General features: G+C 42.5%; 48 protein-coding genes and 4 tRNA genes (1 of these 52 running past the window's edge). 21 read left to right on the top strand and 31 right to left on the bottom strand.

The genetic code is table 11. From position 1 onward, the window contains the following. On the top strand, window positions 1-477 hold the 3' end of the coding sequence (nifB, locus tag EQO05_RS08380) for a nitrogenase cofactor biosynthesis protein NifB (protein WP_128505552.1). The gene continues 492 nt to the left of window position 1, outside the view; the window shows 477 of its 969 coding nt (coding positions 493-969); the start codon falls outside the window, past its left edge; the stop codon is at window positions 475-477. Window positions 478-649: 172 nt separating this feature from the next. On the opposite strand, the gene EQO05_RS08375 is transcribed toward nifB, so the two are convergent. Next, window positions 650-826, bottom strand: a complete 177-nt coding sequence (locus EQO05_RS08375) for a 4Fe-4S binding protein (RefSeq protein ID WP_128505550.1) — start codon at window positions 824-826, stop codon at window positions 650-652. Between the two features lie 396 nt (window positions 827-1222). Between EQO05_RS08375 and EQO05_RS08370 the strand changes: the two genes are divergently transcribed. Next, window positions 1223-2203 (top strand): methanogenesis marker 2 protein, encoded by a 981-nt coding sequence (locus EQO05_RS08370; RefSeq protein WP_128505549.1) that lies wholly within the window; start codon window positions 1223-1225, stop codon window positions 2201-2203. A gap of 250 nt (window positions 2204-2453) precedes the next feature. Here EQO05_RS08370 and EQO05_RS08365 read toward each other — a convergent pair whose 3' ends face one another. Beyond that, window positions 2454-2762, bottom strand: a complete 309-nt coding sequence (locus EQO05_RS08365; protein WP_128505547.1) for a hypothetical protein — start codon at window positions 2760-2762, stop codon at window positions 2454-2456. Between the two features lie 671 nt (window positions 2763-3433). Between EQO05_RS08365 and EQO05_RS08360 the strand changes: the two genes are divergently transcribed. The 3 genes from EQO05_RS08360 (at window position 3434) to EQO05_RS08350 (ending at window position 4608) form a co-directional block, all read left to right on the top strand. Next, window positions 3434-3748, top strand: coding sequence for a DUF5611 family protein (locus EQO05_RS08360; RefSeq protein WP_128505545.1), 315 nt, complete (start codon window positions 3434-3436; stop codon window positions 3746-3748). Between the two features lie 68 nt (window positions 3749-3816). Beyond that, the gene (locus EQO05_RS08355) at window positions 3817-4329 is read left to right on the top strand and encodes a chorismate pyruvate-lyase family protein (protein ID WP_128505543.1); all 513 of its coding nucleotides are present in this window, start codon (window positions 3817-3819) and stop codon (window positions 4327-4329) included. A gap of 207 nt (window positions 4330-4536) precedes the next feature. Continuing rightward, window positions 4537-4608 (top strand) — tRNA-Thr (locus EQO05_RS08350). Window positions 4609-4975: 367 nt separating this feature from the next. Here the strand turns inward: EQO05_RS08350 and EQO05_RS08345 are convergent. Next, complete coding sequence (locus tag EQO05_RS08345; protein WP_240664495.1) at window positions 4976-5317, bottom strand: hypothetical protein; 342 nt, start codon at window positions 5315-5317, stop codon at window positions 4976-4978. A 674-nt stretch (window positions 5318-5991) separates the two neighbouring features. Between EQO05_RS08345 and EQO05_RS08340 the strand changes: the two genes are divergently transcribed. Then, on the top strand, window positions 5992-6879 hold the full coding sequence (locus EQO05_RS08340) for a DHH family phosphoesterase (RefSeq protein ID WP_128505539.1): 888 nt from the start codon (window positions 5992-5994) through the stop codon (window positions 6877-6879). Between the two features lie 234 nt (window positions 6880-7113). On the opposite strand, the gene EQO05_RS08335 is transcribed toward EQO05_RS08340, so the two are convergent. Further along, window positions 7114-7386 carry a hypothetical protein gene (locus EQO05_RS08335; RefSeq protein ID WP_128505537.1) on the bottom strand — a complete coding sequence of 91 codons (273 nt, stop codon included), beginning with the start codon at window positions 7384-7386 and terminating at the stop codon, window positions 7114-7116. Window positions 7387-7717: 331 nt separating this feature from the next. Here EQO05_RS08335 and EQO05_RS08330 point away from each other — a divergent pair, with 331 nt between their 5' ends. After that, window positions 7718-9733 carry an MASE3 domain-containing protein gene (locus EQO05_RS08330; protein WP_128505535.1) on the top strand — a complete coding sequence of 672 codons (2016 nt, stop codon included), beginning with the start codon at window positions 7718-7720 and terminating at the stop codon, window positions 9731-9733. A 619-nt stretch (window positions 9734-10352) separates the two neighbouring features. Here the strand turns inward: EQO05_RS08330 and EQO05_RS08325 are convergent. Together EQO05_RS08325 and EQO05_RS08320 are read right to left on the bottom strand one after the other, a co-directional pair. Beyond that, the gene (locus EQO05_RS08325) at window positions 10353-10760 is read right to left on the bottom strand and encodes a DUF1699 family protein (RefSeq protein ID WP_128505533.1); all 408 of its coding nucleotides are present in this window, start codon (window positions 10758-10760) and stop codon (window positions 10353-10355) included. Window positions 10761-11381: 621 nt separating this feature from the next. After that, window positions 11382-11624: a hypothetical protein gene (locus EQO05_RS08320; RefSeq protein WP_164888508.1), complete on the bottom strand. Its 243-nt coding sequence runs from the start codon at window positions 11622-11624 to the stop codon at window positions 11382-11384. Window positions 11625-12296: 672 nt separating this feature from the next. Between EQO05_RS08320 and EQO05_RS08315 the strand changes: the two genes are divergently transcribed. Continuing rightward, window positions 12297-13550, top strand: coding sequence for a chromosome segregation ATPase (locus tag EQO05_RS08315; RefSeq protein ID WP_128505529.1), 1254 nt, complete (start codon window positions 12297-12299; stop codon window positions 13548-13550). A gap of 31 nt (window positions 13551-13581) precedes the next feature. Here the strand turns inward: EQO05_RS08315 and EQO05_RS08310 are convergent, their stop codons facing one another. The 13 genes from EQO05_RS08310 to EQO05_RS08250 form a co-directional block, all read right to left on the bottom strand. Continuing rightward, window positions 13582-14037 (bottom strand): DUF1699 family protein, encoded by a 456-nt coding sequence (locus tag EQO05_RS08310; protein ID WP_128505527.1) that lies wholly within the window; start codon window positions 14035-14037, stop codon window positions 13582-13584. Between the two features lie 220 nt (window positions 14038-14257). After that, window positions 14258-16561 carry a carbamoyltransferase HypF gene (hypF, locus tag EQO05_RS08305; protein ID WP_128505525.1) on the bottom strand — a complete coding sequence of 768 codons (2304 nt, stop codon included), beginning with the start codon at window positions 16559-16561 and terminating at the stop codon, window positions 14258-14260. A 436-nt stretch (window positions 16562-16997) separates the two neighbouring features. Then, on the bottom strand, window positions 16998-17627 hold the full coding sequence (locus tag EQO05_RS08300; RefSeq protein WP_205793749.1) for a V-type ATP synthase subunit D: 630 nt from the start codon (window positions 17625-17627) through the stop codon (window positions 16998-17000). 5 nt (window positions 17628-17632) lie between these two features. Further along, entirely contained in the window at window positions 17633-19015 is a 1383-nt protein-coding gene (locus tag EQO05_RS08295) for an ATP synthase subunit B (protein ID WP_128505521.1), read from the bottom strand. A 2-nt stretch (window positions 19016-19017) separates the two neighbouring features. Beyond that, on the bottom strand, window positions 19018-20754 hold the full coding sequence (locus EQO05_RS08290) for an ATP synthase subunit A (RefSeq protein ID WP_128505520.1): 1737 nt from the start codon (window positions 20752-20754) through the stop codon (window positions 19018-19020). Further along, window positions 20745-21047 (bottom strand): V-type ATP synthase subunit F, encoded by a 303-nt coding sequence (locus EQO05_RS08285; RefSeq protein ID WP_128505518.1) that lies wholly within the window; start codon window positions 21045-21047, stop codon window positions 20745-20747. The genes EQO05_RS08290 and EQO05_RS08285 overlap by 10 nt, the downstream gene beginning before the upstream one ends. Next, window positions 21047-22129: a V-type ATP synthase subunit C gene (locus tag EQO05_RS08280; RefSeq protein ID WP_128505516.1), complete on the bottom strand. Its 1083-nt coding sequence runs from the start codon at window positions 22127-22129 to the stop codon at window positions 21047-21049. Before EQO05_RS08280 ends, EQO05_RS08285 begins: the two co-directional genes overlap by 1 nt. Before the next feature lie 6 nt (window positions 22130-22135). Next, complete coding sequence (locus EQO05_RS08275; protein ID WP_128505514.1) at window positions 22136-22687, bottom strand: V-type ATP synthase subunit E; 552 nt, start codon at window positions 22685-22687, stop codon at window positions 22136-22138. A gap of 197 nt (window positions 22688-22884) precedes the next feature. Then, complete coding sequence (locus tag EQO05_RS08270) at window positions 22885-23130, bottom strand: V-type ATP synthase subunit K (RefSeq protein WP_128505512.1); 246 nt, start codon at window positions 23128-23130, stop codon at window positions 22885-22887. A gap of 4 nt (window positions 23131-23134) precedes the next feature. Beyond that, window positions 23135-25084 carry a V-type ATP synthase subunit I gene (locus tag EQO05_RS08265; protein WP_205793747.1) on the bottom strand — a complete coding sequence of 650 codons (1950 nt, stop codon included), beginning with the start codon at window positions 25082-25084 and terminating at the stop codon, window positions 23135-23137. Continuing rightward, window positions 25077-25406 carry an ATP synthase archaeal subunit H gene (gene ahaH / locus EQO05_RS08260; RefSeq protein WP_128505508.1) on the bottom strand — a complete coding sequence of 110 codons (330 nt, stop codon included), beginning with the start codon at window positions 25404-25406 and terminating at the stop codon, window positions 25077-25079. Before ahaH ends, EQO05_RS08265 begins: the two co-directional genes overlap by 8 nt. 756 nt (window positions 25407-26162) lie before the next feature. Next, window positions 26163-27341: a radical SAM protein gene (locus EQO05_RS08255; protein WP_128505507.1), complete on the bottom strand. Its 1179-nt coding sequence runs from the start codon at window positions 27339-27341 to the stop codon at window positions 26163-26165. 134 nt (window positions 27342-27475) lie between these two features. Next, window positions 27476-28333 (bottom strand): geranylfarnesyl diphosphate synthase, encoded by an 858-nt coding sequence (locus tag EQO05_RS08250; RefSeq protein ID WP_128505505.1) that lies wholly within the window; start codon window positions 28331-28333, stop codon window positions 27476-27478. A 1357-nt stretch (window positions 28334-29690) separates the two neighbouring features. On the opposite strand from EQO05_RS08250, the gene EQO05_RS08245 reads away from it, so the two are divergent. From EQO05_RS08245 to EQO05_RS08235, 3 genes are all read left to right on the top strand, one after another. Further along, a tRNA-Gly gene (locus EQO05_RS08245) sits at window positions 29691-29762 on the top strand. 91 nt (window positions 29763-29853) lie between these two features. Beyond that, window positions 29854-29938 (top strand) — tRNA-Leu (locus EQO05_RS08240). A 200-nt stretch (window positions 29939-30138) separates the two neighbouring features. Then, window positions 30139-30456 carry a DUF2795 domain-containing protein gene (locus tag EQO05_RS08235; protein ID WP_128505503.1) on the top strand — a complete coding sequence of 106 codons (318 nt, stop codon included), beginning with the start codon at window positions 30139-30141 and terminating at the stop codon, window positions 30454-30456. Between the two features lie 250 nt (window positions 30457-30706). Here EQO05_RS08235 and EQO05_RS08230 read toward each other — a convergent pair whose 3' ends face one another. From EQO05_RS08230 to EQO05_RS08210, 5 genes are all read right to left on the bottom strand, one after another. Continuing rightward, window positions 30707-32248 carry an MBL fold metallo-hydrolase gene (locus EQO05_RS08230; protein WP_128505501.1) on the bottom strand — a complete coding sequence of 514 codons (1542 nt, stop codon included), beginning with the start codon at window positions 32246-32248 and terminating at the stop codon, window positions 30707-30709. 120 nt (window positions 32249-32368) lie between these two features. Next, on the bottom strand, window positions 32369-32878 hold the full coding sequence (locus EQO05_RS08225; RefSeq protein ID WP_128505499.1) for a DUF123 domain-containing protein: 510 nt from the start codon (window positions 32876-32878) through the stop codon (window positions 32369-32371). Window positions 32879-32930: 52 nt separating this feature from the next. Next, complete coding sequence (locus EQO05_RS08220; protein WP_128505497.1) at window positions 32931-33899, bottom strand: ADP-ribosylglycohydrolase family protein; 969 nt, start codon at window positions 33897-33899, stop codon at window positions 32931-32933. A 276-nt stretch (window positions 33900-34175) separates the two neighbouring features. Further along, window positions 34176-34250 (bottom strand) — tRNA-Glu (locus tag EQO05_RS08215). Window positions 34251-34465: 215 nt separating this feature from the next. Continuing rightward, window positions 34466-35707 (bottom strand): proteasome-activating nucleotidase, encoded by a 1242-nt coding sequence (locus tag EQO05_RS08210; protein ID WP_128505495.1) that lies wholly within the window; start codon window positions 35705-35707, stop codon window positions 34466-34468. 1024 nt (window positions 35708-36731) lie between these two features. On the opposite strand from EQO05_RS08210, the gene EQO05_RS08205 reads away from it, so the two are divergent. The 4 genes from EQO05_RS08205 to EQO05_RS08190 all read left to right on the top strand — a co-directional run bounded on the left by EQO05_RS08205 (window position 36732) and on the right by EQO05_RS08190 (window position 39929). Continuing rightward, entirely contained in the window at window positions 36732-36977 is a 246-nt protein-coding gene (locus EQO05_RS08205; protein WP_128505493.1) for a DUF131 domain-containing protein, read from the top strand. Continuing rightward, complete coding sequence (locus EQO05_RS08200; RefSeq protein WP_128505491.1) at window positions 36959-37339, top strand: TIGR00304 family protein; 381 nt, start codon at window positions 36959-36961, stop codon at window positions 37337-37339. The genes EQO05_RS08205 and EQO05_RS08200 overlap by 19 nt, the downstream gene beginning before the upstream one ends. Before the next feature lie 195 nt (window positions 37340-37534). Then, the gene (locus tag EQO05_RS08195) at window positions 37535-38809 is read left to right on the top strand and encodes an adenylosuccinate synthase (protein ID WP_128505489.1); all 1275 of its coding nucleotides are present in this window, start codon (window positions 37535-37537) and stop codon (window positions 38807-38809) included. Between the two features lie 541 nt (window positions 38810-39350). Then, window positions 39351-39929: a nucleoside deaminase gene (locus tag EQO05_RS08190; RefSeq protein WP_128505487.1), complete on the top strand. Its 579-nt coding sequence runs from the start codon at window positions 39351-39353 to the stop codon at window positions 39927-39929. 266 nt (window positions 39930-40195) lie between these two features. Here the strand turns inward: EQO05_RS08190 and EQO05_RS08185 are convergent, their stop codons facing one another. Continuing rightward, window positions 40196-43066: a PocR ligand-binding domain-containing protein gene (locus tag EQO05_RS08185; RefSeq protein WP_128505485.1), complete on the bottom strand. Its 2871-nt coding sequence runs from the start codon at window positions 43064-43066 to the stop codon at window positions 40196-40198. A gap of 623 nt (window positions 43067-43689) precedes the next feature. On the opposite strand from EQO05_RS08185, the gene EQO05_RS08180 reads away from it, so the two are divergent. The 4 genes from EQO05_RS08180 (at window position 43690) to EQO05_RS08165 (ending at window position 48344) form a co-directional block, all read left to right on the top strand. Continuing rightward, a complete protein-coding gene (locus tag EQO05_RS08180; protein WP_128505484.1) occupies window positions 43690-44001 on the top strand; it encodes a hypothetical protein in 312 nt (103 codons plus the stop codon). Between the two features lie 714 nt (window positions 44002-44715). Continuing rightward, complete coding sequence (locus EQO05_RS08175) at window positions 44716-46899, top strand: amylo-alpha-1,6-glucosidase (protein ID WP_128505482.1); 2184 nt, start codon at window positions 44716-44718, stop codon at window positions 46897-46899. Between the two features lie 62 nt (window positions 46900-46961). Next, window positions 46962-47189 (top strand): glutaredoxin domain-containing protein, encoded by a 228-nt coding sequence (locus EQO05_RS08170; RefSeq protein ID WP_128505480.1) that lies wholly within the window; start codon window positions 46962-46964, stop codon window positions 47187-47189. A gap of 54 nt (window positions 47190-47243) precedes the next feature. Then, window positions 47244-48344 (top strand): alkene reductase, encoded by a 1101-nt coding sequence (locus EQO05_RS08165; RefSeq protein ID WP_205793745.1) that lies wholly within the window; start codon window positions 47244-47246, stop codon window positions 48342-48344. Window positions 48345-48638: 294 nt separating this feature from the next. On the opposite strand, the gene EQO05_RS08160 is transcribed toward EQO05_RS08165, so the two are convergent. From EQO05_RS08160 to EQO05_RS16215, 6 genes are all read right to left on the bottom strand, one after another. Continuing rightward, window positions 48639-49316: a 2'-5' RNA ligase family protein gene (locus EQO05_RS08160; RefSeq protein ID WP_164888507.1), complete on the bottom strand. Its 678-nt coding sequence runs from the start codon at window positions 49314-49316 to the stop codon at window positions 48639-48641. Between the two features lie 65 nt (window positions 49317-49381). Continuing rightward, window positions 49382-49609: a hypothetical protein gene (locus EQO05_RS08155; RefSeq protein ID WP_128505474.1), complete on the bottom strand. Its 228-nt coding sequence runs from the start codon at window positions 49607-49609 to the stop codon at window positions 49382-49384. After that, a complete protein-coding gene (locus EQO05_RS08150; RefSeq protein WP_128505473.1) occupies window positions 49609-49866 on the bottom strand; it encodes a hypothetical protein in 258 nt (85 codons plus the stop codon). The genes EQO05_RS08155 and EQO05_RS08150 overlap by 1 nt, the downstream gene beginning before the upstream one ends. A gap of 352 nt (window positions 49867-50218) precedes the next feature. Continuing rightward, a complete protein-coding gene (locus tag EQO05_RS08145; protein ID WP_164888506.1) occupies window positions 50219-50542 on the bottom strand; it encodes an antibiotic biosynthesis monooxygenase family protein in 324 nt (107 codons plus the stop codon). Window positions 50543-50812: 270 nt separating this feature from the next. After that, the gene (locus EQO05_RS08140) at window positions 50813-51169 is read right to left on the bottom strand and encodes a carboxymuconolactone decarboxylase family protein (RefSeq protein WP_128505469.1); all 357 of its coding nucleotides are present in this window, start codon (window positions 51167-51169) and stop codon (window positions 50813-50815) included. A 537-nt stretch (window positions 51170-51706) separates the two neighbouring features. Beyond that, entirely contained in the window at window positions 51707-52219 is a 513-nt protein-coding gene (locus EQO05_RS16215; protein WP_128505468.1) for a DUF134 domain-containing protein, read from the bottom strand. A gap of 2431 nt (window positions 52220-54650) precedes the next feature. On the opposite strand from EQO05_RS16215, the gene cdhA reads away from it, so the two are divergent. Next, entirely contained in the window at window positions 54651-57074 is a 2424-nt protein-coding gene (gene cdhA / locus EQO05_RS08130) for a CO dehydrogenase/acetyl-CoA synthase complex subunit alpha (protein WP_128505466.1), read from the top strand. 2 nt (window positions 57075-57076) lie between these two features. Beyond that, on the top strand, window positions 57077-57589 hold the full coding sequence (cdhB, locus tag EQO05_RS08125; protein WP_128505464.1) for a CO dehydrogenase/acetyl-CoA synthase complex subunit epsilon: 513 nt from the start codon (window positions 57077-57079) through the stop codon (window positions 57587-57589). The last annotated feature ends 82 nt before the right edge of the window (window positions 57590-57671 follow it).

Here is a 57671-nt window from a genome sequence, read left to right as displayed (position 1 = left end):
AAAATCGTGGATCATGTAGTCTATCATGGGAAGATCTACAGGGGAGTTGAAGGCGCGGAAATCCAGATAAAAAACCAGCTTGAGGGTGTCAAAGCGGCTGTCGATGCAGGCATAGTTGTCAAGGTTAACACCGTGCTTATCCCGGGTGTTAATGATAAGCATGTAGTTGAGATTGCCAGAAAACTCAACGAGCTCGGGGTCTATATAATGAATATCATGCCCCTTATCAACCAGGGAGCCTTTGCAAACATTGAACCGCCCAGTGCAGAAGAGCGGAAAGCTGCCCAGCAGGCGTGCGAACCCTATGTCCTGCAAATGCGCCACTGCAGGCAATGCAGAGCTGATGCTTACGGACTTCTTGCTCAGGATATGTCACAGATGAGCGAAGAGCGCAGAAAGCTTATAAAAATCCAGACAAAAGAAGATGCTGAAAGGGCAAGAGAAGTACTTAAGGAAAACGGAAAACAGGAAACTTGAAAAGCGTAATAAGCGGGACCGGAATACCTTATCAGTAAAATCAGGGATTTTTAGCGCTGGAATTGAGAACGTTTCAAATCAGAATTCGGGAGAAGGAATCTTAGAGGCGGAGTAGAAGCACTCCGCTTCTCAGATCTGTTTTAAAGACGTACTTAAGATCCTACTTAAAAAATTATTCAATTGTGATTGCGCTGTTGGGACAGGCATCTTCGCATGCGCCACAGTCAAGGCATTCACTTTCATCTACAACTGCAATGTCATTGTCGTTGAGGGAAATTGCAGCTGCCGGGCATTCGTCTACACAGCTTCCGCAGCCGGTACAGGAATCGACATTAATTTTTGCTACCATGTTTTTCACTCCTTATTCTATCAGTAAGAGATCTTTATATATATAAAAATATATTAGGTTGCCTTAATAGGACATATGAACTTATAAAAAGCTGTCGCTTCTTTCCTGCGAAACAAAGAAAAAAAGAGATAAAGGATAAACTAATAGGTAGTCACCAAAATATCTCAGAGTAATCTTTCACAGGGAAAGGTTTGTAACCTATCGAAGTTCATCGATAGCTTAAAACAATGCTGTTCTTATCGATACGTTAACACTTGCATTATTGCTGTACCGGTATTTGTGTTCTGATCATCATATCAGTCCTACTGACTCTCGTATCTGTAGTACTACCGGTACACTGCTAATATACTCATTATATCACTATGTACCCAAATTTAAAAAAAAGGAAGCCTGAAATTGAACCTGGAAGAGCTTGCAGAAAGGATAAAAACCTTTGAAGGGGTTACCCGAAAAAAACAGATTGAGGATATTGTTTCAATCTTCGAAGCCGTCCGCCCGGAGTATGAGAACGCAATCGTTGATTTTGGAGACGATGCGGCAGTTATCGATATAGGAGGAGACGATGTTATCCTCTTTGCAGCCGATGGAATATGGGGGAGGATACTGGACGCCAGCCCCTGGTGGGCAGGTTATGGGGCTGTAGTGGTTAATGTAAACGATATAGCTGCAATGGGTGGAAAGCCTCTTGCCATGGTAGATATAGCTTCCTCAAATTCCGAGAAAGCCTGCAAGGAACTTATGGAAGGTCTGGCTGAAGGGGTAAGGAAATTCGGAGTTCCGGTTGTAGGCGGGCACGTTCATCCTGATACTGAGTACAATTCCATTTCAGTTGCCATTATAGGGATAGTCAAAAGAGACTGTGTAATCCGGAGCGATACCGCCAGGCCTGGAGACCTGATAATTGCGGCTTATGACATGGACGGAAAAATCGGGCCGAATTCCCCTTACAGCTGGGACACTACATCTTTTAAAACCCCGGCAGCAATCAGGGAAACCTATCTCGTAACCCAGGAAATCGCAAAACGGAAGCTTGCTACTGCAGGCAAAGACATAAGCAATCCCGGGCTTATAGGTACGCTTGGAATGCTCTGTGAAACAAGCGGAGTTGGTGCAGGCGTGGACCTTCGGAAAATCCCTAAACCCGAGAATGTGGATTTTGAGCAATGGCTGAAAGTACATCCTGGAACAGGCTATGTATTTACCGCAGATATGGAAAAGGCGGAAGAATGCATAAAAGTCTTTGAAGAGGCAGGGCTTACCGCTTCCGTTATCGGAAAAATCGAAGCCGGATCGAAACTCGATATATACGATAAAACAGGTAGAGTAACGGTATTTGATTTCTCAGGGGAAAGCATTACGGGCATAGGTTCGGAATAAAACTTTTTAAGAAAAAGTTTTATCAAAAAAGCACAAAGCTTCTCAAGCACGGATTCCTACCAAAAACTTTTTAAGAAAAAGTTTTATCAAAAAAGCACAAGGCCTCTCAAGTACGGATTTCTACCAAAAACTTTTTCTTAAAAAGTTTTATTGCCATTTTTCAATCCGGGATTTATTATCCCCAGGTCGCTTACCTGAGGGAATCTCGCGAACTGAGGAAATTTAACCGGATTACAAAAATCCAATCGGGTTACCGGTTTTCTATCCAGGCTTTCATCTCATCATAGAGGAATTTTTCAGCAGCCTGAACTTTCTCCAGAGGACCGCGCAGAACAAGGAGTTCCCTTTCTTCACTGTTTGCTACGCCAACAAATATCTTCCTGGTTAATGGTTCGAGCCCGAATTCTTCAACGATATCGTAAATAATAGATACAACCGTACCTGGGGGGATTACAAGGTCGTAAAGTTCTTCAATTTGCAGATCGCCTGATTCTCCCTTTTTTTCTTTCTCAAGCTGTTTTGAAGCAATTAATTCTTCCAGATTCAGCATTTTATGCATTTGGGGTCACCTTCTCATTCTTTTTACTTATAACTTCTATCAGTTTCTATCGGTTTCTATCAAAAGAGGCCGACTCACTCAAGCAGACAGGCTTTTTGTTTGTTCATTGTTAAAGTAATCGATAGGGTAAATCAAATTAGACATTAAAATATATAGGCAGGTAATCAGATATCTTTTTTGTATCAACTTATGATAGGCATAATCATATTTATGATTGATTCTCGCGAACATTGTCTATTATACACGGAATATTTAATTTTCAAGGTATAATGTTGAATTTATAAAATTACACCATAAAAATCCAGATGCTAAATTATGAGTTTATATGCAATTGAATGCAGACTATTGTAAGTAAATCATACATAAACTTACAGAAAAAAAGGTAGATAAAATACGGATAAAAGAAGAAATAGCTGCATAAAAAGCCGATCGAAATAAAGCATAATTACAGGGAATTCAGATTAAATTAATATCCAATGTTAAGTATCAGCAAAGCTGAATTATTAGGGGCAGATCTGAAAATGCAATGAAATATGCTGAAGCGTGAGAAAAGATACTGCCGTGTGAATTAATATGTGAAGAATTTGATGGAATATGAAGGGAGAGGCTCTAAGCAAACTGATTCTAAGCAAACTTTATCTGAGATGAAAATCTCTTATAAGAGGATAGCAATGCAACAGTATAAATTAAAGCGCGGTTTTAAACCTGATATTGACAGGATTTACTCGGTAATGGAGGAATGTTTTTCCGGGGAGATTTCCAGAAACGGAGGAGTCCTTGAGACCTCCTACGGAGCTCTGTCAAAGATAAAAATCTGGATCGAGAATAAGATGCTCGCTGTAGACACAGTTTCCGACAAAACCGTAACTGACGACGAAATTGTCCTGCAGACCAATAAAGCCTTCAGGGATTTCCTGAATAAGGCGACTGGATACTCGGCAAAAGAGCGTATAAAAAATGCCAAGAAGGAAGTCGGAGAGGAGTAAAACTCCTGACGGCTTTATTCCTGTTTTGAGATTTCCATTACCTGGAATCCCTGCCTTGAGGTATCTTTTTGAACACGGATTTTCTGGAAAAACTGAAAAGCTTTGAGATTCCCACCTGCCTGCGGGTCTGCTGCGGGACTGACGGCTCTGTGACCTTTCTTCTGGAGATAATGACCAGACACCCGGTGAGTGTGACAACCGAGTCCCAGCACACAATCAAAGCCGATAAAGCGATGGCTGGCCTTCTGGGCGTGGGAGAAGGAAGCGAAGTAAACGACCGGATAGTCAGGCTTGCTGCGGGCGGCACAGACTTTGTCCATGCAAGGTCCCTCTCCCCGCTGGAACGCATGCCTGATACCATGCGGGAACAGCTCATGCGGGCGGACATCCCTATCGGCCGTATCCTGCGCAGTCACAACCTTGAAACCAGGCGCGACATGGGCGAACTTGAAATCCTTGAGGGCGAATCCACCTTTGACGGCATACCTGTCCTTTCCCGCTCCTACAAGATAGTCCACAAAAATCACGTCCTTATGTGGATCAACGAGCGCTTCCCTATCGATGAACGCTGGTGTATATAAAAGAAATGCAAAAAGAATCGAAAAAAAGAACCTAACCGGGCAATAAAATCAAAATACTCAGGCTTTTTCGAAGCCGGTTTCTTAATTTATTTTAATTAGTCCTGCAAAATTTCCAACAGTGGCCCGGAAATTCCCCCTGCGCCTGCTGTCAGTCGAAAGCTTTATATCTCTGGTGTGATATTTTGGAGATGCTCTTAGAGCAACAGTGCCTTGGTGGCTTAGGGGTATAGCGCGTCCTTGGTAAGGACGAGGTCGCGGGTTCAAATCCCGCCCGAGGCTCTTTTTATTTTTTTGTTTTTCTTTTAAATTTCATCTTCTTCAGATTCAAAGATCTCTTTTGCTGAGAATATCTGGATGACAGTATGCATTTCAGACTAAAAATCTTATTTTTGAATTTATAGAATTTTAGTTTTCCGTAGCAGTTTTAGAATTCTGTGATTCTCAGGATTCAATCCAGATTCAGGATTGAAATCTAGATTCAGGATTGAAATCTAGATAAAAGAAAAACTAGAAAAGAAGAAAAAGCTATTAACAGAACTGATTTTCAGTTCTGTTTTTTCCACTTATAATATCTCTAGAACTTGACCCTTATTCTGCCCGGGGATTAAAAACTAACGGCAGAGCAGGGAACAGAGCTATCCGTTTATTATCCTTCTTCCTCTTCAGGGTTCACGAATTCTTCATAACAAGTGATACAGATGCATTTTTCGTCAGGGGATACTTCTTTAAGGTTTATTTTCGGACCGCCGGGTTTTATGGTTCCTATCCTTAATACATAAAAGTGCTCGCCCAATTCGACTGGCTGCCCGCATCTGGAACATAAGAAGGGCGGATTCTCAACCGATTCAGCTGCACACTCAACGCATATCAGATCAGACTTATCCCCGTGAACGTCCTTGAATTTAATTGGTTTCATATCCTGGCTGGTATCCACGACCAGCACGTCTTCCAGCAGCTCCCGACCACAGATATTGCAAAACTCCTTCATTTTGTCTCCTCCCTTCATTATGTCTCCTTTTTCTCCAGAAATTTCTCACAAAATCCTGTACCAAGCTCGCAAGAGGTTTTAGTGTTGATTTATTATCCCCGTTTTTCAGCCAACTCTATTCCCCTCTTCGGCTACTATATACTTATATTGAATTAGATGTTTAAAAATATTATTATTAAAAGTGTTATCACTTGATTCTATATCTTCGACATCGAGTTTTATTTTTTATTTTAAAGTATTTGCCAGAAGGTTTTAGAGAGGTTTGAACACTGAAGATGCCTGATATACTAAATTTATTATGAACTACAATGAATGGAAGCAGCTGAGAGATCGTAGTAAGGGTCATTCGTCAAATTGACTGTTCTCTAATATTCTACAATTCTACAATTCTATATCTAGCTCGTCACGCTTTTGCATGCCCGGAGTCGTAGAAATTTTGCTTTTTTAAGAGAAATAAGGAGCTTAAAGAGCCATTACTGGGCTCTATTAATAGTGGATACTGACAGATAATGCATACATATCCATTTTAGTGATTGGATAAATGTCCTATAAATTGAATTCCAACATATAATGCGTTTGAAAAGTATGGCTAGCAGGTAATACTTCTGGAACGAATATACAGTGAGAAAAAGCTAGAATTAATAAGAGATCCTTTAAAATAAGGGGAACAGGAAATGACCGATGAGAAACGCACGATTTTGATTTATTACCATGACGATAATGATGGGAGCTGTGCAGCCGCTGTCGCTGCGAATCACTACGAAAGAAACGAATTTGCCATAAAGTTTGTTGCTATAAACTACGGCAAAGAGCCATGGACTGAGGAAGAAATAAAGGCAGCCGAGAAAGTGTGGCTTGTTGATTTTGCAAGTGACAGAATGGATGAATTTGTAAAGGCTTGCGGGCCCAGATTGATATGGATAGATCATCACAGGACGGCCATGGAGAAATATCCTGACCTGTGGAGTTCGAGCAGTATTCCCGGAATCCGATCCCTTGAAAATGCAGCCTGCGTACTCACATGGGAATTCACTCATCCTGAGAACACTTCACCCCCTCCAGCCGTTGCCTATATTGGGGATAAAGATATGTGGAGGTTTGAATACCCCGAGACCCGGGCTTTCAATGCAGGCTTCAGTCTGATGGTGAAAACCCCTGATGATCCAGCCTGGGACATACTTCTTGGCTCGGAGTACGGGGACACCGTAGATCAAATGATCTCTATTGGCAAATTACTCCTTGAGGCTCAAAAATACAAGCTCCAGAAAGCCTTCGACCGTGGCGTGGATTTTATTTTCCATAACTGGCGAGCCAGGCTCGTAAACAGTACCGGGAGTATTTCCGAACTTGGAGAATTCATCTACAAGAAACCTGAGTATGATATTGCTGTCATGTGGCAGGCTATGGAAGATATGGTAGTATTCAGCCTCAGGTCTGACTCTGGGAATGCTGACTCCCCCGATTGTGCCGAAATCGCCGAGCAATACGGCGGCGGCGGGCACAAAAACGCTGCAGGGTTCCAGAAAAAGAATATGAACTTCCCAGGCCTGCTTTTCAAATGAAATAATACCTCAGTGTCCCAGAGGTCATAATTCGTCACAATTTAGGGTTCCTCCTGGGCCGCCAGGAAAAGGAGCTCCAGACATCCTGAAAACCAGATCCCGAACTTCTTATCTTTTCAACTTCTATTTTTAGAAATAATTATTGCAAACGTATGTGAGTAATACACTGATAAAGTAAAAAAGATTAAGAAAGGATTAAACGAAAGGATTAAGCTCGGCTTTACATTCATCCGTTCAAAGGACATGGTCGTGCTCGATTCTATCCACTTCGGCAACTGCGTTGATTTCATGCAAATCCTTTACCGCAATACTGCCCTTTACCAGTACATCAGGCCCCTCGATAATCGTTCGGATTCTCAACCCTTTTGCTTCAAGCTCGGCGTTTACCTTTTCAAGAATTACATCCGGCTCCAGGTAGATTCTGACATCAATATAATCATCAGGTGCAATTTGAAGTTTGTCCGTCACTACCGATGTCAACTCAGCAGAAAATTTTGATGCGGTCACTAATGTCCCCCATTTCTATATTAATTGCCTTTCCATAAATAACTGGCTATCCGGCTCCAGCCTCAAAAACTGGTTGCAATAAAAAGGTTTAGATGAAATTGATTCCGACAATAAGTCGTGAGTATAAGTGTTCAGAAGGTAATTAAATAGCAGACAGATTAATAACATAATTAATTAAATATAAATACATAGAATTTATTTAAGCAGGATTCCTGCCTGGTAACTGAAAGCTCAGACCTGGAAAGAAATGCAGCTAAGTTCGGACCAGAATATTCAAGAAAGAAGCTGAAAAATCAAGGAAATGTGAAATAAACACTATAAGAGACAGGAAATGCCGGAAAATAAAGAAGAAAATAGAGTCGTTGTATACTACGAAATAATACTCTGGATAGTTGCAGGCGTCTTACTTTACCTTGTTAGCCTTAAGAATTATCTTCTCTTCCATACGCTGGCAGAATTTTTCAGCATATTCGTGGCATATGTGATCTTCCTGATAGTATGGAAATCCAGGGAACGCCTTGAGAATAGATTTCTTGTGTTTATAGGGATTGCTTATTTTTTTGTTGCAAATCTTGATTTGATCCATACCTTCACATATAGAGGAATAGAAATATTTCCACAGTATGATACAAATATCCCGACTCAGCTGTGGATTGCAGCAAGATATATGGAAAGTCTGTCCCTTTTAATAGCCTCGCTGCTATTAATCAACACAAATAAAAATAATGGAAAGAAGTTTGACCTTGAGGGAAAAGAAAAATTCTTCTGGCGAACCTTTTTCGTTTATGCAGGGATCACAACTGGTTGTTTTCTATCGATTTTATTCTTCAGAAATTTTCCTGACAGCTATATCGAAGGATCGGGACTTACCCGGTTTAAAATAATAAGTGAGTACGTTATCTCTTTTATTCTCCTTTGCTCGCTTACTTTACTGTATTCAAAAAGGGAGCGGTTCGAAGAGCATATCTACGGGCTGATTGCAGCGTCAATAGTAGCAACGATTTTCGGAGAACTGGCTTTTACCCTTTACATCGATGTCTACGGATTTTTTAATTTTCTGGGGCATTTCTTCAAAATGCTGTCTTTTTACTTCATTTATAAAGCTGTGATCGAGACAGGATTTGACGATCCTTATACCCTTCTCTTCAGAGAGCTTAGAGAGAGTGAAGAAGCTTTGAGGAGAGAGACGGTTTTTCTCAGGGATGACCAGGGTAAAATTTACAGTTTACTTGGGGTAAAGAGAGATAATCCGAGAAGCGGAGTTATAATAGCCAGCTCTGAGATCGGGGAAAAAGCTGACTATCCACTTGTACAGAATATCCGCGGCCATATAGTATTCAAAGTTGATAAAAATTTTAAGCTTTTAGTCATGGACGGGGCAGTTGAAGAGATTACAGGCTATAGCAAAGAAGATTTTCTTTCGGACAAGAGAAACTGGGTGGAGATAATTATGCCTGAAGACCGGTCTCTTGCCCTCGAAACTCTGGAGAAAGTGATAGCTGACCCGGATACCTCAATTGAAATAGAGTACCGTATAAAAAAAAGGACCGGGGATATAAGATGGGTATGGCAAATTCTCCAGAGAAGTCCGGCAGATTCCGGAACGCGTGGGCCAGTAGAGGGTTTGATCCGTGATATTTCAGAACGTAAAATGGCTGAAGAAACCCTTCAGCGAATTGATCAGGCGCGTATAAAAGAGATTCATCATAGAATCAAAAACAACCTGCAGGTGATCTCATCCTTATTAAGCCTCGAAGCTGAAAGATTCAGTGATGCGAAAATGCTTGAAGCCTTCAGGGAAAGCCAGAACAGAGTTACTTCCATGGCTATTATCCACGAAGAACTTTACAAAGGGGATGAAATCGATACCCTTGACTTTGCAGACTACCTGCGGAAACTGACCGCAGACCTTTTTAACTCATATAGAGTGGGGAATGAGGAAATCAGCCTCAAGCTCGAACTTGATAAGGTCTATCTGGGTATGGATACCGCAATCCCGCTCGGGATTATTGTAAATGAGCTGGTTTCAAATGCCCTGAAGCATGCTTTTCCTTCCGGAAGGAAAGGAGAAATTGTCATATTTCTAAGCCGGACAGAAGATTACGAGAAACAGCAAAAGCCTGAAGGTTCATGGACAGAACGAAATTGCCCTGATGGAAGAGATTTACAATTCGCACTGGCAATAGAGGATAATGGAAAAGGTTTTCCCGCAGAATATGATTTCAAAAACCCGCATTCTCTGGGACTTGAGCTTGTAAATATTCTCGTGGAACAGATTGATGGCTGTATTGCACTTCAAAGCAACGGCAAAACGAGATTTATAATATGGTTCAGCAATAAAGGATGAAAAAGCAATAGATAAATCTCACTATTTTCATCCTCTATAGATTTTATCATTCAATCAGGCATTTACGTCCAATTAACCTTTTATTCATTTACTGTACAATTACCCGCCTTTTCATCAGATTGACTGTTTATCTTCTCTGGCATCAGTAAAAAACCAGTTTATCCCATCAGATTTAAAACTGCGTTCAAAATCGGTTTTTCCTGTAATTTCAGTACTTTAGTAAGGAATTTTTTGAGTATAATCCAGGTCTAAGTACTCACAGGAGAAGCTTTACTTCTAAAAGCCGATTCACTCGGGTTTAGCTTACACTGTAAAAGTATACAAAAGATTGAAAAGCACTTCCAGAGAAAATGAAAGAGTTTAATAAATAAAAGAATAATAAAAATATTAAAGTATTAAAAGTTGTTGAGTAATAAAATTTCAGAGGTCAAATTAAGAAGATAAAAGGTATGAAGGCTGAAATTATGCAGAAGATCAGATGAAGAAAAACGGAAATTACGAAAAAAGCGGAAATTAAGAAGAAAGTAAATTGTGAAGAAAAGCCTGAACATAAATAATATGGAACAAAAATATAAGAAAAGTAAAATTGATGAGAAGGTAAAGCTACTGCTTCAGCTTCTCAGGCAATAACATCCTTTCTAAGGATGTAAGCAACCATCTCAGGGTTAAGTTTGCTTTCCCTTGAGACCTTTTCCTCAATAGCCTCAGTGGATTTACCTTCAGTTTTGAGTTCCTTTATCTCTTCAATGATTGATGAAGGAATACGGTAGTACTCGTTTATATCCTTCCTGTGGCCCCAAACATCGCCTTCGATAAGCTGGATTCTCTGCATTTCAAGGAACATTTCTATGGATTTCGAGACTGTGCGCCTGTAAGATTTAGGAAGCTGTATGACCTCAATTTTAGGACAGTTCTCAACCAGTGAGAAAATATCCTTGTTTGAAGGCCTGAAGGCCAGATGCACTATTCTCTCATTTGGATTCAGTGTAAAGATTTCTTCTCTTGAACTCACAACCCTTATTTTCAAAGTTTGTCCTCCATATCTATTTATTTTTTTCACATGATAGTAAAAAATTCTTCATTAAATATTTTTCTATAATTACCGGAATCATTTAAAAAGAATTTTTATTAGCGTTTTCAAATTTAATGTTACAGAATTTCTATCTAGAGAATAAAAATCAATATGTAGAACAGTATTTTTAACAAAACTTAAAGAAATATTTGGGAATATTTTGCAGGAAGCTTTCATTATGAAACCAGCAAAAAAAAGAATTTTTGTTAAACATGATCTACTTTTCTCCAGGTCAGGGCAGTATCAAATTTTTTAAAGTCAACTAACATTTTAAAATTGACTAATATTTCAGAATTGACAAGCATTTTAAAATTAACCAACATTTTAAAAGTGATTAACATTTTAAAAGTGACTAACATTTCAGAATTGATTAAAATTTTAAAACTAATTATGTTTAAAGCTCTAACTTGTGTTTAAAATTAACTGATATTTTAAAATCGGCTATAAATCAAAATTACTGTCTTAAAAAAGAGGAAACAGAACAAAAGGTCTGCATGAAATATGGAAATTTTCGGTAGAAGGAGATTCACTCCACCGAAAAGATTTAAGCCTACACCAGAGACAAAATACAGACATTCAGGCCGGCAACGTGGGTACTACAAACACACAGACGCCATATAGCAGCAGCAAAAGCACTATCTGAATGAAAATAACGTCCAGATAGTAGGACCTGGACATAATTCCTCTACCCTGAGAGTCGTCTCCAGAATTAGATCCCCTTTTTCTACGGGTCCCTATCTGAGCTTTCATTCCTTCACTTATACGTTTACTTTTTTCCATCTGAGCGTTTATTATCTGAGCTTTTATTTCTTCTTCCAAGTCAGTTACCCCCTCAAACCTGTATTTTAGAATCACAGTTACAGGACATCTACCTGCTTTTTGGAATAGAGTGCTTCTTCAAGATTCCCAAAATTACATTGAATTCCCCAAAATTACAGCATAATTACTTATCTCTGGAGGCTGCTATAATTTTGAATCCAGAACTGTGATTTTTTTGGCTCTGTAGAAAACCTACTTAATCGTCATTAATAGACTTAAAGTTCTTCAGCAAAATTGAATAAGGCAATTCAGTTTTAATTTGTTAAGATTTATTATTTCAGAGGATTTCTACAGAGCCGATATTTCTACAAAACCCTGACTTTTAATTTTGTACCAGCAGGATTTATCGGGTCAGCAGTATTTATTTTCCCGGCAGGGAAATATTCAATGGAAGATTCAGGGCTGTAAATAATCGAGTGCCTGCTATGGTATTTACAGGTTTATCGGGAAAATCAAACCTCCGGATTCGGCTCATTACCCAGAAAATTACTTATAATTCCTACATATCTCCCCGCCAGCCTCCAGACTGAGTGAAATTCCTTTCAGGAGGAAACCAGGGTTATTCTCCCTGGAAACACGGGCAATTAACTAAAAAATGCCCGGAAAATCACACAACTTTTATAAAATGTCATGTTAATTATACTTCAGATATTACTTTGAAGAGGCTCGTGCATGGAAGATCCTGTTATCTCAAAAATAAAGAACCAGTTTGATAAGAAAGGAAATCCGGCAAAGATTCCGCTGATGAGCGGGAAGCATTTTTTTGAAGCTCGATCAGAAACGGATGGGGTCTATGTTGACAACCTTAAAACCCAGCCATTTCTTCCCTGGGAGATCTTTTCCGAAGCCATTAACTGCATAAGAGAAAATGGAGGGAAGACAAAGAAAGGAAACGCGACAAATTCGAGATTGGGAGATTCTAACCTTGGCCTGGATACCCTGGAAGGTCACATTGCCAGCAAGGTCTACGGGTGCAGGATAGGCGATACCGTATTTAAGAGAGTAAACTCTATAGCTTCCATCCTTGCCTGGGCAGGGGTCTGTGAAAACACACGAGGGCATATCAGTCTCCTCTCCAACGAAAAAGAGTTGCAGGTTTCTCATAGTGAAAATGAAGTTTCTCCGGCTTTTAGTGCAGAAGAGAATAGAGATGGTTCAGGAGTAAATTCCCTTTGTTTCCAGCCTGACAGCAGGCAGCTTGAATTGGAAAACCTGGAAGAGGAGCTTGAAGAAAAAATCCGGAAAATAAAAGCCCTTGACGAACAGGCTGCAACCAGAGATGAAGAACTGGGCAGGTTAAGAGAAGAGCTTGAAAGGCATGAAAAACTTCTCCTGGAGAGAGATTTGGAATTGCGAGCCCTTCAGGAAAAACTTACGGATAAGAGTGAGGAAGCCATAAACCTTGAGTCCAGCCTTATAGAAAAAGAAGAAAAGATCGAAAGCCTTACTGAGGAACTCCGTGAGAAAACCGAAAAAATAAACGCCCTTGATGAGAAGCTCTCGGCAAAGGAAAAAGAAATAGAAGACCTTGGGAAAAATATATCCATAAAAGATAAAGACCTTAAGACCCTGGCTGAGGAGGTCATTGCAAAGGCAGGGGAGATGAGGAAAATTGAAGAGAAGCTTTCCGTGAAAGAAAGGAAAATAAACACTATGGAAGCTATGCTTGCCACAGCTGAAGAGAAATTGAAAAAACTTGAGAAGCAGCTTTCAGGTTATGAAGGAGAAGAAAAGCTGGCAGTCCAGCTTAGAGAAAGGGAAGAATTTATAAAGCAATTAAAAGGAACCCTTGCAAGTAAAGAAGAAGCGTTTTCGAAGATTAGCGAGGAAAACCGAAAATATAGAATGCAACAGAAACTCGCATCCGAAGGGCTAAAGCAGATAGAAGAACAGAAAGCCTCAAGAAAATGGTGGAAACGCCTGTAAGCCGCTGGAAGTTAGAGCAAAAACCTTTTATTTAAACTTTATTCATTCGTGGCCGCTCAGGGCCTGGTACCAGGAAAGAACTGTGAAGCAGATGAAGAATCATGTCAGGGCTAATTTTTCTTATATTTATGATCTCCCCTATAATTTCATCCTCAGTTCGTCCCTGGACTTTCAATTCTTTTATTTTTTCAAGCACATAAGCTGGTATTACAAAATAATTGTTAAGATCATGCCAGTGCCCGCTGACATCTCCCTTTACAAGGTGGATCCCTGAAGAAGCAAGGTACATCTTGATAAATTTTGAAAGTCCTTCATAGGAAGATGCGGGAAGTTGAAGTAGTTCTATGCCGGGACATGCCTTGACCAGACTGAAAAGATCCCGGTCTGATGGTCTGAAAGCAAGGTGTACTGCCCTCTCCTCTGCTTCCAGGCCGGAAATTTCGTCCCTGCTTGTGACAACTCTAATGCGTACACTACCTAGCCCCATTTATGCTCCCTTTTCTATCTAAGCATGGATCATTTATTTAATTTTGTATTTCAGTCTTTCTGACCAAATTTCAGTACAATGAGAATACCTGCACTCAAACCCCGCTAAAAAAGATAGAAATTAGAATAGGAATGCTGGAAAGGTCCCAAATCCGGGACTCCCTGAATAAAATTAAACCTTCTTATTAAGAAATCGCAGACCAGCCGATCGGAAGATTCTTTCAGAATTTTTTCTCGGGTTTTATACTTAACCCTGCCGCAAGAGCCTGACCGAAGGAAATACATCCGTCTCCACATGGAACCTGGCAATGGGCCAGAAATTCAAAACCTGCTTCTCTAACAGTTTCTGCAATGCACGAGGTAATGTGATCATTATAGGCAACCCCTCCACTCAAGCCTATTTTTTCGAGCCCCCTTTTTGCAGCCAGAGATGCGGCGAGTTCTGAAACTCCCTTCGCAAGACTTTCTTCAACCGCAAAAGCAAGATCAGAAGAGGAGTACTTTCCGGAAAGATCATATACGCCCATAAGAAGCTCAGTAGTGTCAAGTACGGGAAGTCCTGAATTCATGTCTTTCTTAATGATCACGGGAAGATCAACGGTATGGGTACTCTTCCTTGCAGCAGATTCAAGCTTCATTGCTGGCTCTCCATCATAGGTTCTTATTTTGCAAACTCCAAGCATTGCAGCAGCTGCATCAAGCACTCTACCTGTACTGCTACTTTGGACAATATTTATTCCTGCCTCGAGCTGTTTCATTACAGTTGAAAATTCCATGGTACCTTGCGGGAAGATAAGAGGAAGTTTTTCCAGTTCTGCTCTCCCGAGCCTTTCAAAAAGGATACCCAGAACCATTCTTGAAGGTACCCTCGCTGCAAGGTCTCCCCCTGGCATTGGCTGAGGAAGCAGGTGTCCAATGCGCTTGTGTTCCAGGTAAGAGGATTCAAAGAGTTCCCCTCCCCAGACTGTACCGTCACTTCCGTATCCGACACCATCCAGGGCTATTCCGAGAATCCGGGAATCGAGGGGCAGGGAGTTATCAGCCATCAGTGCCAGCATGTGGGCATGATGGTGCTGAATTTTAAGTGTATTCTCCCCTCCCATCCTCAGTGCAAAACGGGTTGTGTTAAACGCGGGATGAAGGTCACAGCCCCAGCGAAGGGGGTCGATTCCGGTAAGCTGGATAAGGTGCCTGACAACCTCGGAGTGATATTTGAAGGTTTCCACATGACTGGTATTGCCTATGTACTGAGAGATATAGGCAAGCTTCCCTTTTGCTACAGTAACCGTGGAATTCATTTCAGCCCCCACCCCTATAGAAGCTTCGACCTCGAAAGGCAGTTCTATTGGTTCAGGGACAAAACCGCGTGAGCGCCGGATAAAGGCAGCCTGTCCATTCACAATCCGGATAACCGTATCATCATTCCTGTTTGCAATAACCCTGTTGTGCAGCAGGTAAAAATCGGCAATTCCTTTAAGTTTTTCAAGTGACTCTTTATTTTCGACAACCATGGGCCTTCCTGGGAGGTTTGCCGAGGTCATGACGTATACAGCATCGGGTATACAGTCAAAAAGCAGGTTCTGCGTGCCTGTATAGGGGAGCATGATTCCTATGTTATGCAGACTAGGAGAAACCGATTCTGCCAGGTTGAATTCCTCTGACATGGGAAGCACGGTAATAGGGCGGCGGTAGGATGTCAGATATTCCTTACCTGCGCCCTCAACGTCTGCAAAAGTTTCAACAACTGCAGCATTCTTTGCCATAACTGCAAAAGGCTGTTCAGGGCGTTTTAACCGCCTTCGGAGCTCGTCTACAGGCTCCTCCTTTCGCGCATTGCAGGCAATATGGAAACCCCCGAATCCTTTTATAGCAAGAATCGAGCCCCTCTGAAGGAAATCCGAGGCAGATGTAATTGCTTTATAGCCTTTTGCCAGTACATTTCCTTCGGCGTCCGAAAGCCAGATATCTGGTCCGCACTTTGGGCAGCAGACAGGTTGGGCATGGTACCTACGATTAAGAGGGTCAGTATATTCCTTTTGACACTCCGGACAGAGGGGAAAATCTGCCATCGTGGTATTCTCCCGGTCATAAGGAAGGGTTCGGACTGTCGTATATCGAGGCCCGCAGTTCGTGCAGACTGTAAAGGGATAACGGTAGTATCTGGAAGAAGGATCAAAAATTTCAGACCTGCACTGTTCGCAAATAGCCGTATCAGGAGGGATTATGGAATTTTCAAAAATCCCTGATTCGCTGGGTACGATAATAAATTCAGAATACCCCGAAAAGGGGACATTTTTTGTTTTGATTTCCGTAACTTTAGCAAGGGGAGGTTTCTTCTCCGGAAGTTCTCTAAGAAAATTATCAAGGCTTTCCTGATTTCCTTCTATAAGGATCTCTACATAATTTCCCAGATTTTTCACGTATCCGAAAAGCCCATTAGCTTTTGCAAGCTGATATATAAAGGGACGAAAACCCACACCCTGCACTGTACCGGTAATATGTAGAAGCCTTGCTTCGTTTTTCATATAAAATAAAGATAGCTGTTTGTCGTTAAAATAGCTTTCTAAGTAATTAAAAACGTCAAGCAATACTACTGATGGATTAAAATTTGAACCATGGATTGCAGGCACCGGAGAGATATGAGTCTCAGTAAAATAACAGCAGGGTAACAGGTAGAATTCGTAAAACGGTTATAAAAATTACGTGCCAAATTAGATAATTTCAAATAAAAACAAAAGTTTGTGACTGTTTTCAGGATAAAAAACATCCTGAAATTCAGTTCACATAAACTCCGGATAAATTGTCCTTATAATAATAATGAACCCCAGGATCATCATTAAAAGGGAAATCCTCCAGGCCACCTGCAACAGGCGGGCCTGGTTTTTGGGTTCACCTAACTTAAGTATTGCTCTTTCAACCAGATTCGGTCGGTCGTCACACGCTGCCATGTTCAAATCAAGTTTAATCTCTCATTCTTGCCTTAACTCTCTTCAGCCTGAAGGTGTTTTCCCTTTCCATCTCTTCAAGGGCAAAACGGATGAACTTCATGGTCGCAATGAGTTCGGGAATGACTTTGAACTCGAGAGCGTTTACACGCCTCTTGGTCTTCTCGATTTCATCGAGGAGCCTTTTCATTGTTGTTTCCAGCTCTGCAGCGGTAATGATCTTTTCTACAAGGTCCTCATAGGCATCAGCAGTCTCATCGATATACGAGTTTGTCCCGATAATACCGTAGCCCCTTTCGTAGAGGGATTTGCGAACTCCAGTAGAGCTGATCTTTGGCACCACAACACCCATAATATTATGCCCTGAAAGCTGGATTTCAGGAGACTCCTTTGCTGTAAAGGCGGTTGACCTGACTGCAACCATTCCATTTACAGCAGAGGCTAAATTGATTTTCTCTGTACTTTTTGCAAAGGCAGCGTCCAGCTCGGTTCTGACGTTCCTTGCTTCGTTAAGGATCTTGAAGAACTCAAGGATAAGACCATCTCTCTTCATCTTCAGGAGCTTGTGCCCGCTTTCAGATAGCTTGATCTTTTTCTTAAGGTTAATTAATTCCGACCGAGTTGGTTTTACGTCCTGCTGAGCCATGGCAATCACTTACTCTTTCTGTGCGCCGGGTGATATTTCTGGATATATTTGTTGTCAATTCTACCCAACTGGTTTTCAGGAAGGTGAGTGAGAATCTGCCATCCAATTTCCAGAGTATCCTCGATTGTCCTGTTCTCGTTTCTGCCCTGACGGACAAACTTGTTCTCAAAAAGGTCAGCGAACTCTAGGAACTTGGTATCTCTTTCGGACAGAGCTTCCTTACCGACGATTGCGACGAGACCTCTCAGGTCACGCCCTTCTGCATAACCTGCATACATCTGGTCAGAAACCGCCTTGTGGTCTTCCCTGGTCTTGCCGGGTCCAATACCTGAGTTCATCAGCCTTGACAGGGACGGCAGCACATTAATTGGCGGGTAAATACCCTTTCTGTGCAGTTCTCTGGCAACCACGATCTGGCCTTCAGTAATATACCCTGAGAGGTCAGGAATCGGGTGGGTAATATCGTCACCAGGCATTGACAGAATCGGAATCTGAGTAACTGATCCCTTGGCACCTTTGACAATACCTGCACGCTCGTAGAGAGTTGCAAGGTCAGTGTACATGTAACCAGGATATCCACGGCGACCAGGCACTTCGTTACGGGCGGCACCCATCTGACGAAGGGCTTCTGCATAGTTTGTAATGTCAGTCAGGATGACGAGAACGTGCATGCCATGCTCGTATGCCAGATACTCGGCTGCTGTAAGAGCCATACGCGGGGTAACTATACGCTCGACAGCAGGGTCGTCTGCCAGGTTCAGGAACACAACTGCCCTTTCCAGAGCGCCTGTCTTTTCAAAGTCGCTCATGAAATACTGGGCTTCTTCATTGGTGATGCCCATTGCTGCGAACACCACTGCGAAAGCGGATTCGGAACCGGGCACTGAAGCCTGCCTTGCGATCTGCAGGGCAATTTCATTGTGTGGGAGACCTGATGCTGAGAAAATAGGCAATTTCTGTCCGCGAACCAGGGTGTTTGTCCCGTCGATTGTGGAGATACCTGTCTGGATAAAGTCTTTAGGAGGCAACCTGGCGTACGGGTTCATTGCGGCTCCGTTGATATCCAGCAACTGGTCGGGCACAATCCTTGGTCCGCCATCCCTTGGGTCTCCTGAGCCGGAAAGGATCCTGCCGAGAAGGTCAATGGATGCGGGAAGCTTCAGGGTTTCTCCGGTGAAGATTACACCGCAGTCCTTGTCAAGCCCACCAGTACCCTCGAAAACCTGGACAACCACAATGTCGGCGGAGGAGTCAAGCACCTGACCTCTACGAACATTTCCATCAGGCATTTTAATGTTAACGATTTCGTTATAACCTACAGGCTCTGTTTTCTCGACAAAGATAAGAGGCCCTGCAATCTGAGTGATTGTCTTATATTCTTTTGCCATGCTTATTTACCTCCCAGGGCTGCAAATTCCTTATCCATCTTTGCAAGGACCGCATTCAAAGAACCATCGAAGTCCTCTTCGAACTTTACCTTGGGGAGCTCGTCCTTTGATTCCATCTTGACAATTTCCGAAGAAGGTACACCTGATTTCAAGGCATCCATTGCAGCGTCTCCCCATTTCATAATGGCCTGCATGATCCGGTACTGTTTTGCGAACGGGCTGTAGGTATCTATTGGGTGGAATGCATTCTGCTGCAGGAAGATTTCCCTTATCATACGGGTAATCTCAAGCAGGAGCTGCTGTTCTTCCGGCAGAGCATCAGAACCGACAAGCTGCACGATTTCCTGCAGTTCGGATTCTGTTTGCAGCATATCCATTGCCTTTTCCCTCATAGAAACATAGTCGGGGGCCACGTTAGCATTAAACCAGTCATTAAGGTCTTCCTTGTACAGGCTGTAACTGTTCAGCCAGTTGATTGCCGGGAAGTGACGCCTCTGAGACAGCTTTGCATCCAGAGCCCAGAATACCTTCACGATACGCAGGGTGTTCTGAGTGACAGGCTCGGAGAAGTCACCGCCGGGAGGGGATACTGCACCGATAGCAGTAATTGAACCTTTCTCGCCACAGAGAGTCTCTGCAACTCCGGCACGCTCGTAGAATTCTGCCAGCCTTGCAGACAGATAAGCAGGGTAACCTTCTTCACCAGGCATTTCTTCAAGACGGGAAGAAATTTCTCTCATGGCTTCTGCCCACCTTGAGGTGGAGTCTGCCATCAGGGAGACGTCATATCCCATATCACGGAAGTATTCCGCAAGTGTCATTCCTGTATATACGGATGCTTCTCTTGCAGCCACAGGCATGTTTGAAGTATTAGCGACAAGGATGGTACGCTCCATGAGTGGCCTTCCAGTCTGCGGGTCTTCAAGTTCCGGGAACTCCCACAGAACATCTGCCATCTCGTTTCCGCGCTCACCGCAGCCGATGTAGACCACAATCTCGGTGTCACTCCACTTTGAAAGCTGCTGCTGTGTAACAGTCTTGCCCGAACCGAAAGGTCCTGGAATTGCAGCAGTTCCTCCCTTTGCGACAGGGAAAAGCCCATCAAGGATTCTCTGCCCTGTGACCAGAGGCTTATCAGGAGTAAGTTTTCTCTTTACCGGCCTTGGTTTTCTGACTGGCCATCTCTGCATCATTTGCAGTTCTGTCCCGTCAGTTAAGGTACAGATGGTATCTACAACAGTAAAGTTTCCACCTTTTATATCGGCAACTGTACCGGAGACGTCAGGAGGCACCATAATCTTGTGTTCAATGTTCACGGTTTCCTGAACAACACCGATAACCTCTCCACCACTTACGTGGTCGCCTTTTTTGACAACAGGTTTGAAGTCCCAGAGTTTCTGGTGGTCAAGTCCGTCTGCAGTGACACCTCTGCCAATGAAACCGCCAGTCCTTTCAAGCAGGACATGCAGTGGCCTCTGAACCCCGTCATAAATACTGGAAAGAAGACCTGGACCAAGCTCCACGGCAAGAGACATACCTGTAGTGACACAGGGTTCTCCTGGTCTGACGCCTCCTGTCTCTTCATATACCTGGATGATAGTTTTCTCTCCTACTATCTGGATGACTTCGCCCATCAGCCCTTCGTTACCGACTTTGCAAAGGTCATACATCTTTGCATTCAAGCCGATAGCGGTGACGACAGGCCCAGCCACACGATAAATTTCACCTTTTACTTCCACAGATCAACACCTACCGCTTGTTTTATTTTATCTCTTAAATTTGAGCCTGCTCCGCTGCCTCCTAGCGCTACTACTGTAGGCTGGACAGACTCATTTAAGTTTTTCCTCAAAAGTTCCGGCAGATTACTAATGTCATCATTATGCATTACAAGGATTCCAACACTTCTATCTTCAAGCACAGATTTTATAACGGACTCTGTAGCCTTGATGTCAGTGGTTTCATAAACCTTACTGATGCCAGCCAGCCTGAACCCTGTAACAAATTCGCTCTTTCCAATCACTGCTAACTCCATTAAATAATCACCAACTGGTCTTTGATTAACTCATCACTGAGGCCAGTTTCTTTACCTCTGAAAATGATCCGGAGATTGGTAGCCTCATTATTTTTATGAATGATATAGTCCAGAATAGGTACAACTGTGATCGGAGATACATGCGAAAGAATGGTTGAAGATTCAAGATAATATCTTGTGAGCCTGCTTTCGAGAGTGTTCAGAGAAGCCATGTCCGAACCTGTAACGCCTGAGATTGCATCCCAGTACTGAGTTCTTTGAAGCTCGTTGACAAATTCGTCATATTGTAGAGACGCCAGTTTCTCGGTTTTTAACTCGAGACCACCTTCAATCATGAGGGGCATGATTTCATCAAGCTGAACGACTCCTGCTTTTTTCAGCCTGAAGAGATTAATCAGGTTCTTAACGTCTACTTCCAGTTTGACAACCTTGGTAAAGAGCTTGCGGTCCTTGGATCTTGGTTTTCCGATTGCTTCAAACAAGCCTGCATAATACATCTTGTCAAGTTCGTTTTCTATATATGCCAGGTTGGTTCCGTCAAATTTCTGCAGCAAGGGGTAGTACTCAGTATATTTCAGGCCTTCAATGACTTCCTGGTATGTAGCCTTGGCTGCAAGTTCTGACATAGAAGTGTAAGTAAACTCCCCGGCAGCAATCAGAGATTCCAGGATATCTTCAACAGACGCGTTGTAGAGTTTACCACGGAGAAGTGTCTTTATGTTCCAGATGTCATATCTTTTCAGATATGCGACAACCAGATAGTTCAATTCTCCTGTAGTGATTCTTACCAACTTATCATAGGTGAGCGCAAGATTCCTGTTCAATGCATGTTCTGCCAGATCGCCACCACTATATTTCATTGCCAGTTCGTCAACATCGTTTTTGTATTCAGACTCTTGGATAAAGCGGGTGATTTCATCAATCCCCATGTTAAGAAGCCGGGGATACGATTCTTTAGGAAGCAGCTTACTTTTCATCGCGCGGACACGGGTTACGGCATAAGCATAGTTAGAACTGCCTTTTTTCTTTTTATCGGATTTTCGTGAGGGCTTTTTCCCCCAGAGATTCTCCAAAAGCGGCATCAAACATCACCCGTATAATATATCAGATATCTGCTTCAATGAACGTTCATACACGTCTTTCAGGATTGAATCGTATGTGAAATCTAACCTGATTGTTCCATCCTGGTTTTCCAGAACAACTCCGCCGATGGAATCAATATTGCCAGCGTAAGACAGAGAAGTTAACTTTTTGACGGTCTCTTCTGACTCCTTAGAAGAGTAAACTCTAGCACCGCTAGCTTCATACTTGTTGAGAATAATCTTCAACAGCTCTTCTTTTTTGGATGCCGGCATTGACTTGATTTTTTCAACTGTCTGACTATAAACTTTATCTAGAAGTTCCTTACGCTTGTTAAGCGTAATTCTTTTCACTTCCAGGTTTGCACTTGATATGACCTGCTGGTGCAGATTTTGGAGGTCCTCTTCCGACTTGGCAAGGCTGTCTCCGAGCATCTTCTTCTGAATATCTTTAGCTTCATTTATGATCTCGGAGGCCTTTGCATCGCCTTCGGCTTTAATACGGGAAACCTCAGCTCTTGCACCCTCTTGGATGTCTTTTACAACGATCTCTAGTCCCATGCTTACACCTCCAAATAAATTTAGAGCAAAAAAGTGCTCTAAAGCCTAGAGCAGAAACTCTAAGCTGCTTAGAGTGCAACGATACCTAAGGGGAGCTTAGAGCACTATAATTGCTCCAAGCTTGCCTGGTAAGGAAAAAAGTCCAGGTAAGCTTAAAGCAATGCTCTAAGAAATTTAAGAGCAGAGTGCTCTTAAATTTAAGCAGAATTGATAAGCAATGCAACGACAAGACCGAAGATAACAATGGTTTCTGGAATGACAGTAAGGATCAGACCCTTACCGAATAATCCCTCATTTTCTGCCATTGCGCCGATTGCTGCTGTACCGATATCTTTCTCAGCTATTGCAGATGCAAGACCAGTTACTGCGATTGCGATTGATGCGCCGAGTGCTTTCATTCCTGCTGCGTCCAAAAAGAGACCTGCTGTTGCTCCGTCTGTCATGTTTTTATTCCTCCGTGTATTTTCTTATATATCCGAATGGGTTGAATTTTCTGCCCCCGCCCTCATAGAATTTTCCGAAGAATTCTACATACTGCAACCTGAGTGCATGCAGTCCGGGAGCGATAATACTCAGAACAGTGTTAAGGCCATGTCCGAGTATAAATACGATTATTGCAGCTACTGCTGCGAAGCCGATCTGAGAATGATCAGCCCAAATCATTTTGAAAGCAATATCATTTACCGTACCTGCGATGTAAATCGAAGACAGACCGACTGCGATAATACGGGCATACGAAAGTGCATTCCCCATAAGAGATGGCAACTCGATCGGGCCTTTGATACCTTCACCCATGGTGAGCATCACGACACCGAGAACAAGAATACCAGCGCCAACATAGGTGAGCACTGAATTGCCGCCAAAATAGCCGAGAACTGCAACGAGCACACCAAGCTCGATAATGATCCAACTGCCTTTTTCAAGGACTGCATGTTTCATTCCATGGTGCCTGGCGATGTTTGAAAATCCGAACAGGAAACCAAGATTTAAATGAATCAGTCCTACTAAGACACTTATTGCAATCATAGTCATTACCATGTGAGACCTGTGAATCGGGAAAGTAAATGCCTCGCCTCCGATACTCTCAAAGAGCGTGATAGTTTCCCAACCCGGAATCAAGCCTGCCGTCACTCCATGTGCGGTATGCAAACTTGCAAGCGAGAATCCAAGGAACTCACCATAAAGAACTCCAAAGAGAATTGACCATAACTGACAATAGATAAGAATATTCATGAGAGGCTTCACTGCATCTGACTTTACCATTGCTTTGATAGCCAGCGCAAGCCCTCCCAATATCAGTGCATATCCGATGTCTCCGAGAATCATTCCATATATCAGCGGGAAGGTGATGAAAATCGCTGCCGATGGATCAATTTCAGTATATTTGGGCCTGGAATACAGATCCATAATTTCCTGCATCGGTGCCACAGTTTTTGAGTTATTGTACTCGACAGGGGCATGTTCCTCTTCCTCTTCATGAACTTCGAGGCTGGTGACATATGCCTTGCCTTTAGTGGCACTGTTAACTACACTGACAACCTTGTCGTAATCTTCGGTGGGAGTCCAGCCATCGATTATGAACGCGTTTGCAGATGTAGCTATTCTAAGAGGCAGTTCTGCTTTCTGACTCTCGATACTCAGGACTTCGTCGCTGGCAAGGATAAAATCGGCGTACTTGGTTTTCAAGGACTCGATCTCACCCTTCAAGGATTCGATCCTTCTGGTGACTTCGGCTTCTTTCTGTTCAATGAATCTTAACAGTTCGCTTGGGACACCACCTCTGTCTGGAACTCTAAGTTCTTTGAATCCAAGACCCTGAAGTAATTCGTAGACTTTGTCAGCATCATTTTTAGCTACAAACAGTACAACTGCTTTTGATTGAGGGTCATAGTACAGTTCGTAAGCTTGGGTGATACTCGAAATCTGACTCGCTTCCAGGCTACCTTTTACAGTGCCTGCGAAAACCTTGAGACTCTCGTAGCCACGGTAGTATTCGAAGTCGAGGTTGATGGACAGATAAGGCAGGATTTCCTTTTTCTGGGAATCCAGGTCCTTTAATTCGTTTTCAAGCTGGGAAATTGTTTCCGTTTTAGCTGAGATTGTCCTATCCAGTTCATTCAACTTCGAGTCAAGTTCCCGTAAGACAGCATCAGATTTCTGAACTGCCGGTTTTTTGCTTTCAATCCCCAAATAATTGGCGATAGAGCGGATCTTCACAAGCTTTTTAGAGACTTCTTCTGCGTTTTTAAATGGCTTGCTGATCTTAAAACCAGACTCGTCTTCAACAAAATCTTCGACGTGAAAAAGATTCGTATCATGCAATGCATCGATGGTTTCTTTTAGAATGCTTTTGTGCCCGACAATAACGGCCCTTGTCATCTCTTTAGGTCTACTCATTAAGGACCGCCCTCTCAAACTCCTGTACTAGGTAATTGACGGATTTGTCGATGTTAGCTTGAGCTTTTTGGGACATGGCTAATGCGTTTTTTTCACCATCGATGACGATCTTATCTCTTTCCTCCAGGATCTTTTTTTCACCCTCTTTAAAAGAGTCTTGTGAAGCTTTATGTGCATCAATTTCGGCCTGTTTCAGGATTTCCCTGGCTTCAGCCCGAGCATCGGAAATGCGCTTGTTTTTAGCGTCAATGGCTTCGTCAACCATTGATTTGGCGCTTTCCTCAGCTTTTTTTATTTCAGATAAGATTTCATTTTTAGCCATGTGAATCTCCGTCTCTCAAAATTTAATATATAAATTAATAATTAAAAATCTCTACTCCAATGGAGGTAGTTAACAAATCCTTCGTGAAAGAACTATATAACAGCTTCGGTTTTATCAAAGAAGAGGAGAGAAAATATAATGAAAAATCATGATACATCCAGTGTATAAGAAATTTTTAAGAAAATGGGAAATATAAATAGTGAAATATACGATTAAAATGAAAAAGATTAAATATAACAGTAAAAAATAATTCGATCCCGACAGTGAAATATAATTAAGTAATGAAAAATTATCAAATTGAAAACCTGAAAATAAAATGTAAAGCGTAACCCTAATTATAAGAGATAAAATCCGATGTATATATTCAAAACTGTATTAAAGTCAGTTAAAAAATTATAAATGGATGATATTATAGAAGGCATTTTAGCCACTCTTCATTGGAACGGAAGCTTTTAAAGGCTTTTTGAACCAAAGTACAGAACTTACTTTCAGGCGGAAATTGGTGAAAATTTTCATTCGGTTAAGCCGAGTTTCAAAAAAACCAGACCTTTCGAAAGCTAACTTTTTAAAATAGGCTCCTGTCCGACCCCCAATAACAGATGAATCCGGTATGCAGATTTCAGTATTCAACTTTCAAGTTGGGAAATCAGTCTGTTTTCCGTGAAAAAAAGGAGTATTTCGGGAAAAAAGCCCTGAAAACGTTTATTCTCCGAAGCTGTAATTTAAAATACCGAACTAAAAATAACATAAAAAATGTTATTTAAGTCTGTAAGGAATTCTTGCGCCCTGAGGAATGGTATGAATATATTCCTTCCGAAAATCAGGGTTGCGCATCATGCAATAAGCGGCATCCTTTTTGTAGGCGTTATGCTTGCCCATACGCTTCCAGATGGCTTCCAGAGACTCCTCACAGATATTTCCAAAAGAGAGAGGAGTGTAAGCACAGGGCATAACTTCCCCATCCGAAGCAACGTGCACCCAGCGTTTTCCCGCAAAGCACCCGAACAGGCTGGGACCCATAAAGTATGGGAAAGCGGTCACTCTGGGACCTTCAGGTCTGGCATTCATTGCTTTCTGGAATCTCTCAAGCCGTGAGACATCTTTCTCACTTATCACTTCATCCTCGTGATCAAGCCAGCGTCCGACTGCAATTATTTCGTAGATCGAGAGTTCATGCATCCCAAGGCCAACTGCAAGGTTATAAAATTCCTCAAGGTCGTCAATGTTGTGAGGGGAAACGACCACAAACATATCTGTAAGGATCCCTGCATCTCTCGCGTTCTTTATTCCGGCAACTGCATCCCTGTATGCCCCCTCTCGACCCCGAATGCGGTCGTGTTCAGCTTCAAATGGGCTGTCCAGACTGATTCTTGAGGCGTAAAGACCTGCAGCTTTAAGTTCCCTTGCCCTTTCTTCGGAAAGCTTGAAGCCTGAGGTAAAGCAGGTAGCGATTGCCCTGGATTTGTCTACTCTGGCTACCATCTCAGGAAGGTCGTTTCGGAGCATGGTCTCCCCGCCGTCAAAAGAGATAAGATAAGACCCAAGATCCAGGCTCTGGTTCACAGCCCCGGAAATCTCATCAAGGGTCAGTTCCTTTTCCGGCTTAATATCGGCTGCTCCGCAGTGGATGCAGCGATTGGGACAACGGGCAGTAATTCCTATTGATAACTGATCAGGAACTCTCTTTTTCCTGATGGCTGCAATCTCAGCACTTATTACGCGACTGAAAACAGGTCCCGGAATAGGTGGGATCCATGTAGAGAAAATAATCTCGTTCTCATTCATTGAGATAGGTTTTTCTTCCGCAAAAATGCTGTTTATTCGCTTGAGGAAGGGTTTTGCAAGCTGAGAAAGAGGACCTTCGGCATCAAGCACCATTTTTTCGTTTTCTGTACTGGCATTTACTTTAAGCACCGGACTATCATATACTCGCATGGATACACCTGGTTAAGTTAGTGGCAAAATTGGAAGAGTTATTAGATTAGATAAAACCTGAATGATATCATTTTCACGTTTTAAATCAGGAAATTCGGCGGATTGCAACTCATTTTTCAGTAAGAGCCGGTCGATTAGACATTTTCAAGCATATCAACAGTGATATAATCAGTAATCTGGAAGAGTTTATCCCTTGCAGGACATTCTTTGAATGTTAGAAGGGTCTCTTTTGCGGCATTAACATGCAACTTTACGGCATCTATGGATTTTTGTATTGCTTCTTCCTTTGACAGATTCATCATGTACACGTGCGGCAGAGTCTCAGATGTGAATTTTGATTCCTTGCCTTCGACCACTTCCAGAAACTCAAGAATATCATCAACAATCTGGTATGCCGTTCCCAGAGAATTTCCAAAGAAATTAAAACGCCCTGCCAGGGCTTCGTCAGCCCCTCCGGTATATGCCCCTATGGAAGCGCTGATCGCAAATAAAGAAGCTGTTTTCTTGTAAATGCAATCGAAATAATTGCTTTCCCCGAAATTGTCCTTATCAAACCTCAGGTCAAGGACTTCTCCTTCGGCCATATCCATTCCGGCTTTCCCGAAGTCTTTGATTACTCTTTCCCCATAAGGAGAAATAAGTTCAATTGACTTTGCAATTAAATAGTCCCCGCAAAGAAGTGCTTTCGACGGGCCAAATTTTTCAGGAGCTGAAGGCAGGTTTCTTCTAATAAGCCCCTGGTCCAGCAGGTCGTCGTGAATAAGAGAAGCCGAATGCATCATTTCTACAGCAAGAGCTGCTTCAAGGCTCTGGTGGTACGTACCTGAACATATCTCACTGGAGAGAAGGAGTATAATTGGTCTTATTCGCTTTCCTCCGGTATTACAGACATGTTCTACCATTTTTTTTAAACTGGGTTCTTTCATTTGAGTAATGAAGGTATTTATTCCGAATTCAACATATCTGTATTCTTCCCACTCTTCAATGTTCATCAATATTACTCCGTGTGCTTGGACGGGCGCCCAATAGCGATATTATCCGCTTCAAACTTAGGTTCAGAGACATGGTTCAGCTAATACTTACCTGTTTTCCTTCAGCAAGATTGGAGGGAAAGCTGCCTGTATATCCTAGATGAACTTTCAAGTTCTCATTGTTTTCGTCTCTGGTTCGAAAACTGTCAGTCTGAATGCCACCTCAAATTTCCGTATTCTATAATTTCCTGCACTTTACTCTCATTTCCTGGGATTTTACTCCTATTTTGTGGGATTTCACTTTTGCCCTGAACGGATCTGTGGGAACAGACAAAACATCAGCTATCACAAAACGACTAACCGAAGACTCAACGCCGCATATGTCTATAAAGAACACGCCAGCAGTTAGAAAAAGCGCAAGCAGTGTTCTATTTCATATCCATCTAAAACTCCGTATAACGCGATCATTACATTAAGTTTTTGTTAAGTCCTGAATATTTAATCAGTTATTAAAAAGAAAGATAAAATATCCATTCAGTATGGTATAAAGAAATTCTACCTGTATCCCCCTTGGGGGGACAAAATTGTTTTCACACTTTGAATGTTGGATTAGTGCAGATATCAGAATAGAATAATTTTAAAAGATAGATACAAAAAGACAGCCTTTTTTATTTAAAAATTAATAAAAAATAGAAAATATAACAAAAAGCCTGATTTTAACAGAGTAATAAAATAATATCATATGGAGTATATCCAGGAGAATATACTCTAAAATATATGCGTTAAAAAGATCAGTCTTATACGAAAAACAGGTTGACAATAAGATAAAACTATGTGTATAAAATTAAGATATATAACAAATAGCTATATAAAAGGAGATATTTAAATACTAATTATCAGCAGACCATATGTAATATCCATCCCTGACACTTCAATATGCAACTTCCAGCGCACACCTGCACTTAACCAGTAGTCATTAGAGATAATAGGATTTTTTAACTTTATAACCCACTAAAATTTGAGATATAAGGGCTGTAATTTTGATATCAATCGGCTTGACCACAAACATGGCGTCGCTTGATCAAAACTGTTGACCCGCAACCGTTGTGCCGAAACCGTTGCGCCGGTTTATCACGCTCCGGTTACACCGGTCTAAATAAAGCATTAGTTTTTGATAAAACTTTTTTAAAAAAAGTTTTCGCTCAAGCTTTTTTGTAAAAGGCTTGCGTTGCGCCGATTTATCACGCCGTTTCCCGGGGGTTTTCGCTCAAGCCTTTTTTGAAAAGGCTTGCGATCAAGCGATTTTTTGAAAAGGCTTGCGAGACCCGGATAGCGAAAAGAATATATATAAGAAATACCTCTAGATGTGTTGCAGTTTGCGTTGATGGTCTAGTGGCTATGACTTGGGCCTTCCAAGCCCAAAACCCGGGTTCGAATCCCGGTCGGCGCATTAATATTTTTTAGAGAAAAAATATAGATTGCTCTTTTTTATATATATTAATGAAGTTAATGAAGTACATAAAATAAAATCAGACATTCGTGCGAGGGTTGCCCAGCCAGGTCAAAGGCGATGGGCTTAGGACCCATTTTCGTAGGAATTCGTGCGTTCGAATCGCACCCCTCGCATTCATATTACAGCACACTTTTCTCAACCCTTCATACCGGATTTTTACAGCGCTCTTTGACGAAGTAATATCACTCAGTAGGGAAACTTCCAGTAACAAGCGCCCTGATTTTAAAATATATAACCGAGTATTTATTTATAGGATTAATATAATTGTTTAAATCGGGGGTAAATCCATAAAACATGGGGAAGGTGAAAAGGTATGAGGGCAAGTGCCAGTACAATGCAGGAAGTTTTTAGAAATATGCAGTTTCCAGCGAGAAAAGAGCAAATTGTAGAACAAGCCAGAAGACAAAACGCTTCCAGCGACATAATAGAAGACCTGCAAACACTTCCTGATAGAGAATACGAATCATCCGACTCTATCATGAAAGCTATAGAAGGAGCAGGTCGAACAGCCGGTGGGGGTGCGGGAGGAAAAAGTCAGGGTTTCGGTGGAACCGGCACTGGTGGGTCAGGTGGAGGTGGCTCGTCAACCGGAGGCAGCAGCCAGGGTTTTGGAGGGAGAGGAGGAGAGTAACCAGCTTCTCCAGAATTGTCAATATCAGTATCCCTAAATAATTTATATAAAACTTGAAATATAAAAAGGTCGGATTTACCCCCGATCGATACTATGATTGATTCTGCAGAATCACAAAATATAGTAAAATAGCTCTGAAAACAGCTCCAGAAAGAGATTTATTGAATTGTAGCCTATAGATCAGGTCAGTTATCTAATTTTCTTGATTTTCCATGTAGAAGTTCCCGCTTTTTCATTTTCATGAACTTTATTAAGAAACCGAGATATGTTTTTGCCCTGCAACGTACCTTTCTGAACCAGTGTATTCGACAAGCTTTCCATCTTCCATTACGGATATTGAACCGTGCCCACAGCAGATAAGGCATTTCCTGTTCTTTCCGGCAAGCTTATCGTCGATCTCAGAAATGAGAGAAATAAGAGCCTTTCGTTCCTCTCGCGCGAGCTTGCTGTCAACATTCACCGATGTCATAAGATAATCAGCCAGAACATTATATTCCGTTCTAGCAGGGGTCAGGCTTCTAAAATTGATCACGGCATCTTCGGGGAAAAGCAGCCCCTCCTCAGGACACAGGTAAAAAACCTCTCCATGCATATGTCCGCCCATACCTGCGAGGGCTTCAAATTCCAGGTCGCCTATCAGGAACCGGGTAATAACAGGAAATGAACCTCGCTTTTCAACTGTTTTGCCTGATAGGGAGATTTCGGGCAAGAGAACTATGTTTTCAGGAGGAGTAAACCTGGAAAAAAGATTTATTATTTTCGTATAAACTTCTTCCAGAATACAACCCTGGTTGCTGGACCCATAGGCTCTGCTGGTTTCCCGCGTGATCAAAAAAGTCTCGCGGTTAAGATAGGATGGCGCAGGAAAAAAACCTGCAGCCCCACAATGGTCGGCATCGGCGTGAGTTATGTAAATTCTTTTGAGCAGGCTTAAATCCCCAAGCCCGTAATGCTGGAGCATATTCACAATGTCCTTGAAATAAATCCCATACCCGGTGTCGATCATGACCCTTTCGGAAGGAGTATCGAAGAGATAGATATTTCCCCCGCAGGGAAGTTGAAAACACAGAAGTTCAATATCATCCCTTACTCTGATCCTCTGTACGTCGGCATAAAAATTATCCCCTGAAGTCCTGTTAAGACAATCCCCAACTTTGAGAATATTCTCAAAAACCTCAATAGGGTCCTTCCGAAGGTTTGAGAGTTCCTGGGCAATATGGTTAATATCGTGCAGGAACCTCATCAGAAAAGCATCTTCCGCACTCCCGAGAAAGGATCTGAGCTTCTGCGCCAGCCGGAGATAAAATACGGTATCATCAAGTTTCTCCCCGGTTGTATCGTACTCGAGAATTTCGAGCCTGTATCTTGATTTAAGCCTGTTCAGGAGGGTATCGATCATACCCGGATTTTCGATGTTAAGACCCACTACAAGCCTTTCAGGATGCTGTCCCCGATCATCAAAATCAAGAAGAGTAATGTTTGCTCCCGATGAGGTAATATGATTCAGGAGGTCAAATAAAGCACCAGGGCAGTTAGGAAGATAAATATGGAATTTCAGGAAAGCTACAGGCTGAAGAGAAGTCTGGAGATAGCCTATCTTTTCCAGTTCTTCACGGATCTTTTCATAAGCCTGCGGAGCAGCGGTCACTTCAAAGAAAACAGTATGCATATCTATCCTGTGGTCGTACTGAATCCTGTTAATATTCCCTTCGTACCGCGTAACAATTTCCGCCGCCCTATGCAGTGCTCCGGGCCTATCAGGCATGCAGGCAATAAAAGAAAATTGTTCCATTGAATATCCCCTGATTAAACAACCCAATTTCTTATAACTAGATAAAATCCTGTTTTACCTTAAGCTTTCCTGTTGGTATCAAAGAAGAAATCAGGTTAAAATTGAAATTAAAATTAAGATTTAAAGTTCAAATACAACGGCATGAAGTCCCAGAGCTTCAAAAGCTCCAGTAATCTCTAAAACCGGATTTTTGTTTCTATAAAAAAGATGAGAACTGCATGCACAGTCTGTGCACCCGAAGCCCGATACCGAATCTCCTCCTATCCTGCCAGCAAGTGTACATTCAAACCGGGCAGAAGTAAAAGCATAAACCGCTGAAACCAGTCTGAAAGCAGGATTCAGATGAAGATAATCTACATGCCATCTGGGATTCCGGTCCCGGTTCCGGGAGAGATTGATATGCCTCCTTACCCTTTTAAGGCCCCCGGGTCCCAGAGCCGATCCCACATATATGTGGAACCCCGACAGGAAAGAGAGCTCACCCTTTTTACCTATCTCAAGCTTGCATGCTCGATTTTCAAATATCAAACAATAGACGCCCTTTCCGGAGAAGATGTCCTTTTGGGAAGAAAGATATTTTTCTGGACAGTCACCTTTCCCGGAATAAACGTTTTTTTTGGAAAATCCCATTTTAAGACCTCAGTTTAATCTCAAGGCCTGAATAGAGCTTCAAGGCTTCAAGTTATTCTCTAAATTTACCCTCTGAAACCTGATAATGCTTTTCAAGCAGAGGCCCGACCATTTCCCCCAGTTTTTCCTTATCCCTGAGTGCCTCAACCCAGGAAACAGGTATGGCTTCAATCCCCAGCCTGGCTCCAAGAATGCCTCCTGCAACACCCCCAACCGAATCCGAGTCCCCGGTAATATTCACTGCGGTCTGTACTGCTTTTCTATAGTCATCCGGAGAACGCAATATGCAGAAGTATGCCAGGGCAAAAGTTTCATCAGCATACCAGCCCTGTCCGAGCTTCTTCAAGCCTTCCTCATCTCCGATGTCACTGTAAGCCAATTTATACGAATTTTCCAGGGCATGAGTAAATTCCTTAGAGATTCCCTGAGTTACCTCAAGAAGAGGCTCAAACATTTCTCCCGGTTCTACCCCGTCAAGGGCAAGTTTAACTGAATATGCTCCTGCAATGGAAGCAGCCTCTGCAACCGGATGGGAATGAGTAATTTTGCCCGAAATCAGGGCGACTTTAGCCAGCTTTTGGGGATCGTTCCGGTAAACAAAACCAAGAATTCCAGCCCGCATAAGGCTTCCGCAGGTTTTCGAGCCGATTCCGGATTCGCTCCAGTGAATCTCGTCCTTAAGGCTTAGCGCTGCACCTCTGGTAGTCGCCCCTGCACCCATGTCAGGTTCATCCAGCCAGAGTACAAGTTCCTCTGCTATCCTGTCCATAAGCCCGGGAATTTCAAGTTCTGCTCCCCTAAGCAGAGCCCTGGCAAGTACAAGCATCAACTGGGTATCATCAGTCCAGGGGGAATTGGGCGGGAGTTCAAGAATTCCTTTTTCTCCGTACTTATCTTTGATTTGCTCAAGGGTCAGGTGTTCTACCGGACGTCCGAGGGCATCCGCACAGGCAGTGCCATAAAGGTAGCCAAGAAGCTTTTTTCCAATATCCGGAATGTCCGGCAGGCTTTCTGTTCTCATAATTCCAATCCGCTTCCTCTGGTTCCGATCAATAATCACTAAACGCCGATCAAAGAAAAACTATCCTGTAGAAAGATCAGGCAATAATGGGAAGATAGGAAGATAAATAGATATTACGAAGTTTGGAAATAAGCTGGCAGAATGAATTGAGAGAATTAGTGAATCAATTTTAGATAGTGAATCAATTTTAGATGACTAAGAAATCCGGTAAAAAACAATTGATAAAAACTCTGGATTAAAAGTATTGTAAAAAGAAAAATGTTGTAAAAAGGAAAGTGCTCCGATGGGGATTTGAACCCCAGTCGCAGGAGTGAGAGTCCTGAATGATTGGCCGAGCTACACTATCGGAGCAGTTTGTTGTCCTGTTATTATGCTTTGCCTCTCAGGCAGCATATCTTCAAGTAATTTATAAAATATAAACCTTTCGTTTGACAGTTCAAAAAAGAAGGAACTGCCGGTAGGTTTTGTCCTATCCGGCATGCTTGAGGAGAACTTTACAGAAGAGTTTTCCTTAAATTTGAAGAGTAATTCGGTTTTGACTTTCAAGCTTGGGCTACCAGGACCGATTATACAAACATAGCCTGGGGAATTGTGGGTTCCTCGGTGTTTACGACCTTTTCGTGTGCTTTCAGGAAGTCTGACATGGTAATCTGTTTACCGCGCCTGCGCAGCACAAAAATTCCGGCTTCCTTGACAATAACGCTGATTTCCGCCCCGCTCATGCCTTTCATGACTTTTGCGAGTTTCTCGAAGTCCACGTCATCTGCCAGGTTCATCTTGCGGGTATGGATCTTAAGGATTTCAACCCTTCCTATATCATCAGGGAGCGGAACCTCGATCGACCTGTCAAACCTGCCAGGCCTGAGGAGAGCCGGGTCAAGCAGGTCAATCCTGTTGGTCGCAGCAACCACTTTTACATTGCCTTTAGGATCAAAACCGTCCATCTCAGCAAGGAGTTGAAGCATTGTCCTGTTGACTTCAGCCGAGCCGCTGGTTCCGTCATAGGTTCTCATGCTACCGACAGCATCGATTTCATCTATGAAGAGAATACTTGGGGATTTGTCCCGCGCAAGCTGGAAAATATCTTTAACAAGCCTTGAGCCCTCGCCTACGAACTTCTGGACCAGGTCCGAGCCCGACATCCGGATGAAGGTTGCTTTTGCCTGAGAGGCTATGGCTTTTGCAATAAGGGTCTTGCCCGTACCCGGGGCACCGTGGAGCAGAACACCTGAAGGAGGTTCGATTCCGAGATCCTCGAAAAGTTCAGGCTCGGTAAGCGGAAGTTCAACGCTTTCCCGGACTTCCTGCAGTACCTCGTCCAGCCCGCCAATCATGCTGTAGTCAACCCCAGGCGAGTTTATGAGCTCCATAACCTGAGCCCTTACATCGGCAGCCCTGCTTACTATGGAGATAATTGAGTATGCCCCGTTTACTGCAACTCTCATGCCGGGTTCAATCTTTCCGATGCATTCTTCAGGGATCTGGGTAAGAACCTCCTGGTTGTTCCCATGCTGCCTTATAAGCGCGATTTCTCCGTTTACCTCAAGAATAGTTGCAATAAAGAGAGGAGGCTCGGTAAGCTGTTCCAGGTGAGCTTTCAATTTATTGATTTCCTGAAGGTGCCTGCCTGTCGCCACACTTGCCTCAAGAAGCCGGGCCTTCATGTTCTCGTTCTGGACCCTCATGATTTCTATTTCGGTTAAGAGAGACTTCACATCTTCAGCATCGATCTTCCCGCACTCAAGCTGGAACTCTACCCTTGTTTTGATATCTTCTAGAGAAGATCTTATTGCACTGTCTTCTGACATTTTAAAACACCTTTTTTATCGCATAATATTGAGCTTATATATGGTTTAAAGATCAGTTCACTCAGGAATTGTTGATTTGTAGATGGTGATTTAATGGCAAACTGGCCTGAAAACTTGCTATTCGGCTCCGTAACCGATTATTTAGCCTGAGCCATCAAGCCGGTCAAGGTTTCAGGATATTTCCGGAGAGATTGTCCACCTGTATATTAAATCTCAGGTTATTATATTCCGTCCCGGCTTTTAAAACAGATAAAGCCTGAGAAACGGGAAAACAGGGAAGAATTCTTTTTCATAAAATCCCCCGTTATAGTAAGATTTACACATATCAAAGGTTAAAATGACATTTAAAAGGTACTCTTAACTTTTCACAGTATATATTAAGATGCCGGGAGTTAATATACATACATAAATATAAAAAGGGTATATATAATTTCCTGCGACATCTGTAACATGTTTAATCCAGACTGCATATTTAGTATCCCGACTAAGGATCTATTCAATTGTTCAATTAAATTGTTTTCGGAAACTCGACTGAGATTTGCCGATTTTTATACTCCGCTCAATCCTCATATCCTTCTTTTTCTATATTATATGTACTGTCGCGTTCTCCAGATACCAGCAAGCTTCCCTAGAAGAAGGCAGAAAGAAAATCTAAAAATACTGGTTTTCAACATTACTTTCTAATTTAGCCCTTTATTGGCTCTTCATTGGCTCTTCATTGGCTCTTCATTGACTCTTTATTGGCTCTTTATTGGCTCTTTATTGGCTCTTTATTGGCTCAAGCCTGGGCGGGAAGGACAAAATGATATAAATTTTTCCCCGGCTTGAGAGGACAATCTTGCCGGTAAAAGGTATCCTATTATAAACCATTAAAAAGCAATCGTCAATTTTCTTTACTGTGGAGGCGGAGATCAGGCACATTATATAAAAATTATCAAATTAAGTTAAGAAACGACGCAAGTGAGTCACAGATATAAAAAGTTTAAAAGATAGATTTAATAATACAAGCATTATATCATTCCACATGCGTACATCGCAAGATTTTCTGAGAGTAGGCGCAACAGTCACATTCCTGGGCTTCATTATATTATTATTGGGCATAGTTCTCACCATTTTCCAGCATCCTGCAAGCAGTCAGGTGGGCGGACTAATCATGATCGGTCCAATCCCGATAGTATTTGGCTCTTCTCCTGAAATAACGACAAATATGCTGGGACTTGGATTAATAGTGTCAATTCTCTATCTGTTCCTATGGAAAAAGAAACGCTGATTGATGGAAATATGCTTTTTTCTATTGGGATTTTTACAATACTTACAGGATTTCTGCTAATTATTATCGGTATAGCTCTGAGCCTACGCCAGGAATCCGGATCAATGCAGACTCACTCAAACAGAACAGACACATTCGGAAGAGAAACCCGTAATGAAAGCCCCGCTGATGCGGAGACCCCATTCCATGGAAGCCCCCCTCAAAAGGGTCCGAAGTCCGAAATCAAAACAGGCGGAGTGATCATGCTCGGCCCCATACCGATTATTTTCGGAAGCGACAAAGAAAGCGCCAAAACTGCAACAATCCTTGCAATAATACTTATGCTCCTCAGCCTGCTGATTTTCAGAGCTTCCTTCTTCTAAACCTTATTCCCATTTTCCGTCCCGGTTTCCAGAAAGATATATTTTAAATTTCTGTGCCAAAATTAGCCCTCTTGAGCGAAGCTAAAAGAGCAGTACACTGCATAGTTCTAGGGAGGAGTTTGGACCGTCCACCAGAGACGGGACTCGGGGAATGAAACAAAAAGTTATTAACGGTTAAGCCCGAATCAGGGCTTTATGTTTACGATAATCACAGGCGCGCAGTTCGGTGACGAGGGAAAAGGCAAAATTGTCGACCTTCTTGCAAAAGATTATGACATTGTTGCCCGCTTCCAGGGAGGGAACAACGCGGGCCATACGGTCAGGGTAGGAGACGAGGTTTACAAACTGCACCTGATTCCATCAGGTATTCTGCTTGATGCCAGAGTACTGATCGGGCCTGGGGTTGTCCTGAATCCTGAGGTTCTTGCCGAAGAAATTACAATGTTTAAAAAACACGGCGTAAAGGTAGATACCGGAAAACTCGGAGTCGATGCGAAGACAAGCATAATCATGCCCTATCATATAGAGCTGGACGGGCTAAGGGAAGCGTCCAGAGAAAAGAAAATCGGAACCACAAAACGCGGGATAGGCTATGCTTACATCGATAAAATAGCAAGAGACGAATTCCGCATGGCTGAACTTGTGGACCGCGAACGCTTTTTTGCGAGACTTGAGGAACTTGCTCCCCAGAAAGAAAAAGAAATAGCTGCAATGGGAGGAGATCCGAAAATCGTCCGGGACCCTGCACTGATAGAGAGATACCTTGAGCTGGGCGAGCAGTTTGCCACTTATGTAACAGATGTTTCCAGGGAGATCAATAAGGCTCTTGATGAAGGAAAACATGTGATGGCTGAAGCTGCCCAGGGTACTCATCTTGATGTTATACACGGAACCCAGAAATTCGTAACCTCTTCTTCTACAATTGCAGGCTCTGCCTGTGCTAACCTCGGAGTCGGCCCTACAAGAGTAAATAATGTGATTGCCATAGTGAAAGCATATATCACGAGGGTGGGTGAGGGCCCGCTTCCTACAGAGCTTACGGGAGAACTGGGAGAAAGGCTCCAGAGAGCCGGAGGAGAGTTCGGGACAACTACCGGCAGGAGCAGGAGATGCGGATGGTTCGATCTGCCCCTGCTGAAGAAAGCCATTGCTCTTAACGGCTATACCGAGATTTCCCTGACTAAACTGGATGTACTCACAGGCCTGGATCCAATCCGGATCTGCACAGGCTACACATTCAGGGGAGAAAAGCTTGAATATCCTCCCGAACTTACAGAGGATCTCGCTGAGTGCACGCCTGTTTATGAGGACCTTCCTGGCTGGGAAACTGACCTTACAGAAGTAAAAGCCTTTGGGGAGCTCCCGGGAAATGCCAGAAATTATGTAAACAGGCTGGAAGAACTCATGGAAGTACCCATTAACTATATTTCCGTTGGTCCGGGCAGGGCACAAACTTTTAAAAAAGAGTAATATTATTTAGTAGACCTGCAATACCAGTTACCTTGAAATGTATACATTAACCCGGTGGATATGTGATTACACATATCCAATTGTATTTATAACCTATTTTATGGCTTTTTTGACCTGAAGTTTGGTTTTACTAACACACAGGTTAGGTGTTATTGACATAACATTAGCCAAAGATCTGATTCATAAAATAACACCTTATGACATTCATATGAATTTGAAGCTCATTTTTTGGTTTATCGAAAAGAGATAATATTTCTCTCTTAATTACATTTCTTCTGGTTGTGCTGGGGAATACCTATCAGGCAATGGATTTAAGATCCATTTAGAAATGTTTGTAACTTTAAACACATTCCTGACACTAAATTTGAGGTTTCTTTTTCTTCACAGGATTATGGTTCCCATTGGCCATGACCTCACCCTGACCCTTCTCTTCCATTATCGGGCCGGCGCTCCCTTATTACGCTCTCACCGCCCGGCTCTGCTACCCTGAGCCATATCTTATCCATAGTCTTATTACATTATTCTTTGAAAAATAGAGCTTATGAAACACTTCATTACACAGGACACGCCTGTTACAGAAGAGCTGCTTAATGTCATTGCCCATTTGCCCACGGAAAGTCTTCCTGCGATAGTTGAAGATAAATTCTTTGTGAAACTGAGCGAACGTAACGTTATGCGTATAGCAGTTTTACTTGCTCAGAAGAGCTACGATGAAGGTGGTTGCCCCATCGGTAGCGTCATTATTGATAATAACACACGTCGGATTGTCGGCAAAGGGCATAATACGCTTGTGCAGGATAGCGACCCTTACAACCACGGTGAAACTTCGGCTATACGCAATGCGGGAAGGCAAGACTTCAGTAATACCACGATTTTCACAACGCTCAGCCCCTGCGACATTTGCGCCACGTTGATATATATGCGCCAATTCGACCGTGTAGTTGTCGGCGATGTTACAAACGCTTCGGGCAATGAAAACATGCTACGCGAGAAAGGTGTCAGAGTCGAGATCCTTGAAGATCCTGTGGGAATAGCATTATATGCTAAATACCGGGCAGAAAAGCCGGAACTTGACATGGAAGATTGGAAAGGTTTGGCTGCTGTTCGCAAGGCTCATTGACTCACTCAAAATCTTTTCATATCCTGAATTTTATTAAAAATCTACTTATTTTATTATAAAGATCGAGTATAGCTGCACTTGCGGATGTGACTGTTAAGGACACCACGAAGAAAAAAGCATATGAAAAAACTGGATATTTTATTGGATTCGGAAGAGTCCTTTTTAAGTGTATCTTTTAACGTAAAAAATGGCCTGAATAACATATTTCTTCTATTTGTTATCAAATTTAATCTTCCTTTATCTACGCCGCTGGATACAACGCCTGATTATTTTTCTGCTGCTGTGAACCTTATGGTAAATTCCGTCCCATTAGCCCTTTTCAGTTCAAGTTCGCCATCTAACTGGTCTACAAGGGAAGTTACCAGCTGCATGCCAAGACTATCAAGATCTTGAACATCAAGATTTTCAGGTATGCCCACCCCATTATCGGAAACCGTCAGAGTGTAACTGCTACCTGTACTCTCATACCCTTCACTTTTAAGTCCTGTGGATTCTTCCCTGTGAAGGTTGACTCGAATTTCTCCTTTGTTTCCGTCAGGAAATGCATGTTTAAGGGAGTTGGAAACAAGTTCGTTAATGATTATCCCCAGAGGAATAGCAGTATCCATATCAAAGAGAAGGTTCTCTTCCAGATCCATACTCAAGCTGATCCCGGTATCTCCAAGGCTGTAGGTCTGGAAAAGGGTATTAGCTAGTTCCTCAATGTAAGGCGAGAAGTTTAGTGTTTCAAATCCGCCGCCCCTGTAAAGTTCCTCATGTATCAAAGCCATAGATGTAACTCTGTCCTGGCTTTCTCTAAAGGCTTCCAGGACTTCCGAATCCCTGATATCTGCTCGGTTTCGGAACTGTTCAGCCTGAAGGTCGAGCAGGGAGGAGATCACCTGTAAATTATTCTTGATCCTGTGATGAATTTCCTTTTTACGGGCAATCTCAATGTTCGCCAGACTTTCTTCTGCTTTTTTACGTTCAGTAATATCCTGAACTATTCCTCTCATTCGAACAGGCTTATTGTTCTCATCAAAAAAAACTTCGCCTTCAGAATAAATAATACGTTCTTCTCCGTCAGGCAAGATTATTCTATAATCAATGTAATACGGCTTTCCATCTAATGCTTCGTTAATAGCATTAGTTACATAATCTAAGTCATCTGGGTGTATACAATTTAGAAATGTGTTGTGGTTTAGCTCAAACTGCGGGTCAAACCCAAAGATATGATATAGTTCATCAGACCAGTATTCCTCACTGGTTGCAATGTTCCAGTCCCAGTTTCCAATGTGAGCTATTTTTTGAGAGTCAGCAAGGCGCTCTTCACTTTCTTTTAACGAATTGTAAGCTTCTTGAAGTTCGGCTGTACGCTCTTTAACTTTTTCTTCTAAAGTATCGCGTGCTTTTTTAAGGGCTTCCTCAGCTCGCTTGCGCTCGGTAATATCATGATAAGTACAGATTACCCTGTATATGTGACCATCTTCTTTCAGGACCGGTTCGGCGCTTATCAACATCCAGGTGAGTTCATTAGCACCGGGATTCTGCACTGCAACGAGCTGGCCTTTCACAGGCTTACCGGTTCTCACCGCCTTCCGAACAGGATGATCATCAATATGTAGCAGTTTACCATCCTCTCCATAAACTTTCCATCGGCTCCAATCCTGACTATTAACGTTTAGAATGTCGAGTTCATTATCCAGGCCGAACATCTGCATAAATGACGGGTTGACAAGTGAGAACATGCCGATCTCGTCGATGAGTGCAACTCCAGATTTAACATTCTGGAACAGCCCCCGGAGCTGGTCTTCGCTATATCGGAGCGTTTCCAGCGCCTTCTTACGCTCTGTGATGTCTATGAATGCAGAGACGGAACCGTACAGGTTTCCCTGTTCATCGCGCAGGGGTCTGGCATTGCCCAGTACATGCCGTATCTCGCCATCAGCAGATATTATATCCAGTTCGCAGTCGTTTATCTCTATGCCTTTAGCCGACAACTGCGACGGCATATCTTCAGGCTGGAGTTCGATTCCATCCTTGAGTAACCTGAACATATCGGGCTTCTCTTCTTCAGGAGCGGATTTCGATAAGTTACTACCCACAGGAATTCCTAGCCATTCGTAGGAGAGACGGTTACCACTTATCTTACTCGCCTGAGGGTCATGTGTTATATAAACGGAGACAGGTACGGCATCCAGCACCACTGCCAGTTCATCCGAACGGGCTCGTTCACGTTTCTCGCTTTCTCGCAATGCATCTACGACGGCATTACGCTCTGCCAGCGATTGACACAGCTTGAGATTGCTGTAGCTTAGTTGTGAGATCATATTAGCAAAGGTCATGAAGAAAGCCATGCTTGTATCTACAGCTTTTCTACTAAGTCGAGGAACTTTTTCAAGTGCTTTTATGTATTCTTCTTCATTGAAACCGTATTTTCTGGCCTGGAATCGGAAACGCTCATAGTCCAGAGGCTCGTCCTCAAGAAAGAACTGTCCTGAGAAGATATTGCCGACATGCTGCTCTTCTACGATAATTGGAGTTACTACGTCCCACATATTGTTCTTGCACTTGTACAGCTTATATCCTCCGGGAGCAACGCCCGCAGTTAGATTTATGTCGCTCTCGATACAATGCTTGCAGGCTTCAGGATTAGCTCTGTGGAACCTGGTACAGATTTCCTGCCATCCGACGCTTACCAGAATATTGCCTTTAAGATCAAGCAAGGCCATTGGGATATGAGCAAGCGTATAAAAATCACTCATAAGAGACTGAATCGCTTTAACATCAATGACACTGGCAAGCTCCAGGCTCGTCATTTCTTGAGTTTCACTTTCCCGAAGTTTTCCCTCAAGCTTTCCACTGTCACTTATGTCAAATCCGTAAATGTTTACGCATTCCTGTTCAGGCAAGGGATGAAAAACAATTAAGTATACTTTTTTCCCCATATTCACTTCTATTTTTTCAATATTTTTCCGGGAGATTACCCTCTGAACAAAAATTTCGAGATGTAAAGGCAATTTTTCTCCGACTCTTACTCCCCAATCGTACAATAAGGGTTTCCCTGCCTCATTTGAGTAAAGGATAACTCCGTCCTTTGCAACACTGAGCACGGGATTCGAATTTACTGCCGGAAATTGATCCATTTTAGCTGTCATTATCTCCTTAATCTCTCTAGCAGGTGGCAAAATGCCTGACTACCAATAATTAATTACGAATCATTGCAACTGTTGTATTACTCTTTATTTCTTCTTATATATAATAAAAGTTTATTGATTTAATGAGGTATTTTTCAATTTTAAATAAATACAATAGTACCATCGCCTGGTTTGTATTATTGCGTTTGGCCTCTTGTCTTATATCTTGCATAATAATTTATAACTTAAATAAAATAATTCTAAACATATAGAATAAAATATTGACACTAGTATTTACTCGTTTTTGATTCATAAAATTATAGTAAATTCTAGATTTAATACTTAAATAATTCTTCAAAATAAATTAAAGTTTTCAGGTGGGTAGGCTTTATCAAAATTGGAGAGTTACCACTTATAGGTCCGGAAATTTAGTGTTTCATTACCGGGCAATATTTTTCTGTTTTTCCTGCTCCTGTAGCATTTCCCGGTGTTTCCGACCTCTGCTCCTGCAGAAGAATATATTCTATTGAACTTTACAGGTCAAGAAATAAACAATATCAGTAATCCATCCGATTCTTAAATTTATTCATGAATGGTTATGCCGGAGCAAAAGCGGCACCAGACAGGGCGTAAGTGATAGAACAATGGAAAAACTGGCAACTCCCCTGCCAATCTGCTACCTTCCAGGCCAGCACTGCACCTCCAGACCCCAGGCTGCCGCAGATAAACATCCCTACCATAAGCAGACTATTTACCCGGTTGCGTGCTTGCGGCTTAAGCCCTTAAATTATTTGCTGATTGGCAATAATGGCACTCTGCATCCCGAAATCAAGAAGGATGACCCCGAAAACCAAACCGGCAAGGGAATTCCAGCCTGCAAGAATTCCAGTGGCACCGGAAACAGAACACCTTTTTTATTTCCTTTCAATCGTAAGCTGCACTATATAATCCGATGATAAAGCCTGCTTCTGTTTCTGCCATTTCACACCTTATCCCATTTTCGAGTTGAAAAAATGAGTTATTAAAAATTCGCAAAGCCCGGGATGGAAGCTCTGGAAACCCATCCTGTAGAATGAAGGCTGCGAATCAGCCAGCAGGCTCCCTACCGAGCCGGGCGAGATACAAAGTACCAGCGGTACTTATTTTAGATTTACTACGATTTTTACAAAGCGCCGTTTGTGGCATTTCAGAATAAGATTGTGTGGTTTAACTGCCTGCAACTATCAGGCAAGCTATGAATATTTAAATAAAAATGACATAATAATTGTCATAGAAGTTATTGTCCAGAGAGCGTAATTTATTAATTCAAAGTTAAATTGTAAGCGTCTCACAATATGGATTGTGCCGAGGCTGAGACAATAACCAGTTTAATGATTGCGGGAGCATTGAAGAGATCAATAAAATTCTAAGAATCGAGCTAAAAAGGTAGTTACTGATTTTGCAGGCTTATGAAGACGGCAAAGATCATTCTTAGATAGTGGGACCATATGGAAAAGGTTTCATAATTTAATATAAACCAGACTTAACCGGTTCTACTTTCATTCTGCAGCCGGATCAGTAAGAGTTTATCGAGGGCCATGGGCGGGGTATGCTCCCTTACTATCCGTGAAAGGAACCGTCCAGGGTGGCAGCCAATGTATAAAACTGATACTGGGTTATGAGGAATTTGCATGCTAAAGCCTTCTGAACGAGAGGGAATCCGCGAAGCGTGGGATATATACAAGAAGCATACCCTGTCCAGCAGCATTATCAACGAGATGGTCATACGGAATAACGAGCTGGCATTCATAACGCAAGAGGATGGCGAGATACCTATTACAGAAAATTACGGGTATGGCCTCTATTACCACGACTGCAGGTATCTGAGCGGTTTTCTCATAAGACTCATGGATATACCTCCAACTCAGGTTTTATCCAGCGATGGGAGAGGTTTCAGATCCACACTTATAGTCACCAACCCGGAACTAAAGGATTGCATGGGCACCACCATCGCTAAAGAAACGCTTCTCGGCACTATGGCCACGACCATACCGGGCTGCATCCGGCAAAGCCATACTATCCGAAACTTCAACACGTTTCCCGTGACCTTGAACCTGACTTTTGAGCTCGATGCAGATTTTGCAGATATGTTCACCATCAGGGGCATTGCCCCTCCGACAGCTGCGGAAGTGTTGCCGGCTAGATTCGATGGTAAAAACCTTTACTTATCCTACGAGGGGGAAGACAAGCGCCTTCGTAACACAATCATTGCATTTGAACCGTCGCCCACAAGGGTAGAAGGGAAAATATGCACCTTTGAGCTGAAGATAGCCGCCCACGGGTTGCAGACAGTTAACCTGGAAATCTCCGTCGAGGAGATTAAGCCCGGCCAGGAGCCGGAACGACCAGTGGAAAATCCCGATCAGCGAATGAACCAGATCATGAGATCCTACGTCGAGGCTCTCGAATGCTGCGAAAATATACCGACCAGCAACGAAATTTTCAATAGCATCATGGTTCGCTCGCTGGCTGACCTGAACACGATGCGCATGACCATTAAAGGAGATATGTTCCATTCCGCGGGAATACCCTGGTACGATGCACTATTCGGGAGGGATAGCATTATCTCGGCACTCCAGCTATTGCCTCTTGAGGCGGGGCTGGCAAAAAGCACGCTGCTGGTGAACGCAAAGTTCCAGAGCAGCCGATCAGATGACTGGAGGGACCAGGAGCCCGGAAAAATACTTCACGAACTGAGGCTGGGCGAGCTGGCTAACCTGAACCTGATCCCCCAGACGCCATACTATGGCACTGTCGACGCTACGCCCCTGTTTCTAATTCTTCTGACTGAATACGTGAACTGGACGGGGAATATCGAACTGATCAAACAGCTGGAAGGCAATGTGGACCAGGCCCTGAAATGGATCGATATCTATGCCAATATGGAAGGAAATGGCTTTGCCTACTATGCGGTGAAATCCCCACTGGGCATTTACAACCATGGTTGGAAAGACTCCCCGGACTCAATTAGCCGTTCAGATGGCACGCTGGCGAAACAACCGATCGCCGTTGCCGAAGCACAGGGATATGTGTACATGGCGAAAAAAGGACTTGCGCCGCTTTTCAGGCAGCTGGGTAGGGGAAATGACGCGGCCAGACTGGAAAGGGAGGCAGGGGAACTTAAAGAGAGATTCAACCGGCAATTCTGGATGAAGGATAAGCAATTTTTCGCCCAGGCACTGGACGCTGAAGGTGTATGTGACGTGATATCGTCTAACCCGGCGCAATGCATGTGGGCAGGAATCATCGATCAGAAATACGTAAAACACCTGGTAGACAGAATCTTCAGAGATGATATGTTCACCGAATGGGGCATTCGCACGCTGTCCGCGAAAGAGAAGCGGTACAATCCGTTAGGGTACCACAACGGCACGGTCTGGCCGCATGACAACGCGATAATTGCTATGGGTTTGAGAAAGTATGGATTCATCAATGAGATGTCCTTATTGTTCACAGGAATGTATGAGGCAGCCAGGGCATTCGAGGGTTACCGTTTACCGGAGTGCTTCGCCGGGCTGACGCGCTCGGAGTATGGTATCCCCGTTAAATACCCGGTAGCCTGTAGCCCACAGGCGTGGGCATCCGGAACCATGCCGTTTATGCTCACAGCCAGCCTGGGAATATCTCCCGATGCACTGAATAACCGGCTGATCATTAACAAGCCCCATCTTCCTTCATGGCTGGACAACGTGCAGTTCAACAATGTAAAGGTCGGAAACACAGTGACCGACCTGAATTTCAGGCGGGTCGAAGAGGAGACGCTGGTCAACGTATCCAAGAAGAGCGGGGATATCAATGTGATCATCGAGTATTAACTGCCGAAACCAGACAGAATAAGTTGAAAGAAATGGAGTTAGCGATAAAACCAGGAGAACATATGACAAAAGTATCAATGTATAATATAAGCACCTGCCCGATAAGCCGGAAAACAAAGGAAGTTTCCCGGTCCAGAGGCATACCATTCGATTTCGTAGTTTACGATCTCGCTATCGGGAGCGAGCAAAATAAGATAGCGGCCGGGATGATGAGGGGCACTGGGAGTATCGGTTTCCCATTTGTCAGGATCGGCGATGTTATAATCATCGGGTTCAATCAAGAGATTTGAGCAGCTTTTATAATCGGAGAAATCCGAACCAGCAACCAGCCAGGCTTAACGGAGATGATTATCATGGCAGAAAACCTAGATCTTTTTTCGCAGTATCGGATGGGCGATCTCACGCTGCCAAACCGCATGGTGATGGCGCCGCTGACCCGCAACCGCGCAGGGGATGCCGACGTTCCGGTCTCAATGACGGCGACTTATTATGTGCAGCGAGCTTCGGCAGGCATGATTATCTCCGAGGGTTCACAGGTTAGCCCTCAGGGGGTGGGCTACATGCATACACCGGGAATATACTCTGCGGCACAGGTGGACGGCTGGAAGAAGGTGACGGACGCCATCCACCGGGCTGGAGGCAGGATTTTTATCCAGCTCTGGCACGTAGGGCGGGTTTCCCACTCCGACTTACTGGGCGGCACTCTCCCCGTCGCACCATCCGCGCTACCGGTCGAAGGCTCTATTCACACCCCCGGTGGGAAAAAGCCAATTCCGGTGCCCAGAGCCCTCAAGACTGACGAAGTGCCGGAAATTGTCAGACAATTCCGGAAGGCGGCAGAGAACGCCAGATCCGCAGGCTTCGACGGCGTAGAGATTCATGGCGCTAACGGCTACCTCCTTGACCAGTTCCTGCGGAGCGGGTCCAACACGCGAACTGATGAGTACGGCGGCAGCCTTGAGAACCGGACCCGCCTGCCGCTTGAGGTCACGAAAGCCGTAATCGAGGTATGGGGCGGCAACCGTGTCGGCTACCGTATCTCCCCACACAATACCGGGCATTCTATGTCGGACGCCAATCCCCAGGAGACCTTTTCCTATTTCACCAGAGAACTGAACAAAACCGGCCTGGGCTACCTTCATTTAATCGAGCCCATAGGAGGCCGGATGGGATTTGTACCACCGGAGGCACGGCTTGGGCCTACCCTGCGCAGAATTTTCGAAAGGACTTTCATACTGAACGGTGGTTATGGCCTCCATAGCGGGAACGAAGCCATTGCCAGCGGCGAAGCAGACCTGATTGCCTTTGGAGTACCTTTCCTTGCCAATCCTGACCTGCCTGAGCGCTTCAGGAAGAATGCGCCGCTGAACGAGCCGGATGTGGCTACCTTCTACAGGGGCGGCGCGAAAGGCTACACGGATTATCCGGCCCTGGTAAAGAGATGATGTGGCTCAAAATGTGGTACTGTAAAGTCTTCAGCGGCTAATATCAAACGAATTATAACCCTTAGTGGTTGCCCTCCCGAAAAGCGCATAATCTGTTTAGCAGCCATGGACTTCACGGAACCCATTTTAATATTGAGCTAGTATGTAGCTTAACTCAATATTAAATCGCGTTTTTATAGTACAAAGTAGAGATAAGTATCGACAAAGTATGTAAGAAAATTAATTCATAATGTTTGTTTGGCTACCGATTAAATTATGAGAAATAACATTAAAATAACAGACACATTAATTATTTTATAAATGTACTTTTGATATCAAGCTCTTCCAAATCCTAATTAAAAAGCTTTTACCATGTGTCTCAGGAGGAAACCATTGATTGTTCACATCGTTTAATTTCTTGAATGTTTTACTTAAACCCTGTTTACTTAATGCTTTTCGTCTACTTAGCATTCTTCTTAAAACAAAATCATATTCAACTAGTATCTTTCCGTTCTTTAGTAATGTAGCTCGAAGTATCCGATGACTGTATTTTTTATCATGTCTTATCTTTTTTTTAACATATTCTGCTTTTTCTCGGCTTAAATGCATCGCGATTGTTGAATGGAATTCAAAAGGTTCAAAAAAATCATATTCACATAAGTTACAATATCTTTGTAACTTATCCCTTAACTCTCGCCGATAAGAAATGAGTTCCTTGCTAGGTTGTACATCCAAATAAACGACACCGCTATCTGGAAATATGTCAATGCCATCAATAAGGTAACTAATTAATCCATATTTGCGACTTATCGATTCAAAATCCTGTATCAATTTAGCTTCATTATTGGCATTAAATCCGCCGACTAAAGTAATATGAGGTATAGGTCTTGATACTTGAATATTATACTCTTTACTTGTTTGTAAAATTAAATTACGGGTTTCACACTTGGACTTTCCTAACAACCTAATTTCTATTAGATATGAATCTTTCATTACAATCACAATATGTCTAGTAACGCAAATTTTTAGATACATTCACATAGTTAAGTAAGTCTATTTCACCATCTTTCACCTTGTTTCCACTTCATTGTATTACCCATTATTTTAAACTCCAAACTATCTACAGCGGATTTTAATTGCCTTCCGTTTCTCATTTCGTTTTCAAGATATTTCAGTTCGTGTAAATCAGCCATGAACCCTTTATATGGTTCAAACACAAGCTTTCCCTCTTTGTTAAGTGGTAAAATAAGACCAACTGCCAACCATACCTTATATGAAAACTTCATTACCTAACCCCCTTGCCAGTAACTCTTTGTAATCTGTAAACATCATATGTGTCATCATGATGGAATTTGACAGCATACATAAAATGGCTACCACTAAAGAAACGGTAACCGTATCTACCATCTTTCTTTATCTGCTCATGAAGCTGTTCACATCGCACTTCAAGCCACTTGTGAAACTTCTCTTTTGTTACTTTCTGAAACCCTATAGATAATGGTGTCATATAACAGGTCTTTTCGTTATCTACAGATACTGTCATTATCGGAATACCCTCAAAAACTCTCAAACATTTTTGAATATTGAATCATTCTTGTTAACCAGTTAGTTTTAATGTATTATCACAATACAAATATTTTTAATAAAGCAAGGGTTAGCGCACAATACAATTAAATATTATATACTTCTTCCGTACTTTAAATAATTATTGATACTGTTAACACTAACTTTTAACAACTGTTTAACTGAACTTACAGCCTCGCAAACTATACAGAGCCCAGAAAAGGTACCTTGTAGTTTACGGGGCTTACCTTCGGACTGGCTTCAGGATTTACTGAAATTTTATAGCAGCCACCGCAGACTATAGTGAACTAATTTACATCGTCCATTCTACATCACACAGTGCCCTGTGGAATGTTAAACACGCTTTTCATCGTACTCAGTTTTACCTCATCACACAATTCTTTCAGTTTCACAAAAGCTGCTTTAAATTCCGGTTGCTGACGCCATGCCTGCACGCACGCTGAAGTTTTCCACGGACCAAATGATATAAACCGATTCCTTTGCTCTAAATCCTGCAACAAGACAACTCCGGTGCTACACATCTCATTAGCCTTGGTCCAGCTAGCCAGATCTGTCCAGATATTCAGAAATTCTTCTTCTTTCCCCTGTTTCACAGACCAGATCTCAGCTGCGTATATTATTTCCTTATCCCCCATCATCTTTCACCTGTCTAGTTCATTTTCCGCACATAGACCTGCGAAATATGCATTTATATACTTATGGTTATTATTTTGTCCCGAATTGTTTCGCATTTTCTATTTGATTTTCCTGATGCCTCTAACTTATCAAATTCCTTTTTAATAAACTGATTTGAGAACTTCCTCCACGTCCACATGATCACGAAGTGAGCAGATATCGGGCGGTTACTGGGAAAAAAGAGGAAAGTAGAGCCTGCAACTGCCATAAGAAACGGCAAGTAAAAATTTCTATTTTTTTTCTTTGTGAAAATCCAATGCATTCAAAGCAAATCGCGAGTAAGCGGCTGCGGGACCTCCTCCCATTTCAATGGCCACATCTATAGTCTCATATATCTCTTTATCTGATGCACCTGCTAAACAAGCCTGTTGAACATGCCATTCAATACAGGGTTCACATTTAGTAACAATAGAAATAGACAGAGCCATAAGTTCCTTATGTTTCCGTGAAAGACTACCAGCTTCAAATGCTTTCCTTTCTAATTCAAGAAAAGAGTCATAAGTGCTGCAATTTTCTAAAAACCGGGAATGATGTTGTTTTCTATCATTCATACTTTGATTTATTTTATCTTTGACGAATTTATTCACGCAGTCACATCCTGATCTACAATTACTCTGACTTTACTTGGTAGTTTCTCCGAGCTCAAACACTGAATAAATTTCAAACCAACTTAATTTTAATTTTATGAAAATTTTTAAGACGGATTTTTACAGTTAGAGAATCGCTTTAAAACTTCAATACAGAATTTAGAAAAGCGATTATAAATTTGGAGTGAACTCGTAGATAACGTAAACTGTAAAATTCCTTTTTAGCACTTATATGGAAACTTCCCTTCACGCCCACATGCTCGCGAAGTGCAATGGGAGACGGAAGATTGGATGGCTATTTAAAAGAAAATTTCTTAAAAGAAAATTTTTTCAGCTTTTTCTTTTTGAAGTTATACAGGCTCCGGACTCGAAACCGGATTCTGGGAGAATAAGTTTTATCAGTATATGAGATCAATATTTATTTTCTTTTTTCTTGCCTGTTTGTTTTAGTAAAATACACATGCAGCTGGATGTGTCCTTGGTAGACAATTTTAGTAGTATCCCATCGCCCTGATTCCGGTATCGGCTAATTAGCTATTATTGTCGCTGTTCTTTATTTCCTTCACTGGAATCTATGCTTCTTTCCTTTACTCTGGGGCAGCAGATTTTATTATCAATGAATCTTTTTCCCAATCCATCGCCGCCAATACGGAAAATTAGACTGGACCCACAGTTCGGACAGCTTGTGGGGCGATACTGGTTGAATTCTGGTTCCCACACATGATCACATTCTTTGCAAAGAAAATTGACCCTGCATTCACCTGTATTAACATATTCCCCACCAGAAATCTCTATAGCTTTTCCGTTAACAAGAGCATCAGCTATCTTTTGTCGTGCCTTTTGGAGGTCGCTCCAGAAAGTTTTCCGGGATACTCCCATTCTGTTAGCAGCCTCATTTTGCTCCATTTGTAGAAGGTCGCAAAGACGAATAGCCTCAATCTCTTCTATGGAGAGGGTGGCGATTTCCAGGCAGCAAAGAGGAACTTCTCTGGGCTTGAAATAGGTAGCCTTTGGAAAGCAAGACACCCTGCGCTTAACTTTATTGACCATCAGATTACTCTTATGCGACACCTGATAAATATCTATCGACCTATATAGTTCATAAAGCGTTTAAAGTATTGACCTTAACAGCACGCTAAATATCATTTATATCTAGATTTTTCAAATCTACAATGAAATTATTGAGCAATTAAATTTTTGATACCGATATCCCCAGAACGAATTTTCTCCTTAATCATATCTATAATTCATTGCGTAAATTTTTATTTTTTGACTGTGCAGTGAGGAATGAAACTCTTTAAGTTTCAATATTCTCTATTTCAGTTTGCTTCCTGTATTTTATGTTTCTTCATTAGTCTTGCTGTTAAATCCCTATTTTTGGCGACCGTAGCCATTCTTGCATTCACAATATTAATAAGAGGATTGCAATAAGAAGATGCAAAGAAGAATAGTCTGAAGCTCTTCCTGTAATACGTTAACAATTGCTAATAATTAAGAGAAAATTAGTAGAATTTTGCTGGGTCTGCAATAAGTAGCTTTTGGGCTTTTTGAGATTCCATTGAACTCAATCGACCGCCAAATTACGCAATAGAGAGGTAATATAAATAACTAACGCTTAATAATTAATTGTCCGTTAACTGATAAACTTGGATCCATTTTTAGGATTATGTATTTTAAACACTAAACCAATAGCTAGAAGCTCCAAAATTTATAAAATACAGTTATGACTATAATGTTTACTCAATAGTTTTGTATCACACGTCCGTTGGTCCAGTAGCTACTTTCTGCCTTTTACAACTGATTTAACGTAAAATTCTACTAATTACCGGTACTTTCTTTTTACCTCTTATTCGAATAGTTGCATTCTAATATAGTATTAAAAGTGGGCGCAAGGTATCGTTTTTCATATCCCATCATGAATTAACAGCTCAAATGAATTTGAATATAAAACAATATAAAGAAAATATCTATTATTATATTTGAATCGAACACAAATGAAAACTATATATAATACATCGCTTATGTGTAATTTAGAGCTATCCGAAAAGTATGGGACTTAATGTAATTTATACAATAAGTGATCACAAATGAACGGATTCCGGATAATAAACACTAATTGTCCAATTGAACGTCCAATTGGGAACCTAATTGTAAACTTTACAATATACATAGAACTTTTCGGACAGTCTCTAAAATCTCTTTTATTTCTCTGAGATCACAATGTTTACTGATATCGAAGGATCCTAGATATTGAAGATACACCTGATAAGTAGCTTTAAGCGTGTTTGGGAGATAAGGCTAAATGAGTAAGTTAACTGGAATTTTTTCTATAAGAAATTGTGAAGCTGTTCAAACAGCTATCAATAATTTTTAGAATTGAGACAGACGGTTGCTGAAGAAAAAGTAAAGTAACCCGTTAAAGCAGGCTGCAAGCTTTCCCAGGATTTTTTGAGATCATTTTAGAAAATTTTCCGGGATATTCCCATTATAACAGCAGCCCTATGTTAATAATTACTAGTAATTATGAGAGCAATTAGTAAAATTATACTGGGTCTGCAATAAGTAGCTTTTGAGTTTCTGAGATTCCACTTAACTCAAACTACAGTCAAATTACGCAGAAGAGGGGTAATATAAATAACTAACGCCATGTGATTAAATTATTCGTTAACTGATAAGCTTGAATCCATTTTTAAGATTCTGCATTTTAAACCTAAACCAATAGCGGGAAGTTCCCAACTCTAAAAAATACAGTTATAACTATAATGTTTACTTAATAGTTTTGTATCACACGTCCGTTGGTCCAGTAGCTATTTTCTGCCTTTTACAACTGTTTTAACATAGAATTCTGCTAACCACCGGTGCTCTCGCTTTGCCTTTATTCGAATAAGTTTATTTTCAGATCTTATGAAAGGTGAACACTTGATGCTGTTTTTCATTTCCTATAAAGAGTTAAAGGATTAAAATATTTTAGATTTATATTATACGAAAAGGATGTCTATTATTATATTTAAACAGAACAAAAGTGCAAATTATTTATAATACATCGCTAATGTGTAATTTAAGAGTATATCTGAAAAGTCTATAGCCTGCTGTAATTTCTACAATTATTAATACAAATGAACGGATTCCGGATAATAAACACTAATTATCCAGTTAAATGTCCAATTGGATGCTCAATTGTAAATTTTACAACAGACATAGAACTTTTCGGACAGTCTCTAGATCTCGTTTGTTTTTCCGAGATCACAACGTTTACTGTATAGAACTTACCCACTTGAGTTAAAAATAAAAGCAGCGGCCCCGAAACTCTAGAAATTCAAGGGTTTACCTGCCAAAATTACTGTACTTGATTCTGTATTGTAAGTGTGTAGATTCTATAAAAATTTAAAAACGATTTACTAAAAATGTTATTTAAATAGCTGGAACTTTCAAGAATCGTCGGATGAAGTGACTTTAAGCGTATTTAGGAGGTAAAGCTAAAATGAGCAAATTAACTACTGGGACTTTTTCTATAGAGGATCTTGAATCCGTTCAGATCACTATCAATAATATTGTAGGGGCAGCAAAGGAGGCTGCTGAAGAAAAAGCAAAGGAGCTCGTCAAAGCAGGTCCCACACTTTTCCCAGGACTCGAGTCTTACAGGGATGATTGGAACTTCAAACTGCTTGACCGTTACGAGCCTGTTATTACCCCCATGTGTGACCAGTGCTGCTACTGTACTTACGGACCCTGTGACCTTTCTGGAAACAAGAGAGGTGCCTGTGGTATTGACATGAAGGGCCACAATGGGAGAGAATTCTTCCTCCGCGTGATTACAGGTACTGCCTGCCACGCAGCCCATGGCCGTCACCTGCTTGACCACCTGATTGAAAAATTTGGAGAAGACTTACCCCTCAACCTCGGGCAATCAAATGTGCTTACTCCGAATATCACAATCAGCACAGGGCTCAGCCCCAAGAACCTGGGTGAAATAAAGCCAGCAATGGAATATGTTGAAGAAGAGCTCACCCAGCTCCTTGCAACCGTCCATGCAGGCCAGGAATCCGCAGAGATCGATTACGACTCAAAAGCCCTCTTCAGCGGTAGCCTGGACCATGTAGGCATGGAAATTTCCGATGTTGTACAGGTAGCCGCCTATGATTTCCCGAGAGCTGACCCGGATGCCCCTCTTATCGAAATCGGTATGGGGACAATTGACAAGTCCAAGCCCTTCCTGTGCGTTATAGGGCATAATGTAGGCGGTGTCACCTACATGATGGACTACATGGAAGCGCACGACCTGACTGAAAAAATGGAAATTGCCGGGCTCTGCTGTACCGCAATTGATCTTACAAGATACAAGGAAGCTGACAGGAGACCCCCATATGCAAAGGTCATCGGTTCTATGTCCAAGGAACTCAAGGTAATTCGCTCCGGAATGCCAGATGTCATTGTTGTTGACGAACAGTGTGTCCGTGGTGACATTTTACCTGAAGCTCAGAAGCTCATGATTCCGGTCATCGCATCCAATCCCAAGATCATGTTTGGACTTCCAAACAGAACCGATGCAGATGTTAATGAGACCATTGAGGAGCTCAAGTCAGGGAAGATTCCCGGCTGTGTGATGCTGGACTATGATAAGCTCGGAGAGCTCTGTATCAGACTCACTATGGAAATGGCTCCCATCCGTGATGCTTCCGGTATCACTGCAATCCCTACTGATGAAGAACTCGCAAACTGGGTTGCAAAATGTGCAGACTGTGGAGCCTGCCTGATTGCCTGCCCTGAGGAACTCGACATTCCCGAAGCCATGGGATTTGCAAAGCAGGGAGACTACTCATATCTCGAGGAACTCCACGACCCATGTATCGGCTGTCGCCGCTGTGAACAGGTCTGTAAGAAAGAAATCCCAATCCTCAACCTGATTGAAAAGGTCACCCAGAAGCAGATCGCTGAAGAGAAAGGCTTTATGAGAGCAGGCAGAGGCCAGGTTTCTGACGCCGAGATTCGTGCAGAAGGTCTCAACCTCGTCATGGGCACCACACCAGGTATTATTGCAATTATCGGATGCCCGAACTATGCAGAAGGCACAAAGGACGTCTACTACATTGCAGAAGAATTCCTAAAGAGGAACTTCATCGTAGTTACGACCGGTTGTGGAGCAATGGATATTGGTATGTTCAAGGACGAAGACGGCAAGACTCTATATGAAAGGTATCCAGGTGGGTTCCAGTGCGGAGGACTTGTCAACATCGGATCCTGTGTATCGAACGCCCACATTACCGGAGCAGCCGAGAAGGTCGCAGCTATTTTTGCCCAGAGAACCCTTGAAGGCAACCTTGCCGAGATCGCAGACTATGTCCTGAACCGTGTAGGTGCCTGCGGGCTTGCATGGGGTGCATTCTCACAGAAGGCCTCCTCAATTGGTACCGGCTGTAACATCCTGGGTATCCCTGCAGTGCTCGGTCCACACTCCTCCAAGTACAGGAGAGCTCTGATTGCCAAGACCTATGAAGAGGACAAGTGGAAAGTTTACGATGCAAGGAACGGCCAGGAAATGGCAATCCCACCAGCACCCGAATTCCTCCTGACCACAGCAGAGACCTGGCAGGAAGCGATTCCGATGATGGCAAAAGCCTGCATCCGCCCGTCCGATAACAGCATGGGCAGAGCTATTAAACTGACCCACTGGATGGAGCTCCATAAGAAATACCTTGGTGGAACAGTACCTGAAGACTGGTGGAAGTTTGTCAGGAACGAAGCTGACCTCCCGCTGGCTAACCGTGAAGCACTCCTGAAGAAGCTTGAAGCAGAACGCGGATGGGAAATTGACTGGAAGAAGAAGAAAATCATATCCGGTCCGAAGATCAAATTCGACGTCTCGGCACAGCCAACTAACCTCAAGAGACTTTGTAAGGAGGCCTGAAGATGGTTGACACTACTAAGAACACAAAACTGTTTACCAGCTATGGAGTGACAACTGCCAAGACAACCACTCCTGAAATGGCTGCAAAGCTTATGTCAAAGGCAAAGAGGCCTCTTCTAATGGTAGGAACCCTGACCCTCGACCCGGAACTCCTTGACCGTGTAGTAAAGATTTCAAAGACCGCAAATATTCCGATTGCTGCAACCGGGAGTTCCCTGGCAACCCTTGCTGACAAAGACGTGGACGCAAAATACATCAACGCCCATATGCTCGGTTTCTACCTGACAGATCCCAATTGGCCCGGTCTTGACGGAAACGGAAACTACGACATGATTATAACCGTAGGATTCAAAAAATTCTACATCAACCAGGTACTGTCCGCAGCAAAGAACTTCAGCAACACGAAAACAATTGCACTTGAAAGAGGTTACATCCAGAACGCAACGATGTCCTTCGGGAACCTGAGTAAGGCAGACCACTATGCTGCCCTTGATGAGCTAATTGACTTTTTATAATTTCTATTTAGGAGGCGAAATATAATGGCAGAATTCCCATTTGAGATTTCCCCAATGTTTGAAGGAGAAAGAGTAAGAAAGG

It is taken from the genome of Methanosarcina sp. MSH10X1 (assembly GCF_004099695.1).
Lineage (GTDB): Archaea > Halobacteriota > Methanosarcinia > Methanosarcinales > Methanosarcinaceae > Methanosarcina.
The sequence above is the reverse complement of the archived record's forward strand: the minus strand, read 5'-3'. Positions and strand labels throughout refer to the sequence as shown.

Coding starts and splice junctions, on each gene's coding strand:
- EQO05_RS08375 (WP_128505550.1), bottom strand. CDS start 826: ATGGTAGCAAAAATTAATGTCGATTCCTGTACCGGCTGCGGAAGCTGT.
- EQO05_RS08365 (WP_128505547.1), bottom strand. CDS start 2,762: ATGCATAAAATGCTGAATCTGGAAGAATTAATTGCTTCAAAACAGCTT.
- EQO05_RS08360 (WP_128505545.1), top strand. CDS start 3,434: ATGCAACAGTATAAATTAAAGCGCGGTTTTAAACCTGATATTGACAGG.
- EQO05_RS08345 (WP_240664495.1), bottom strand. CDS start 5,317: ATGAAGGAGTTTTGCAATATCTGTGGTCGGGAGCTGCTGGAAGACGTG.
- EQO05_RS08340 (WP_128505539.1), top strand. CDS start 5,992: ATGACCGATGAGAAACGCACGATTTTGATTTATTACCATGACGATAAT.
- EQO05_RS08330 (WP_128505535.1), top strand. CDS start 7,718: ATGCCGGAAAATAAAGAAGAAAATAGAGTCGTTGTATACTACGAAATA.
- EQO05_RS08315 (WP_128505529.1), top strand. CDS start 12,297: ATGGAAGATCCTGTTATCTCAAAAATAAAGAACCAGTTTGATAAGAAA.
- EQO05_RS08310 (WP_128505527.1), bottom strand. CDS start 14,037: ATGGGGCTAGGTAGTGTACGCATTAGAGTTGTCACAAGCAGGGACGAA.
- hypF (WP_128505525.1), bottom strand. CDS start 16,561: ATGAAAAACGAAGCAAGGCTTCTACATATTACCGGTACAGTGCAGGGT.
- EQO05_RS08300 (WP_205793749.1), bottom strand. CDS start 17,627: ATGGCTCAGCAGGACGTAAAACCAACTCGGTCGGAATTAATTAACCTT.
- EQO05_RS08295 (WP_128505521.1), bottom strand. CDS start 19,015: ATGGCAAAAGAATATAAGACAATCACTCAGATTGCAGGGCCTCTTATC.
- EQO05_RS08285 (WP_128505518.1), bottom strand. CDS start 21,047: ATGGAGTTAGCAGTGATTGGAAAGAGCGAATTTGTTACAGGGTTCAGG.
- EQO05_RS08280 (WP_128505516.1), bottom strand. CDS start 22,129: ATGCCGCTTTTGGAGAATCTCTGGGGGAAAAAGCCCTCACGAAAATCC.
- EQO05_RS08275 (WP_128505514.1), bottom strand. CDS start 22,687: ATGGGACTAGAGATCGTTGTAAAAGACATCCAAGAGGGTGCAAGAGCT.
- EQO05_RS08270 (WP_128505512.1), bottom strand. CDS start 23,130: ATGACAGACGGAGCAACAGCAGGTCTCTTTTTGGACGCAGCAGGAATG.
- EQO05_RS08265 (WP_205793747.1), bottom strand. CDS start 25,084: ATGAGTAGACCTAAAGAGATGACAAGGGCCGTTATTGTCGGGCACAAA.
- ahaH (WP_128505508.1), bottom strand. CDS start 25,406: ATGGCTAAAAATGAAATCTTATCTGAAATAAAAAAAGCTGAGGAAAGC.
- EQO05_RS08255 (WP_128505507.1), bottom strand. CDS start 27,341: ATGCGAGTATATGATAGTCCGGTGCTTAAAGTAAATGCCAGTACAGAA.
- EQO05_RS08250 (WP_128505505.1), bottom strand. CDS start 28,333: ATGAACATTGAAGAGTGGGAAGAATACAGATATGTTGAATTCGGAATA.
- EQO05_RS08235 (WP_128505503.1), top strand. CDS start 30,139: ATGAGGGCAAGTGCCAGTACAATGCAGGAAGTTTTTAGAAATATGCAG.
- EQO05_RS08230 (WP_128505501.1), bottom strand. CDS start 32,248: ATGGAACAATTTTCTTTTATTGCCTGCATGCCTGATAGGCCCGGAGCA.
- EQO05_RS08225 (WP_128505499.1), bottom strand. CDS start 32,878: ATGGGATTTTCCAAAAAAAACGTTTATTCCGGGAAAGGTGACTGTCCA.
- EQO05_RS08220 (WP_128505497.1), bottom strand. CDS start 33,899: ATGAGAACAGAAAGCCTGCCGGACATTCCGGATATTGGAAAAAAGCTT.
- EQO05_RS08210 (WP_128505495.1), bottom strand. CDS start 35,707: ATGTCAGAAGACAGTGCAATAAGATCTTCTCTAGAAGATATCAAAACA.
- EQO05_RS08205 (WP_128505493.1), top strand. CDS start 36,732: ATGCGTACATCGCAAGATTTTCTGAGAGTAGGCGCAACAGTCACATTC.
- EQO05_RS08200 (WP_128505491.1), top strand. CDS start 36,959: ATGGAAAAAGAAACGCTGATTGATGGAAATATGCTTTTTTCTATTGGG.
- EQO05_RS08195 (WP_128505489.1), top strand. CDS start 37,535: ATGTTTACGATAATCACAGGCGCGCAGTTCGGTGACGAGGGAAAAGGC.
- EQO05_RS08190 (WP_128505487.1), top strand. CDS start 39,351: ATGAAACACTTCATTACACAGGACACGCCTGTTACAGAAGAGCTGCTT.
- EQO05_RS08185 (WP_128505485.1), bottom strand. CDS start 43,066: ATGACAGCTAAAATGGATCAATTTCCGGCAGTAAATTCGAATCCCGTG.
- EQO05_RS08180 (WP_128505484.1), top strand. CDS start 43,690: ATGGAAAAACTGGCAACTCCCCTGCCAATCTGCTACCTTCCAGGCCAG.
- EQO05_RS08175 (WP_128505482.1), top strand. CDS start 44,716: ATGCTAAAGCCTTCTGAACGAGAGGGAATCCGCGAAGCGTGGGATATA.
- EQO05_RS08170 (WP_128505480.1), top strand. CDS start 46,962: ATGACAAAAGTATCAATGTATAATATAAGCACCTGCCCGATAAGCCGG.
- EQO05_RS08165 (WP_205793745.1), top strand. CDS start 47,244: ATGATTATCATGGCAGAAAACCTAGATCTTTTTTCGCAGTATCGGATG.
- EQO05_RS08160 (WP_164888507.1), bottom strand. CDS start 49,316: ATGAAAGATTCATATCTAATAGAAATTAGGTTGTTAGGAAAGTCCAAG.
- EQO05_RS08155 (WP_128505474.1), bottom strand. CDS start 49,609: ATGAAGTTTTCATATAAGGTATGGTTGGCAGTTGGTCTTATTTTACCA.
- EQO05_RS08150 (WP_128505473.1), bottom strand. CDS start 49,866: ATGACAGTATCTGTAGATAACGAAAAGACCTGTTATATGACACCATTA.
- EQO05_RS08145 (WP_164888506.1), bottom strand. CDS start 50,542: ATGGGGGATAAGGAAATAATATACGCAGCTGAGATCTGGTCTGTGAAA.
- EQO05_RS16215 (WP_128505468.1), bottom strand. CDS start 52,219: ATGGTCAATAAAGTTAAGCGCAGGGTGTCTTGCTTTCCAAAGGCTACC.
- cdhA (WP_128505466.1), top strand. CDS start 54,651: ATGAGCAAATTAACTACTGGGACTTTTTCTATAGAGGATCTTGAATCC.
- cdhB (WP_128505464.1), top strand. CDS start 57,077: ATGGTTGACACTACTAAGAACACAAAACTGTTTACCAGCTATGGAGTG.